Raw genomic sequence first — 56,983 nt, 5'->3', positions numbered from 1 at the left:
AGCGGGACGCCCGCGACTGTGCCGACAGCCCAGCCCAGTGTGAGCCCGAAGCCGATCTCCGTCGCCGACAAGCCGACGATCCTGGCGAAATACAGCGCCGAGGTGACCAGGTAGGCGCCATCACCGATCGAGTTCGCCAACTGTGCCTGGGCGAGGAGCCGCCTGCTCGTTCTCGCGGGTCCCGGCCGGGCGGGGAGCGGGGGCTGGGCGGGGAGTGTCATCGGGGGTCAGCCCTTGTACGACTCGGGGGTCATGCGGGTGGCCACGCCCATCCGGTTCCAGGCGTTGATCGTGGCCACGGCGATGACGAGGGCGGCGAGTTCCTGGTCGTCGAAGTGTTCGGCGGCCTGCTGCCAGATCTCGTCAGTGACGTCGTCGGTCGAGAGTCTGGTGGCGGCCTCGGTGAAGGCCAGGGCGGCCCGCTCCTTGTCGGTGAAGAAGGGAGCCTCCTGCCACACGGCCACGGCGTGCAGCCTGGCGTCGGACTCGCCCGCCTGCTTGGCGTCGCTGCTGTGCATGTCCACGCAGTAGACGCAGCCGTTGATCTGCGAAGCGCGTAGTCGTACCAGCTCCAGCAGGGGCGCGGGCAGCGTGCTGTGCCTGACGTACCGGTCCAGGCCGGCCATGGCTTTGTAGGCTTCTCCGGCGAGTTCGCCAAGATTCATGCGCTCTGTCATAGCCCCAAATTTAGAGGCCACTTTGTCCCGACATAAGCTCCAATTTCCGGTTAAATGATTGGGCCAAGATGGATGTCCATATAAGTCTCCACGGCCGGGGTGACCTGGCCGCACAGGTCTACCGGCAGCTGCTGGACGCGATCCTCGACGGCCGCCTCCGATCGGGCGAACGCCTGCCGCCGACCCGCGAGCTGGCCAAGCGGCTGGAGATCTCCCGGAACACGGTCGCGGTCGCCTACGACCGGCTGGTGGCCGACGGTTTCCTCGTCGGCCGGGCGGGCGCGGGCACGTTCGTCTCCGCGGAGCGCGTACGCGCCAGGTCGGCACCCCAGGGCGTCGTACGCCCCCGCGCCATCTGGCGCTCCATGCCCACCGGCTTGCCAACCCCGACCCCCGAGTACGACTTCCGCGTCGGGTCGCCCGACGCGCGCCTGTTCCCGATGGAGACGTGGCGCAGGCTGGTGGCCCGCGAGCTCCGCACCAGCCTCGCCGGATATGCCGACCCCTCCGGCCATGAAGGTCTAAGGGACGCTATTTCACGACATATAGGCATCAGCCGCTCCGTACGAGCAAACGCCGACGACGTCCTGATCACCAACGGCGCCCAGCAGGCGCTCGACCTCATCGGCCGGGTGCTCATCGACCCCGGCGCCTGCGTGGCGGTCGAGGAGCCGGGCTACCCGCCCGCGCGCCTGCTGTTCCGCTCGCAGGGCGCCCGGGTGGCCGGAGTCCCGGTGGACGGCGAGGGCATCGACGTGGCCGCCATCCCGAACGCCGCCCGGATGGTCTACGTCACCCCGTCCCACCAGTTCCCGCTCGGCACCCCGATGTCGCTGGCCCGCCGCGCCGCGCTGCTGGCCTGGGCCGAACGGCGGCGCGCGGTGATCGTCGAGGACGACTACGACAGCGAGTTCCGCTTCGGCGACCGGCCGCTGGAACCGCTCCAGAGCCTGGACCGGGCGGGCCGGGTCATCTATGTCGGCTCGTTCTCCAAGACGCTGCTGCCCATGTTGCGGCTCGGCTTCCTGGTCGCCCCCGCCTCGCTCATGCCCGCCCTGCGCGCCGCCAGGCAGCTGACCGACTGGCACGGCGAGCTGCCCACGCAGGCCGCGCTGGCCCGCTTCATCGACGAGGGCCTGCTGGCCAGGCACATCAGGAAGGCAACCCGCGAGTACGCCGCCCGGCACGCCCTCATCGCCGACGCCCTCGCCGGCGACGACCGGCTGCGCCTGGTCCCCTCGGTCGCGGGCCTGCACCTCTGTGCCCGCTTTGCCCCAGGAGCGTCCGTACGGCCGTCGCCCCGGCTCGCGGTGGAACGGCTCGACGCCTACTGCGGCGAGACGCCCGCCCAGAACGGCCTGGTCCTGGGCTACGGCGCGATCCAACGGTCCGAGATCGCGGAGGGCCTCCGCCTGCTGACCGGCTAGAAGTGCTTACGGCTCCGGCTCCAGAACCGCCGCGTCCGCTCCCCCGGCAGTTGCGGCTCGTCCGGCGGCGTCGGCTGGCGGACGATCACCACCGTCGTCTTGGCGTGCCGAGCGCAGTACATGCTGGTCGAAGGCAGGAACAACCGGCTCAGCACCCCCCGCTTGCCCCGCCCGAGCACCAGCAGATCGCCCTCACGCGCCAGATCGACGAGGTGATAGCCGGGATCGCCGACCCGGCCGACCACCGCCGTGGTGAGGTCGGCGGGCAGCCCACCGGCCACGTCGTCGAACACCCCCGCGATCACCTCGTTGCACCGCGCCTCCTCCCCTGCCCTGATGGCGTGCTGCACAGGCAGCGCCTCGGGGAAGGGGTGCATGGGCGCCCGGCTCACGTGCACGGCGATCAGCGCCATCCGGTGCAGCCGTGCCGCCCCGATGGCCCATGCCAGCGCCCAACGCGAGGCCGGAGATTCGTCCACTCCCACGATCAGCCTCGCTCCGCCGGGCAGGTCCTGATCCACCGCGACCCTCCTCGAAGAAGTACTCGACCATAGTGCGCCTCCCCCCTGGTTACCGGGAGGTGGCACTTTGCGAACTCTGGAGTCGTTCGCGATCCCCGGCGTAGCATGCGTGGGTGGAACGTGGGTGGGTGCAACCCCGTCCCGCCCTCGACCGGCGGCTCGACGGGGCGCTGACGCACAGGCTCACCACTTTGGTGGCCACCACGGGCTACGGCAAGTCGATCGCCCTGACGAGTTGGAGCGAGGATGTCGGGGCGGTGCTCCACCGGCTCGGGCCCGCCGATCGCGACCTGACCACGCTGGCCGGGGCCCTGGTCGCGGCCCTGTCGGAGGCGGTTCCCGACCTGCCCGCCGAGCTCGCGGCCGCCGCCGAGTCCCCGCTCGGACCCGACGCCGACGAGCTGTCCAGAGCGGCGGCGCTGGCGGGCGCGCTGGCCGAGGCGCTGGCCGGGCGGCTGCGCCGGGGACTCGCCCTGGTCTTCGACGGCATCGAGACGATCATCGGCGCGGCCGGCTCCGTACGTTATGTCGAGACGCTGATCCGGGCGGCCCCTCGCCATCTGCACGTGGTCACGGCCTCGCGGGCGCCGTTGCCGTTCCCCACGGCCCGGCTGCGGCAGGACCATGAGGTGCTCGACCTCGACGCGACCGACCTCGCGCTCACGATCGACGAGACCACGGCCTGGGCGCGCGATCGGCTGGGCGAGCCGGGGGGCGCGATCGCCGCCACGCTGCACGACGCCTGCGGCGGCTGGCCCGCCGCTGTACGCGCCGCGCTCGACGCGCTGGCCCGCACCGATCCCGCCGCCTGGCCGGGCACCGCCGCGGGCCTGGCCGCCACCTCCGCCACGCTGGAGCGGCTCACGCTGTCCGCGTTCGACGACCTGCCCGCGAGCATGCGCGAGCTGCTGCGGGCGGCCACCGTACTACCCGTGCTCACCGACGACCTCGCCACCGCACTGGGCGCCCCGCCCGACACGCTGGCCTCGCTGACCAGCCGGGGCCTGTTCCTGGAGGCCGGCCACGACGGGCACCGACCGGCCGCGATCAGCGGACACGGGCCGACCCTGACCAATAGTTACCGGTTAACGGCCACCAGCGCCCACGTACTGGCCGCGCACGCGCCGCTCGACCGGCACGAGGCGCACGACACGGCCGCCGTCGCCGCCCGCTGGTACGTCGAACACGACCAGCCCGAGCTGGCCCTGCGCGCCGCGGTGGCCACCCAGCACACCACGCTCGTCACCTCGCTGCTCGGCACGCACGGCCCGCACCTGGCCGAGCGCGGCGACGACGTGGTGGCGGCGCTCGGCCTGCTGCCGGAGCCGACCAGGCAGGCGCCCGCGATGCAGCGCCTGGCGGGCATCGCGGAGCAGAACCGCGGTGACTGGAACCGGGCGCGAGCCCTGCTCGCCCGCGCGGCGGCGACCTCGGTGTTCGACGCGTTCCTGGCCAGGCGGCTCGGCCTCATCGACCACCTGCGCGGCGACCTCGACTCGGCCATCGCCATCTACACCAGGGGCTTCGAGTACGGCCTGCCGCCCGCCGACGCGGCGATGTGCGCGGCCTCCACCGCGTCGGTGCTCTGGCTGAAGGGGGACCGGGCGGGCTGCGCCGAGTTGGCGGACCGGGCGCTGGAGCTGGCCAGCGCGCTGGGCGATCCGGGTGCCATGGCCGCGGCCTGCACCGTACAGGCCATGCTCGCCTCGCTCGACGGCGACCGGCGGGCCAACGATGCCTATTACCTGAGGGCGCTGGAGTACGCCGAGCGGGCCGGGGACGTCGTCCAGCTCATCCGCATCCGGGCCAATCGCGCCTCCTGCCACCTCGACGAGGGCGCCTACGCCAGGGCGCTGGCGGAGGTCGAGATCGCGGCCAGGCTGTCCGATCTGGTGTCATTCGCCCCGTACGCCGCGCTGAACATCGCCAACCGGGCCAAGGCGCTCATCGGCCTCGGCCGGCTGGAGGAGGCGGCGATCGACGCCGCGGACGCGGCGGCCCGGTGGGAGGCGATGGGGTCGCGGTTCGTCGGCTACGGGCTGATCCGACTGGCCGACGTGCAGGTGCTGCGCGGTGACCGCAGGTCGGCGATGGCCATCTACCGGCGGATCATCGCGGACGCCGGCGCGTCCGGCGAGGTCCAGGAGCTGTCCAACGCGCTGAACAAGCTGGCCGTGCTGCTCGCCGACGACGATCCCGACGAGGCGGCCCGCGTGGCCGCGCGGGCGCTGAAGCACGCCGAGGGCATCGCCGGGGTGAACGCCAGGCTGGTCGCGGCCCGCGTCGCACTGGCTGCCAGGCGCTATGACGAGGCCAGGACGCTGCTGGCCGAGGCCGAGCCCGTCGCCGTGCGGCGCAGGGACCACGCCGCCCAGGCCGCGATGGTGGAGCTGCGTGCCGAGCTCGACGGCGACTCCCTGCTGGCCGACGAGGCCGTGCGCCGGTGGTCGGCGCTGGGCGATCCGGTCGGCCGGGCCAGGGCCGAGCTGATCAGGGCCGCGCTGGGCGACGCGGTGACCGGCCGGGAGGTCGCGCACCGGGTCAGGGGCCGCATGCACGCGATCGGCTGCCGGGCGCTCGATGCCAGGATCGACGCGCTGGTCGGCCGGTTCACCCCCGCCGCGGAGGCTCGGGTGCTGGTCGAGACCATGGGAACGTTCCGAGTGCTGCGTGGCGCGGTGCCCGTCGCGCGTACCGCCTGGCAGTCGCGCAAGGCCCGCGACCTGCTGAAGATCCTGGTCAGCCGCCGGGGTGCGGCGATCAGCAGGGAGCGGCTGGTGGAGATCCTCTGGCCGGACCAGGAGGGCGACTCGGTCGGGCTGAAGCGGCTGAACGTGATGGTGTCCACGCTGCGGGCCGTGCTCGATCCGGCTCATGTACGTCCCGCGGACGAGTTCGTCGTCTCCGACGAAGGCGCGCTGCGGCTCGACCTGGCCAACGTGGACGTCGACGTGGAGGGGTTCCTCGACCTGGTGGGCTCGGCCGTACAACTGGATCAGGCGGGGCGGCCGGTGGAGGCGCTGGCGCGGTGGGCGGAGGCCGAGGCGTCCTACGGGGGCGACTTCTGCGAGGAGGACCCGTACGCCGACTGGGCCGTGGGGCTGCGTGAGGAGGCCAGGCTGGCGTACGTGCAGGCGGCCGCCAGGCTCGCGACGGCGCGGGCGGCCGAGGGACGGCACGACGAGGCGGCCCGCTACTGGCTGCGGCTGCTCGAACGCGACCGCTACGACGAGCGCGCCCACCTCGGCCTGGTCCGGGTGCTCGACTCGGCGGGCCGGCGCGGCGACGCGCGCCGGCGCTACGCCCTGTACGCCGAACGGATGCGTGAGCTGGAAGTGGAGCCCGCGCCCTACCCCACCTGAACCTGACCTGAACCGTTCGGCGAGATGGTGCCGAAATGAGGACGGTCATCGTACGGCTGGTCGAGCCGGAGCAGTCCGGCGGCCAGCTTCGCGGGCTGCTCGAAGAGGTCGGGGGCGAACCGGTGCCGTTCAGCGGGAGCGAGGCGGTCGTCGACCTGCTACTCTCCGCGGCCGGGCTGAAACCGGATCAGCCCTGAACCTCCCGCGAACCTTCCTCACCACCATCAAGGGTGAGAGGAGGCACGATGAGCGAGCAGCTGGGGAGCGCATGGCCGTTCGTCGGGCGAGGGGGCCAGCTGGCGACCGTACGGGAGACCCTGCGGTCGAGAGCGGGCGTGATGATCGCCGGGGACGCGGGGGTAGGCAAGAGCAGGCTGGCGGCGCAGGCGCTGTCCGGTCTTAAGGGGTACGGGGTGGTCCGTGCGCTGGGTACGGAGACGGCGGCGGTGATCCCGTTCGGCGCGTTCGCGCACGCGCTGACCGGGCCGCCGGGCAGCGGGGAGAACCTGCTGCGGTGGGCCGCGCAGCACCTGCGGATCAGCGCGGGGCGGGACGAGCTGCTGGTGAGCGTGGACGACGCGCACCGGCTCGACCCGGCGTCGGCGGCGCTGGTGCACCATCTGGCGGAGAGCGGCACCGCCAGGCTGCTGGTCACGGTACGCAGCGGTGAGCCGCTGCCCGCGCCGGTCGCCGCGCTGTGGAAGGACGAGCTGCTCTGCCGGATCGAGCTGCCGCCCCTGACCGTGGCCGAGGTCGGGGAGGTGCTGACCGGGGCGCTCGGCGGGGAGGTGGCCGGGCCGACCGTCAGGCACCTGGCCAGGGTCAGCGAGGGGAACGTGCTCTACCTGCGCGAACTCGTGCACGCCGGCCGTACCGCCGGATGTCTGACCGAGACCGACGGTCAGTGGCGCTGGCAGGGCGAGCTGTCGATGACCACCCGGCTGCGCGAGCTGGTCGACGCCAGGATCGGCCACCTCGACCAGGACGAGCGCGAGGTGCTGGAACTGGTGGCGTTCGGCGAGCCGCTCGGCACCGAGCTGCTGGTCTCGCTCACCTCGCCGAGCGCGACGGAGCGGGTGGAGAACCGCGGGCTGATCGTGGCCGTCCGCGACGGGCAGCGCGAGCACCTGCGGCTCGGCCACCCCCTCTACGGCGAGGTGGTACGCGGCGGCTGCGGCACGCTGCGGACCCGGCGGCGGCTGCGGATGCTGGCCGAGGCGCTGGAGGCGAGCGGGCTGCGGCGGCGCGAGGACGTGCTGCGCGCGGCCGTGTGGCGGCTCGACAGCGGCTCGACGGCCGAGCCGGACATGCTGCTCGTCGCCGCGGGCCTGGCCTGGGCCAGGCAGGATCCGCGCCTGGCCGCCCGGCTGGCCAGGGCCGCGATGGAGGCGGGGGCGAGCGTGGCCGCGGTCGCGCTGCTCGGCCAGGCGCTCATGGTGCTGGGTGACGCCGACGCCGCGCTGACGGCGCTGCGCCAGACGGCGCCGGCGGCCGTCACCGAGAGCGAACGCGCGCAACACGCCATCAGCCTGGGCCTCAACCACGCCTGGGCGGGCGCCCTCTCCGAGGCGTGTCAGGTGCTCGGCGAGGCGGCGCGCACCCTCACCGACCCGGCCTGGCAGCAGGAGGCGCACATCTACCTCGGCGTGGCCGAGTTCTGGGCGGGCCGCACCACCAGAGCCGTCGAGTCGCTCGACCGGGCCCGCGCGTGCACACCGATCACGGTACGCGGCGCGGCGCACGTGGCCGCGCTCGACGCCTGGTCCAGCGCCTACTCGGGGCGGACCGAGCGCACCCTCGCGGTCGTCGAGCAGGCCCTGGCCGAGGCGGACGGCTGGGGGGACGAGACGCCGCACGCGCTGCCGACGATGCTCGACGCGCGCTGCGCCGCCGAGACGTTCGCCGGGCAACTGGACGCGGCGGAACGCACCGCCGACTACGGCATGGAGCTGGCCGTGGCCGAGCTCTCCGTCTCCGGGTTCGGGGCCTTTCGGGCGCTGGTCAGCAGGCTGCGGGGCGATGCCGAAGGCGCCGTACGGTGGAGCCGCGACGACGCCGCCGGGCTGCACGACCGCTCTCCGTACCGGGGGCGGTGCCTGGCCGAGCAGGCGCACGCTCTGGCGCTGCTGGGCAGGACGGCGGAGGCGCGCGAACTGCTGCCCGAGGCCGAGGAGCTCGCCTCCCGATGGGCGTTCACCCGCCATCCGACGCTGCAGGCCGCGGTGTGGGTGACGGCGGGCTGCGGAGACCTGGACGGGGCGGTACGCCTGTGCCTGTCGGCGGCCGACGTCGCGGAGAAGCACGAGCAGTTCGGGCACCTGATGTTCGCGCTGCACGATCTGGTGCGGCTGGGTGTTCCCGGGCTGGCCGCCGACCGGCTGTCCGCGCTGGCCGAACGGGTGGACGGGCCGCTCGTCGGGCTGCTGGCCCGGCACGCGCGGGCCACCCGCGACCCCGAGGGGCTGCGGGGGGTGGCGGCCGAGTTCGAGCGGCTCGGGATGATCCTGTACGCCGCCGAAGCCACCGCTCAGGAGTCCGCCGCCTACCGCGCTCTGGGCCGGGGCGCCCTGGCCAAGGGGGCGCAGACCAGGGCGTGGGCCCTGGCCAGGCGTTGCCCGGGGGTGTCGACGCCCGCGCTGGTCGAGCTGGCCACGCCCGAGCTGACGCCGCGGCAGCGGGAGATCGTCCAGCTCGCGGCGGCCGGCCTGACCAACCGGCAGATCGCCGACCGGCTCACGGTCTCCACCCGGACGGCCGCGAACCACCTGCAGGCCGTGTACGAGAAGCTCGGCGTCAACGACCGGGCGGAGGTGGGGCGGCTGCTGACGTCTCTCTAGACCGACGCCCGGTCCCTCAAAGACCGGTCCCTCAAAGACCGGTCGCTCGAGGACCAGCGCCAGGTGGTCCTAGACCAGCGCCAGCAGGCCGTCGTGGAAGAGCGCGCGCTCGTGCTCGGTGATCGCGCCGTACGGCGCGGCGGCCCGCTGGTTGGTCTCCCGCTCGATCCGGTCGCGCAGGGGCCCTGGCCCGAGCGCGACGATCTCGGCGGCGGTGAGCCCGGCGGCCCGCCAGGCGGCGGCGTGCGCGTCGGCGCGGTGATAGCGCAGCGCGGCGAGCCGGTTGAACAGCAGCACGCCCGCGGGCGTGCCCACCGGCTCGTACGGCGGCGCCATCGCGGCAAAAGCGCCACCGGGCTCGCCGCTGGGATCACCACCAGACTCGCGACCAAGCTCGCCTCCGGAATCGCCACCGGCCGCGTCCACCACCCGTCCAGCCAGGTCGGCGAACGTCTGGAGGTCGCGGCCCGCCCAGATGCGCTCGGTGGTGGCGGCGTGCACGGCGTAGAGCCCGTCGATGAACGTCAGCGCCTTGGCCGTCGGCCGCAGCGCGCCGTCTCCGTCCTCCGCCAGCGTGCCCTGTCCCAGGTGGTCCCGGATCTCGGCATCGAGTGAGGCCGCGTCGCCGTACCGGTAGATGGTGGCGAGCGAACGTCGGGTCAGCGGGCGGAGGGGGAGCGTGAAGCGCAAGTCGATCAGGAAGCCGGGCAGCAGTCCCGCCACCTCCTTGCGGGCCGAGGCGTGCACGTTCACGTGGACCGCGTCGATGACGGGACCGATGGTCGCCGCATACTCCGACAAGTCATGAAATTTCGGCATCGGGCGTCATTATGCCGGTGGAAAAGCGGTGGTGTTCATCAACGGCGCGGCCGATGCTGGGGCGGTGGACCTTCACGAGTACGTGAGCTACGACGCCGTCGGCCTGCGTGACCTGATCAGGACCGGCAAGGTACGCGCCGCCGAGGTCGAGGCCGTCGCCCGGCAGGCTCTGGAGATCGCGAACGCGCAGGTGAACGGCCTCACGCTGCCGCTGTTCTCGCCGGCTCTGGACCACGCGGCCGACGGGCCGTTCGCCGGGGTGCCCTTCCTGATCAAGGATCACGGGCCCGTCGCGAAGGGCGTGCCGTTCTCCCTGGGCAGCAGGGCACTGCCACACGTGGTGGCCGACCACGACACCGAGCTGATGCGCAGGTTCAGGGCCGCCGGCCTGGTCACGCTGGGCCAGACGACCGCCCCCGAACTGGCGCTCAGCTTCAGCACCGAATCGGTCCGCTACGGGATCACCCGCAACCCGTGGGACCTGGAGCGCGGCGCCGGCGGATCGAGCGGCGGGGCGGCCGCGCTGGTCGCCGCGGGCGCCGTGCCCCTCGCGCACGGCAGCGACGGGGCCGGCTCCATCAGGGTGCCCGCCTCCTGCTGCGGCCTGGTGGGGCTCAAGCCGACCAGGTCCCGCACGGCGCCGGGGCCGGACATGGGCGAGCTGATGTTCGGGATGGCGGGCGAGTTCGCGCTGACCCGTACCGTGCGTGACTCCGCCCACCTGCTCGACGCGATCCACGGGCCGGGTGTGGGCGACAAGTACACCGCCCCGACGCCCTGGCGACCGTACGCGGACGAGCTGAGCGCCGATCCGGGCAGGTTACGCGTCGCGGTGACCACGCGGGCCTGGTCGGGCGTCCCCGTCGACCCCGAGGTGGCCGAGGCCACCGTCAAGGTCGGCGAACTGCTGGCGGAGATGGGCCACCACGTCGACGAGGCGAGTCCGGTGCTCGACTGGGACGACGTCCTGCACAGCCTCCTCACGGAGGCCATGGCCATTGCCTCCACCCTGCTGCTCGCGCCCGGGGAGCCCGACCCCGCGCTGCTCGAAACCGGCAGCAGGCTGATCCTGGAAGCCACCCGGCGGGCCGGCGCGCTGGACCTGATCACCGGCTTCCACGCCCAGAACCGGCTGACCCGATCGGTCGCCGCCTTCTTCACCGACTACGACCTGCTGGTCACGCCCACCCTCGGCCAGTTGCCCGCGCCGCACGGCACGTACGACTACGACGCGCCCCGGGAGAGCTTCAGGGATTGGCTGGACACGATCTTCGCGTACGGGCCGTTCACGCCGCCGTTCAACGCGACCGGCCAGCCCGCGATCAGCCTGCCGCTGGGCCGGAGCGAGAGCCGCCTGCCGATCGGCGTGCAGGTGGTCGCCCCCTACGGCCGCGAGGACCTGCTCATCAGGGTCGCCGCCCGGCTGGAGGAGGCCCGGCCGTGGCCACGCTGCGAGCTCATTCGGGCGACATGATCTCGTAGAGGTTGCCGACCGCGTCGGTGAAGAACAGCCCACGCGGGCAGAGCGGGTGGTCGATCCGCCCGTTGTCGGGGGTCGCGGGATGGTTCCCGTACGGCACGCCGCGCTCCTGGATGCGGGCCAGGATCGCATCGAACGTGGCGGGATCGACGTCGAAGCCGAAGTGATGCCCCTCGGCATTCTCGACGGCCATGTAGTCGAACGTGAGGTGCTCGCCGACCCGCACAGGGGCGAAGTGCCCGCGAGCCCCCATGGGCGGCAGGCGCTCCAGCCCCATGATCTCGGCGAAGAAGTCGGCCTCCCGGTTGTTGTCGGCCGCGGGAACGATCGTGTGGTTGAGGGAAACAGTCACGCCAACTCCTCCTTGATGGCTCCGTGCAGGAACACCTCGACGAGCTCGCTCGTGGGCAGAACGGCCGACCGGACGAACAGCAGGCCCAGGAAGACCTTGCTCACCTTCTCGGCGGGCAGCCGCAGCAGCGCCTGGTCCGGTTCGAGCAGGTCGGCGATCGCGTCGCCGATCAGCTGCATGGACGCCTCGCGGCTGCCCGGCTGCGGACGGACGCCCGGCTCGCCGCGCCGGTGACCGGTGGAGTGCAGGACTCCGGCCACGGTGCCCATGCGCGCCAGGTGGGCGGAGAGCGCGTCCGCCGCGTCGGCGAGCCGCTCGGCCAGCGGCTGGTCGAGCGGGATGGAGGCGATCTCCGTGACGGCGTGGTCGGGCCGCATCGCCTCGACCATGCAGGCGTCGAGCAGCTCGTCCTTGTCGGCGAACACGCGGAAGATGGTGGCCTCACCGATGCCCGCCGCTCTGGCGATCTGGCTGGTGGTGACCGCGGTGCCGAACTCGGCCACCAGGGGGAGGGCGGCGGCGACGATCATCGCGCGGCGCTCCTCGGGGCTCATTCCCGGCGCCCTGCGCCGGACGGGTTTCTCACTCATGCGGACCATGGTACGGAGTGAGTGCTCACTCCGTCAATACCGGAGTGAGTATTCACTCCGATGCTTGATCGCGGAGCGGCCGATGGCCGTGGCATGATGACGGCACTGTGACCCCCGGCCTGCCTTTCCGCCTCGCCCGCACCTCGGTGTTCGCCGTGGTGTGCCTCGGGCTGGGTGTGGCGGCGCACGCGTTCGGTGGCGGCACGGTCGGAGCTCCGGCCATGGGCGCCGCGCTGGGGCTGTCGTTATCGGCGGCGTTCCCGCTGTCGGGGCGCGAGCGGACGGTGGGCACGATCCTGCCGCTGCTCGGCGGCCTCCAGGTGGTCCTGCACCTGCTGTTCTCGCTGGCCCACACCGCCTCGCCGATCGCGGCGATGGGCCACCTCCACTCGGGCCTGGTGCCGGGTCTCGGCATGCTGGTCGCGCACGGCTGGGCCATCGGGCTGACCGCCCTGTGGCTGGCGCGCGGCGAGGCCGTGCTCTGGGGTCTGCTGCGCCGCCTGGCCGTACGGCTGCTGATCATGCTGCCGTCCGTGGTCCGGGTACCGTTCGCCGCTCCGTGTACGACGGAACCGCCGGTCTTCCGCTCGGCCGTGCTGCGGCACGTGGTCTCCGGGCGGGGTCCGCCGATGGTCGTCGAAACCACCTGACCCCCGTTTCGACGACCACGCCCGGCGGGGCGCGCTTTCGCGTGCCGTACCGGGTGGAGAAAGGCCTTTCCCATGTTCTCTCGCCATGCCCTGCTGCTCGCCGCCACCGTCGTCGCGCTCGCGGGCTGCGGCTCCCAGCAGGTCGCCGCCGCCCCGGCCAAGCAGTCCCCCGCCGTCGTGGCCAAGCAGTCCCCCGCCCCGGCGCTGACCATCACCGATCCCTGGGTGAAGACCGCCAAGAAGGGGATGAGCGCCGCCTTCGGCACGCTGGTCAACAACACCGATGCCGAGGTGACGATCGTCTCCGGCGCCTCGCCGGTGTCCCCGAAGATCGAGCTGCACGAGGTCGTGGAGTCCGGCGGCAAGATGATCATGCGGCCCAAGGAGGGCGGCTTCGTCATCCCCGCGCACGGCACGCACGAGCTGCGGCCCGGCGGCGACCACATCATGCTGATGGGCGTCGCCCAGGAAGTGCTGCCGGGCGCCCGGATCCCGTTCACGCTCACCGTCAAGGGCGGCGAGCCGCTGGAGTTCACCGCGATCGGCAAGGACTTCGCCGGCGGCAAGGAGGACTACCAGCCCGGCATGGGGCACAAGTGATCAGCCGCCGGGGTCTCATCGCCGGAGGCGCTCTGACGGCTGTCGGCGCCCTGACCGCGACCCCCGCGCACGCCACCGCCGTCGAGCCCTTCCACGGGATCCACCAGGCCGGGATCGCGACGCCGCCGCAGGCGTACGCCGTCTTCGTCGGCCTCGACCTGCTGCCGGACACTCACAAGGAAGCCATCGTCCGGCTCCTCCAGTTGCTGACCGACGACGCGCGCCGCCTTACCCAGGGGCGGCCCGCGCTCGCCGACACCGAGCCGGAGCTGGCGATGACGGCCGCCCGGCTGACGATCACGTTCGGCTTCGGCCCGGGGCTGTTCGCGGCGGCGAAGGCGGAGTCGCCGGTGGCTCCGCTGCCGTCGTTCACGGTCGACAAGCTGGAGAAGCGGTGGAGCGGCGGCGACCTGCTGGTGCAGATCTGCGCGGATGACAGCGTCACCGTCGCCCACGCGCTCCGGGTGATCGTCAAGGACGCCCGCTCGTTCGCCAAGGTCCGCTGGGTCCAGCGCGGCTTCCAGAGCGCGACCCGGCGCAATCTGATGGGCCAGGTCGACGGCACGATTCAGCCCGCCGACCTGGACCGGGCCGTATGGATCGGCCAGGGACCCGCTCGCGGCGGCACCACCCTGGTGCTGCGCCGCATCCGTATGAAGCTGGAGTCATGGGACGCCGCCGACCGGGTGGCCAGGGAGTTCACGATCGGCCGCCGCCTCGACACGGGCGCCCCGCTGACCGGCCGGGCCGAACGCGACGAGCCGGACTACAGCCAGGTGAACCGGCTCGGCTTCCCGATCATCTCCGAGTACGCCCACATCCGGCGGGCCCACGTCACGGATCCCGGGCTGCGCATCCTGCGCCGTCCCTACAACTACGACGAAGGTCTCACTCCGGACGGCAAGTCGGACTCCGGGCTGCTGTTCGCCTCCTACCAGGCGGACATCGACCGGCAGTTCGTCCCCATCCAGCGGAACCTGGGCAAGGGCGACCTGCTGAACGAGTGGGTCACGCCGATCGGCTCGGCCGTCTTCGCCATCCCGCCAGGCTGTACACCCGAGGGCTGGATCGGAGACAGCCTGCTCAGCTGAACTCCCGGCCGGGCAGGCACGCGGGCGGCCGCCCGGAGACGGGCCAGACGTAGGCCAGGTCGTCGGGCTCGTCGCCGAACAGCGGCCGGTAGAAGCCGGGCGCCTTGCGCAGCAGGGCGGAGCGGTGGCTGAGATGGAAGCCGGCGTCACCCAGCCACGGCGGCAGCTCGCCGTCCGCCTCCAGGCGTGCCTGGCAGCGGACGGCGGTGCCGCCGCAGTGTTCGGCGAACTCCCTCGCCAGGGTGCCGGCACAGGTGTCGGCACGGCCGATGGCGCACCACCGGCCGCACACGTCGAGCCCGTAACGCACCAGGGCCTCCTCGTAGCCCGCCCACATGCGCACCGCCGGGTGGTGCCGCCAGCCGTAGCCGGGGATCGTGAGGGCACGCAGGATCTGCAGGGCCTCGACCCGCTGCTTACCCAGCCGCAGCGGGTCGAGGACCGCCGCCGTACGCGCGAAGTCCGGATAAGGCAGGAACGTCTGCACAGCGCCTCATGACCACCGGCTACCCAGGGCGGCTCGCGATCAACCTAGAGTGGAGCCGTGCTTCCCGACCTGATCAAGCAGCTCACCGAGTCGGACCTGCCGCGCCACCACTGGCGCGGCGACGACGAGCGCGGTGGCATCTGGCTGTTCGAAACCGTCGAGGGCGACGGCGAGCATTGGGCGGTCCGGCAGGTCGAGATCGGCCCGGACCGCACCGCCCACCGCTACTGGTGGCGCCACCTGCACGACGAGCACGGCTTCCTCACCGAGCAGGCGGTGGAGATCTGGGACCTGACCGAGATCACCGGGGCCTCCTTCGAGGCCGTCTGGGATGCGGCGGACCCGCTGTGAACTCATTCGGACGACGTGACCTCGTAGACCCAGCAGTGCCCCGCTCGGAACCTCAAGGCGGCGAATCGGCCTAGTTCAGACGTCAGAGCAGGATATCTGTCGTCGACGAACAGCCAGCGGACCCCATACGTGTCTCGCAGCCCACCGACCGTCTCCGTGGTGGGCTGGAGGAAGGCGGCGTCGTTGTCCGCCAGCCGTTTCGGGTCTCGAAACTCGATGGTGCCCATGGTGGGCCGGCCTATCAGGGCTGCCCGGCTGTTCGCGCCATTGATGTATCCCCAGCCCTCGACGAGGATCCTGCGTTCGGCGTACGCGGAGATCCAGAAGTGCCGGTTGTCGCACCTGCCCGCCGGCCTGCGGCAGTGCGCGTTGGCCGCGACGAGATCGTCAGGAGAGGAGTGATCTCTCAGCCAGCGCGCCGCGGTCACCCCGCCCTCTGCGACATGCAGCCGCTCGGGGTCTATCACCGGCGCCGCCTCCGCGATGCGCCACAGGGGAGTCAACCGCAGCGCGTATCCCGAGTACAGGCAGCATCCCAGCGCGAAGATCGGCGCTGCGCACCAGGTCAGGCCACGCCGTCCGGTCAGGACGAGCACCAGCGCGACGGCAGCCGCCGCCCCCGCCAGCAGCGCGTACGGGATCACCCGCTCGATCACGACGTTCCCGCCATGCGGCCGCGCGATGGCGACCCACGACTCGATGGCCCAGATCGCGACGGCCCCTGCCGTCAATGCGGGCAGAGCCACCGGCCATGGCCGCTTCTCGGGCAGCGTGGCGGCGAGACCCGTGGTGGCGAGGATCGTCAAGTACGGCGCGGCCGACCCGAGAAAGTACCCCTGGCTGAGCCCCGGATGCCCGAACACGCACACGGCGCCTACCCCCGCCATGCCGACGCCCGCGAGCAACACCACGGCTGGATCTGTCCGCCATCGCCGCCGGTGCAGCAACCCCACGGCACCGCCCCATACCGCCGCCCAGCTCACCAGGTAGATCGCCACCACGATCAGCAGCAGAACCGGCGATTCATCCTGTCTCTGGAGGAGTAGCCCGGCATCCCGGCCGAGCCTGTCCTCATGCCACCGCATGAGGTGAAAGGGCGCGAAGCGCAGCCCTTTAGTTTCCCCCTGGAACACCACAATCTGGGCGAAGGCCACGTACGCCAGGCAGAGACCCATCAGCACCGCCGCGACCCTGTGCACCGTGCGATGGACGAGCAGGTGGACGGCGAGGACGAGCGTCACGCCCGCCAGGGCCAGCGGAAGGAATGTCGCCTTCCCCCCGACTTCCGCGAGCATCAGCACGACCACCAGCACCCACCGCCCGTTCAGCCCGCCGGGGCGACGCACCAGGTCGACCAGCAGGAGCGCCAGAGGGACGAACAGGAGCGCGCCGAAAGCCTGCGTGGGGCTCACCCATGGCAAGCCCGCGCCGCCAACGCTCGGCACCATCACGCCCGTCCAGGCGTAAGGGTCGGGCGCGGTCACGAAGAACGTGATCACCGCTGCCGCGATGCCCGTCCACCACCGGCCGCTCAGCCGGTGGGCCAGCACGACGATGAGAACGGTGAAGACCGCGGTCATCGGCAGGGGCGACAGCCGGAACAGCAGCGTTTGGAGCTCCAGGCCGGTCGCCCAGCTGGTGGCCGCCAGGTCGGCGTAGACGAACCAGTGATCGTGAAGCGCCTCGCCGACCACGTTCGCGAACATCGCCGGGACGTGATGCTTGACGTCGCCCGCCATGGCCAGGTGGTAGGGGAGGTCGATATACGGAGCACCGTTGCCCGGCCAGCTCAGCCCATGGTCCCGGAAGAACGTGGCGGCGCCGTACAGGATCGCGAACCCGACCAGGCCCGCCATCGCCCACGACCATCCCACCGGCACCTTGTCCGAAGTGCCGCGAGCCGGCCAGTGCCGTCGCAATGACGGCATCGCGGCGAACAGCAGATAGGTCACCCCGACCCATGCGAGGAACGCCTGCGGCACGTCCAGCCAGCGCGCGGGGATGTAGGTCAGCACTTCCAGCGCATAGCCCAGGGCCGTTCCCGCCGCCACGTCGGTGACCGGCGACCGCGGCGTACCGGAGAGGGCCCGCCACCACAGCATCCCGGGCAGCGTCACGCCGAGGAGGATGTAGGCGCTGAACACTCCAATCTCGGGCAGAGGCACCGCATAGGCGTTGAGGGTCACGACCGCCAGAAGGACGACGAACGCGACCGGTAGCCGGCCAGATCGGAGCAGCCGCCATCGGCGAGCGGGCACGGAAGGGACGACGACCGGAGACTGGACCTCAAGCATGTGTCTCCTAGACGGAAGGTAGGTCGCGGCTGCCTTTCGGTCAGGGATGCCACGTCACGGAGACCCATGGTCGTCGGACCGGTCACAGCCGCGTCGACCCTGTCAGATCGGAAAGGTGAGAGCAGGGCCCGTACGCATCGTTTGTCAAAGCAGCGCCATATCCGGACCATCTGGGGGCAGCGCTGCGATGCTGATGGACCGGGCGCGTGACCTCGCTCACAATCGGGCTATGGCTGATGGTTATGTGGGTGCCAGGACGCCCCGCCGCGAGGATGCCCGGCTGCTGACCGGACGCGCCCGATACGTCGCGAACGTCCGGCTGCCCGGGATGGCGTACGCGGTCGTCGTCCGCAGCCCCATCGCCCACGGACGGCTGGTGAACTGCGGCGCCAAGGAGGCGTGGACGGTCGACGGGGTGCTCGACGTCATCACGCCGGGCGACGCGGCCGCGATCCGGCTGCCCTGCGTGACCCTGAGCCCCGGCCAGCCCATCGCCTCCTATCCGGCGCTCGACGAGGCGATCCGCTACGTGGGACAGCCGCTCGCCGTGGTGGTCGCGCGGACGCCGGAGGCCGCCAGGGACGCGGCCGACCTGATCGACCTCGACTACGAACCGCTGCCCCCGGTGATCGGGATCGAGCGGGCGCTGGCCCATGACGCCCCGCTGCTGTACCCGGATTGGGGCGGCAACCTGCTGACCGACTTCACGCTCGGCGACCAGGACTGCGACGCGGTCATCGCGGGGGCCGCGCACGTGGTGGAGATGACGTTCACCTTCGGCCGGGCCACGCCGTACCCGCTGGAGCCGCGCGGGATCGTCGCCGACTTCGCCGACGGCGAGCTGACCGTGCATACCTCGACGCAGGCTCCGCACCACGTACGCGAGCAGGCCGCCGACGCGCTCGGGCTCACACACGACCGGGTACGCGTGGTGACCGGCGACGCGGGCGGCGGTTTCGGCGGGAAGGAGCACCTGTATCCGGACGAGGCGCTCATCTGCCTCGCCGCCATGCGCCTGGGCCGCCCGGTGAGCTGGACGGAGTCGCCCACCGACCGCCTCGCCTCGACCCTGCCCGCGCGGGCCGCCATGCACCGCGCCCGCCTGGCGCTCGACGCGGACGGGCGCTTCGTCGCGCTGCACGCCGACGTCGTCGGCGACCTCGGCGGCCACCCGTCCAACGTCGGCATCTCGCCGTTCGCGGTGACCGCCACCATGCTGCCCGGCCCCTACCGCTTCGACCGGGCCGGGGTACGGCTGCGCGCCGTCGTCACGACGACCACCCCGACCGGCTCCTACCGCGGCTTCGGCCAGCCCGAGGCCACCTGGACCAGGGAGCGGCTGATCGACGAGGCGGCCAGGCGGCTCGGCGCCGACCCGGTGGAGCTGCGGCTGCGCAACATGCTCGGACCCGACGAGCTTCCCTGCACGTCGCGAATCGGGCAAGCGTACGACTCCGGCGACTATCCCCTCGCCCTGCGTACCCTCCGCGACCTGGTCACTCCCCCGGCCCGTGACGACGGGCGCCGGCGCGGCGTCGGCTACTCCTGCCACGTGGAGGGCACCGGGCTCGGCCCGTCGATGGGTATGAAGGCCATGGGCATGCTGGCCGGGGGCTTCGAGACCGCGATCGTACGCATGGAGCAGGACGCCTCGGTCGTCGTCTCGGCGGGCGTGTCGGGGGTCGGGCAGGGCATCGAGACGGCGCTGTCCCAGATCGCGGCGGACCGGGTGGGGGTGCCGATCGACCGGGTACGCGTGGTGCTGGGCGACACCTCGGCCACGCCGTACTCCTCGATCGGGTCGATCGCCAGCCGCTCGCTCACGGTGGGCGGCGGCGCGCTGGCCCTGGCCGGGGACCGGCTGCGGGAGAAGATCGTGGCCCTCGCCGCCCACCGGCTCGAAGCGGCGCCGGCCGACCTGGAGATCGTCGGCTCCGCCGTACGCGTCAAGGGGGATCCGCAGGCGTCGCTGACGCTGCGGGAGATCGCCACGTCGGCGTGGCGCGGCTGGGACCTGCCCGAGGGGGCCACACCCGGGCTGGAGGAGCGGGTCTCCTACGATCCGGCCGACATGACCTACGCCTACGGGGCGCACGCGGCGGCGGTCGCGGTCGACCCGGAGACCGGAGCGGTCGAAGTGGAGGGCTACTGGGCCGTCAACGACTCGGGGGTGCTGGTCAACCCGGCGATCGTGGAGGGCCAGGTCCGCGGCGGGATCGCGCAGGGCATCGGCATGGCGCTGACGGAGGAGATCGTCTACACCGAGGAGGGGCAGCCGGTCTCCGAGTACCTGCTGCCGACCACGCGTGAGGTCCCCGACATCCAGGTCGCGATGCTGGAGGTGCCCTCGCCGCGTACGCCGGGCGGCATGAAGGGCGCCGGGGAGTCGGGGACGATCGGCCCGCCGGCGGCCATCGGCAACGCCATCGCCGCCGCCCTGCCGGAGATCGCCGACCGCATCACCCAGACGCCGTTGACCCCGGCGGTCCTATGGGCTCTACTCTCTGGATGACCTATGCCCGATATGTCGCCCTCGGCGACAGCCAGACCGAGGGCCTCGGCGACGGCGACGACATCCGGGGCCACCGCGGCTGGGCCGACCGGCTCGCCGAGCACCTGGCCGCGGCGAACCCCGACGCCCAGTACGCCAATCTGGGCGTACGCGGGCGCCTGGCCGGGCAGATCCGCGACGAGCAGCTCGGCCCGGCGCTGGCGCTGCGGCCCGACCTGGCCACGGTGATGGGCGGGATGAACGACCTCATCAGGCCCGGCTTCGACGCCGCCGCGGTCGCCTCGGCGCTGGAGGAGATGTTCGAGGCGCTCACCGCGTCGGGCGCGTGCGTGGTGACCGTGACCTTCCCCGACATCGGCAAGATCGCTCCGCTGGCCCGGCGGCTGCTCCCCCGCGTGATCGACCTCAACGCCCGGATCCGGGCCGCCGGCGCCCGCCACGGTGTCATCGTCGTCGACACCTTTCCGCACTCCTTCACCACCGACCCCAGGATGTGGACCAGCGACCGGCTGCACGCCAGCCCGCTGGGCCACGCCAGGATCGCCGCCGCCATCGCCCACGCGATCGGGCTGCCCGGCAGCGACGACACCTGGTCGGTCCCGCTCACGCCGGTCCCCCCACGTGCGGGGTGGCGGGTGGCGGGCGCGGAGGTGCGCTGGGTCGCCACCTTCGCCGGTCCGTGGATCTACCGGCGCCTACGCGGCCGCTCCTCAGGCGACGGCCGCGTCGCCAAACGCCCGGAGCTCGGCCCGGTCCCGCCGCGCTCATACGTGGACGAGTAGCTCCGATACGGCGTCGGCGGTCTCGGGGTGGCGGGCCAGGAGGGCGCCCGCCGCGCCGGTGGACGGGCCGCCCGCGACCTGCTGCCAGCCGCCGTCGCAGCCGAGCAGCGCGGCCACGGCGTCGGTCGCGGCCGGATGTCCGGCCAGCAGGTCGGTCACCGGCCCCGCCGGGGCGGGCACCGCCGCGCCTGACGTCGCCGCCTTGGCCGACCAGGGCGGCGTCCACTGGTCGAGCGCGGTCAGGCCGCCGGGGAACGTACGGCCTGCCTCCCGCACCAGTACGGGCACCAGCTCGCCGGCCTGCTCGCGCAGAGTCGTGATCAGACCGGGCAGCCACGGCAGCAGGACGGAGTCGGGCAACCGGCCGAAAGCCTTCGACATCAGCTCGACCACGAACGACGCCAGCGCGGGCGCCGGCTCCATCGCCTGCGCGAACCCGCTCATGTACTGCGGAAACGCCGGAACGACCAGCGGGTTGGCCAGCAGCTCGTCGCAGCGCTCCCGCAGCTCGGCCAGCGGCAGCGTGCCGAGCAGGTACTGGGCGGCCCACAGCAGCGCCACCTTGGCGGGCTGCTCGGGGTGCGACTGCCGTACCGCGATCTCCAGCTGAGCCCGCTCGCAGCCCAGCGCCAGCGCCAGGCTCTCCATGGTGAACAGGAACCCGAGCATGGCCGACACCTGCCGGACCCCGGTGGCCTCGTCCACGAAGGCGATCGGCAGCAGTGTGCAGTAATGCGCGAACCCCGCCGTGACGAACGCCTCGCACCAGGCCGGCAGCTCCGGCTCGGTCGCGCGGTAGTGGGCCAGCAGCCGCCTGATCCGGCGCAGCACCTCCGGCGCGTCGTCCACGGACCGCTCGGCGGCCAGCAGTTCCACGGCCCGGGCGCCGAGCTCGTCGGTGAACCGCCGGCTGCGCAGGTAGAGGATCGAGTCCTCGACGGCCGCGAGCGCGACGGCCGCGGTCGCCGTGGGCTCGTACACGCTGCGCCGCAGCCGCTGTTCGAGCACCTGCTCGACCGTGACGCCCTCGTAGCCCAGCTCGATGATCGAGCGCTGGTGCTTGCCGATCGTCAGGTCCCAGCTCTCCTGGATCGCCCGCTCGCCCAGCCGCCGCGCGCCCATGATGGGCCGGACGGCGTCGTCGGGCAGCAGGTGGCGCAGGATCCACAGCAGGTCGGAGCAGGGCACCAGGTCCGGGTCCGCCTTGAGGTCCATGAGCGCCCGCTGCACCGTACGCTTGCTCAGGTCGAGTCCCAGCGGCTCCAGCCGGTCGAACACGTCCTTGGCCAGCGGCGGCAGGGAGTGGTAGCCCACCTGGCCGATCCGGTCGCCGCCGAGCAGGATCTCGCACAGGCGGCGCACGTCCCGGCGGCCCGGCACGGTGTCCTTCTCGATGCACGTGACCGCGGCGTCCTGGAAGTCGTACGGCGTGGGACGGCCCCGGTTACGCAGACCCGCGAGCAGGATGGCCGTCTCGAACACGGCGATGGCGTCGGCCGTGCTGGACTGGTAGCCGTTGCGCCGGGCCAGCCGGACGATGTCGACGGACCAGCCGAGCAGCTCCGCCTCGTCGAGGCCGTCCAGGACCGGCGGCTTGGCCAGGAAGCCGGACAGCCGGTCGGTGACCGGTTCCGGCACGGCGGGCGCCACCGGCTTCGGCGGCTTCTTGCTCGTCTTCTTGCCGGCCTTCTGGCCCGCGAGCTGGTACGGCTTGACGCCGCCGCGCTTCAACGCCTTGTCCCAGGTGGCCGCGGCGATCGAGACCGAGCCGGAGGCCAGGCCGAACTGGGCCTCGATGGCGCCATGGCTCGACGGGATGAGCCCGTACAGCCAGCGCGTGGCCGTACGGGGGCTGATCTCGAAGGGCGCGTCCGACGCCAGCCCGAACTGTTCCACCCGGCTGGCCGCGTGGAACGCGCCGCAGACGTACAGGCACTCGGCCGGGTCGGCGCCCGTCGCGGCGAGGTGCTCGCGCATCCGCGTCCACATGTGGCGCTCGCGGTCCTCGTCGCGGTCCGTCCGCTGGTCCCCCTCGGGGCGCAGGCGCCGGAACAGGCTGCCGATCAGGACCATGACCTGCCGGTACGACTCGTAGTCCGCGCCGGTCAGCGGCTGCTCCACGTACTGGTCCCACCACTCGGACCAGTGGCGGACCTTGCCGTGGTGCAGCAGGTGCTCTTCCAGCTCGGCGAAGCGGGGCCGCAGGTCGCCGATCTCGACGCCGACGTGCTCTTCCGAGACCGAGCCCGCGGTGATCTTCCCGGCCGCCTCCCCCACCCGGTCACCGAGCGGCGTGGCCGCCACCGCGCCGGCCAGGGCGGTCAGCGCCGAGGCGCGATCCTCGCCGAGCCGGGCGAAGCCGTTCGTCAGCGCCTCGTCGAAGCCCGTCACCAGGTCGAGCGCCTCGCCGACGCCCGGCGGGGGCTCGTCGACAAGCGTGGCGAGTTGCACGCTCAGCATCAGCCCACCGCCCCGGTGGCGGGGAACCAGTGCAGCTCGGCGATGGGCTCGGTGGTCACGGGCAACTCCAGATAGGCCAGGTGGCGCAGGAACCGGCTGAACACCACGGCTCCCTGCGTGCGCTCGACACCACCCCGCAGGCTGTCCGCCAGGCTGTCGCCCTCGGCGAGCTCCACCCGCAGGTAGCCGGCGACCTGGTCGACGCCGTACTGCAGCACGGCCTCATCGATCAGGGACCGCAGATGCTTGCACATGTAGCTGGACAGCCCGCCGCACGGGCGGTTGTTGTTGGTGCTGCAGTTGTACGTATGGGTCCCGGCGGTGACCGACGAGACGTACACCCGCTCGATGTCCGAGCCGCTCGACACGACTCCCTGCAGCCGCCCGTCGGCCATCTCGACGAAGGGGACCTTTGCCAGCTTGCGCGGGCGAACGGGGGAAACCACCCGTGCCACGCTGCGCTGCTCCCACGCGGTTCGGTCCGCGGTCACGCCTTTTCGACCTCCAGCCCAGCGGCTCGCGGACACCAGCCGGTGCGGCGTCACCCGTGCGAACGGCCGATCAATGATCGCGTAATTTACCCGGGCAGGAGGTACTACGCATGCTTTTCATGGTGATCGAACGGTTTCGCGACAACGACATGGTCCCGATCTACAGGGAGGTCCGTGACAGGGGCCGTCTGCTCCCCGAGGGACTGACGTACCTCAACAGCTGGATCGAGCCGAACTTCAGCCGCTGCTTCCAGCTCATGGAATGCGATGACCTGCGCGTCCTGCAGCGATGGATTCTGGGGTGGCGTGGCTCCGGCACGACCTTCGAGATCGTCCCCGTCGTCACCAGCGCGGACACCCGCGACGTCGTGGCGCCCTATCTCGACAAGCCGTAAGGGGCGGGGGTCTCCTCCTCCTGACCGAACGTGATCACGATGTAGCGGCCGTTGGCGTAGCTGACCACCGGCCGCTGGAGCATGTCCCCCACCCGGCGGGCGACCCTCTGGAACAGCTCCACCATCTCCGGGGTGTCGGCGCTCACCCTGAACCGCCCTTCGCTGACGAGCGTCTCGGCGACCAGGTGTGCGAAGTTCGCCTCACCCCGGGCCTTCTCCTCCGCGCTGAGCGGGGTGCGGTGGGGCACGGGCTGCGTGTCCAGGGGGTGGGTCATCGCCGAATCTCCTCATGATCGCTGTCCTTCTAGTTTCTACCCCAGGTGAACCGCGGTGGTCTTCAGCTTCGGGTCGGCGGCGATCTCGGCTTCGGTGAAGCGCTCGGTGACCCACTGGCCGCGCGAGAACAAGACTGTCTGGTCGGTGTGGTGGGGCGAGGCGGGGTTGGCGGAGAGGGAGTAGGTGAGGACGGTACGTGTACGGGGGCCGCCGGGAGTGAGCTCGACGGCCATCATGAAGGTGGACCCGGTGTCCACCTCCGGATAGCGCCCGTCGGTGCCGAGCGGAGCATTGATACGCACCCTGTCGAAACAACCCTCCCCCTCGGTGCAGCCGGGAAGCGGGACCGAGGAGTAGCGCTGCGCCTCGCCCGGGGTGAGCGTGAGGGGAATGCGGTTGGTCTGGAAGAAGAGCACGGCATCGGCCAGGGCCTGCCGCACCTCCGGGGCGTCGCGCTTGAGCCCCCGAGGGGTGGTCAGCGGATGTGCGGCATCGAACGGCACCCGCCAAGGGCTGAAACCGGGCTCTCCCGGCTTGGTGGGACCCTCCAGCCGGGTGTAGAACTCGCGCCACAGAATGGCCCCCTTGCCGTCCAGGGTGGCGCGCCCGTCCCAGTTCCGCAGCGTCCCGCAGGCCTCGCGTACGTTGACCCGCTTACCGTCGGACGAGGTCAGCTCGGGGTTGGTACGGCACAACGTCAGCAGGTCCGAACGCATGAGCTCGAAGCTGTAGTTGCGCTTGGCCTGCGCGGTGGCCTGCAGCGTTTGAAGGGTGAAGCCGGGCGCGCCGAGCCCGTCGGCGCCGGACAGCCGCTGGGCGATCATGTCCAGGCTGACCCGGGGGCGCGGCTCCACGTCGGTGCCCGCCTTGCCCCACGCGCGCTGGTAGCCGGTCAGCGGCTGCGACGGGTTCGTCATCCAGAAGGTGTTGTTGGAGTTGGCCACGTAGTCGGCGCGGGTCAGCTTGGGCTGCTTGCCCGGCCCGAAGATGCCGGGGACGACGGCGTCGCGGTCCTTGCCCCACAGGCACGCGGAGGTCGAGCCGTCCAGGACGTAGGCCTCCAGCCCCGGAATGGGCGAGGGCTTGGCGCAGCGGCGCGCCTTCGCGTCGGTGACGTGGGGGACGATCGAGGTGTCGGCGAAGTAGGCGGTTCCGCCGACGTCGGTGGCGAGCGTGTGGACGAATGCCATGCCCTGATGGGTGGTCTGGGCCGCGCGTAGCTGGGTGAGGTTCGTCGCTCTGGCCATCGCCAGCCATTCGTCGGCCGAGCGCAGGTTGGCGGCGTTGGCGTCGGCCAGCGCGTAGGCGACCTTGTCGGTGTGCCCGACGGCGAGCACCGGGCCGTAGCGCGAGGTGTAGAGCGTGTGGCTGCTCATCGTGCCGTCCTGCAGGGCGACCTCCACCTCCTGGCGGCCCACCGGCTCCGCGTGGCCGTCCACCAGGTAGCTGGTCCGGTCGCCCGCGAGCTTCAGCTGATAGAGGGTGAAACGCTGGGCATGGGAGACGGTGTGGGTCCAGGCCACGCTCGCGTTGTGGCCGATCTCGACGACCGGCGTGCCGTACAGGCTGCCGCCGGAGACGTCGAGCACGCCGGGGATGGTGAGCTGCACCTGGTAGAAGCGGCGGATTCCGGTCCACGGGAAGTGCGGGTCGGCCAGCACCATGCCATGGCCGTCGCGCGTCGCCTGGCGGCCGAGCGCCCATCCGTTGCTGCCCGCGGCCGGCTTCTTGGCCGGGCCGTCGGCTTTCTTGGCGGGGCCGTCGGCCTCGGGCCCGGGCTCGGGCTCGGCGATCCCGGTGATGGCCTCCTTGAGCCGGGAGCTGGCGACCATGCGGGGGAAGTCGAGCAGGTTGTTCCAGATGTCCATGGCGGTGACGGGACCGACCCAGGCCTTGCCCCGGCAGGTGGGATCGGGCAGGTTCGCCACGCCGGTGTCCTGGAGGTAGCGGTTGTATCCCGCGACATAGCCGTCGACCAGGCGGCGCAGCTCGTCACTCGGCCCCACCGGTGCGGGCTGGGCCAGCAGCCGCCGCACGACGCCCGAGTCCGCGACGCTCTTGTAGTAGACGTCGCTGGCGAGGTTGCCGACCGGGCTGACCGGGTCGTCGGACATGGCCGTGGCGCCGAAGTGCCGGGATCGCTCGCCCCGCAGCGTCACCACCCACGAGGCCAGCACGCACAGGTTGTCCTGCGCGAAGGCGTAGCCGTACCCGAATCCGAGGCCGCCGTAGTCCTTGGCGGAGATGTGCGGGATGCCGTACTCGGTGCGCCGGATCGTGGCGGAGTAGCGCGCGTCGCCGGCCGCGGCGGGCGCGCTCGTACGTACGACCACCACGGCGGAGGCGAGCAGGACCAGCGCGAGCAGCACGGCCAGTCGCGGTCTGAGCTTCATGGGGCTCCTATTCGAAACGGGCGTTGTCCGGCGCGGTCAGCTGCCTGAGCAGCGGCATGCCCATGAGAATCACCAGCAGGGAGGCGGCGAGACCGCCGCCGACGGTCGCGAAGTAGACGGGTCCGGGCATCGCCAGGGAGGCGCCCTTCATCGCGAGCTGGTCGATGAGCGGCTCTGCCACGCCGAACCCGGCGCCGGCGGCGAGCACGGCGGACAGGACGAGCGGCAGCGCCGACTCCAGCAGCACCACCCCGGCCAGGGTGCGGATGGGGGTACCGGCCAGCCGCAGCAGGGTGAACGGCTGCCTGCGCTCCACCAGCCCGCCGCCGACCGCCACCACGAGGCTGCAGCCGCCGACGATCAGGGTCAGCGCGACGATGGCCAGCGCGACGTTCTCGCCCTGGGTGTACAGGGTCGCCCTGGCCTGGGCGACCTCGGCGAAGGTCATCGGGGCCTCGGCGGTGTGCGCCGCCAGCAGCGTGCGGATCCGCTCCACCGTCGCCGTGTCGGTCGTGCTGATCAGGATCGACTCCAGGTCGAGGCCGGTAGTGGTGGAGACGGATTCGCTGGCGGGTCCCGCGAGGGGCAGGATCTTGTCGATGGTGAGCGGGTTGTCGACGTTGACCACGCGGTAGAAGGAGCCCGCCACGGCGTGCGCGGCCGATGGGCACCTGCCGAGTACGGGGAAGCGGGCCAGGCTCGCGCATTCGATGACGGTCGTCGCGGGCGGTGAGTCGTCAGGGGGCATGGGGATGTTCTCTTGATCCTTCCGGGCGTAGATCGGCAGCACGTCCACGCCCGGGAAACGGCGCAGACGGGCGAACAGGTCCGCCTGCACCCGCTGGGACAGGCCCGTGACGCCGGGTCGGGCGAACTGGGCGCGCAGCACGTGGTTCAGCGCGCCGTCGGCCACGGCCCGCTGGCCGGAGAGCACCGCGGGCACGAGGCCCGCCATCACCGTGCCGATGAACACCGCCAGCACGAGCCCGCTCACCGCGCGGAAGGCGGCCTTGGGGTCCGCGGCCATCCGCTGCGCGGCCAGCAGCGTCGCCGCGCTCCGGGTCAGCCGGGCGGCCAGGCGCGCGGCCCGCATCGTCAGCCAGGGCCCGGCCAGGACCAGCCCGACCATGATCAGGGCGAGCCCCGCACCGGACAGCAAGGCGTCGGGCTCCTTGCCGTTCCGCCACACCGGTCCCGCGAACAGCCCCAGCCCGGCCAGCAGCGGGATCACCCGCCACGCCCGCGGCGACGGCGGCACGGCCTTCCTGGCCGCGCCGAGCGGTGAGATCCGCACCCGGCGCAGCGACCACAGCGCGACGCCCGCCGCGACGACCGGCACGCAGGCGAGCACGGCCGCGTACTGCCAGGGGTACGGGGTGATCAGCTCGGGGAAGAAGCGGCCACCGGTGATCCGCGCCCCGGCCAGCGCGGGCCGTACCACCTGGAAGAGCGCGAGGCCGGCCAGCGCGCCGAGCAGCGCGCCGAGGGCGGCGTCCACCGCGGCGAGCACGTTGACCTGCCGGGAGGTGGCCCCCACCAGCCGGATCGCCGCCAGGCGCGTCTCGCGCCGGGTGGCCGCCAGCCGGGTGGCGGTGCCCACCAGCACCAGCAGCGGGACAATCAGCCCGATGGCGGCGACGACGAAACCGAACCGGTAGACGTCGGCGTTGCCGTCGACCGTGGGCTCGGTGGCGACCGTGTCGACCTGCTGGGCGCCGGGCATCGCGGCGACCTGGCCCGGCGTCAGGCCCACCACGATGGCCAGCTCGTCGGGCCCGGACAACGCGGCCTGGCCGATCAACCCGGCGCGAGTGCCGGGGAAGCGGTCGGCGAGCTGCTCGCGCGGCGCCGAGTCCAGCAGCCTGGCCAGTGCGGGCGAGGCGAAGTACTGGCCGGGGCCGGGCATGCGGGACAGGCCGGGGATGACCGGCGCCCGGCCGCCGAGCGCGGCGACGTCCAGCCTTTGGATCATCCGGCCCGCGTAGTAGTCCTCGTGGCGGTTCCACAGCGCGCCGTCATTGGTGGCATCGAGTGCCCAGCCATTGGGCGCCGTGCCGCGCGTGCACTCCCAGCACAGGCGGTCATTGGTGGCCTGGAAGGCGTTGAAGAGCGACAGTGTGGCCAGCAGCACCGCGACGCCGACCGCCACCCCGGCGACGATCAGCGCCAGCCTGGCCGCCGCCTCCCTGCCACCGCGCAGCGACAGCCGCAGGCCCAGCAGGATCATCGGACGAGCCCGCTCGCGTACGGGTCGGTGACCCGGCCGTCGCGCACGACGACCTCCCGGTCGGCGCAGGCGGCCACCCGGGCATCGTGGGTCACCACGATCACGGTGGTGCCTTCCTCGCGGGCCAGGCGCACCAGCAGTTCCATCACGAGCTCGCCGGTGAGCGAGTCGAGCGCGCCGGTCGGCTCGTCGGCGAAGACGACCCGCGGCCCGGTCACCAGCGCTCTGGCGATGGCCACCCGCTGCGCCTGCCCGCCGGACAGCTCCCCGGTGCGCCGGCCGCCCAGGTCGGCCAGCTCCAGCCGTTCCAGCCAGGAGGCGGCCCGCGCGTAGGCACGCTTACGCTTGACCCGGCCGAGCAGCAGCGGCAGCGCCACGTTGTCGGCCACGGTCAGCTCCGGCACGAGCTGGCCGAACTGGAAGACGAAACCGAAGGCGGTGCGCCGCAGCTCGCTACGGCGGCCGTCGTTCAGCGTGTCCAGCCGCCGCCCGTCGAACCACACCTCGCCGCTGTCCGGGGTGAAGATCCCGGCCAGGCAGTGCAGCAGCGTCGACTTGCCCGAACCGCTGGGTCCCATGACGGCCAGCACCTCGCCCGCGGCCACCGACAGGCTGGCCTCCCGCAGCGCGGGCGTGTTGCCGTAGGAGCGGCTGACCGCCTCGGCCCGCAGCAGCGCGTTGACGATCATCGCTCGCGCACCGCCTCCGCCAGCGCCCCCAGCCGAGCCTGGGTGACGTCGATCCACCGCAGGTCGGCCTCAAGGCGGAACAGGCCGTGATCGGCCAGGAGCGCGTCGACCAGGTTGCCCGCGCGCTTGATCTCGGTGAGTTCGCGCATGCGTCCCAGATGCGTCGCACGCTGGGCGTCCAGGTAACCCGCCGCATCGCGCCCCAGCATCAGCGCCAGCACGACCTTGGTGAACAGCACCGTATGCAGGGACGGCTCGGCCGCGACCGGCTCGGCCAGCCACGCCTCGACCTCGTCCTTGCCCACGGGGGTGATGGCGTAGCGCTTGCGGTCGGGCCCGTCGCCCGGTTCGCTCTGCCCGGCGATGACCTTGCCGTCTCTGGCCAGGCGGCCGAGCGTGGAATAGACCTGGCCGAAGGGCAGGGGCTTGCCCCGGTTGAAGAAGGCGTCGTAGTCGCGCTTCAGGTCGTATCCGTGGCTCGGCTCCCGTTCCAGCAGGCCGAGTAGTGCGAGGGGGACACTCATGCCGGCCGACTATACCCTCAGGGTATATACGCCGGAGGTAAGTTCAGCCGATCGAGCCGACTTGCGGAGGGCGCCGAGGCGCGTTGGATCTCGCCTTCGCCTTGTGGCCCACTTGGTCATTCCGGTTCAGGAAGATCGACAGGTGGGCCGATCGGGGGGTCGGTGGCCAGGTTGAGCGCAGCGGCGAGGATGGTGAGGACCGGGATCACGGCCTCGGGCGCGAACTCGTAGTCGCCGCGCCGCCGTTGTTTGATCAGCCTGGCGCTCTGCAGCGCGCGCAGGTGGTGATAGAGCTGGCCGCTGGTGGTCTGCTCGCCGTCTCCGCCGAGGGATTCTTGGAGGTCGGCGCGGGTGCACCGGCCCTGTCGTATGAGTGTGCCGAGCAGCGCCAGCCGCGGCAGGCTGCCGAGGGCCTCCAGGATGTCGACCGCCGGCGCCCAATCGGCCGACAGCAACTCGGCGAGAGAGAGCTGCCTGGCGTAGCGGTTCTCGCCGCCGGGCAACCGTGCGGCTCCGACGTAGCCCACCGTCCCGAGCTCGTCCTCCTGCTCCGCCTGGAGGCGCATGCTGTTGAGCACTCCCATGAGAGACGGCGAGTCCGGTGAGCGTGGGGGTGGGCCGGCGGGCTCGGTCCGACCCTCCAGGCGGGCGATCCGGCGCTCGAGTTCGGCGAGTCTTTCCTCGATCATCATGCTCTCCTACGCTATTCCATAATTACGAAATAGCGTAGGTTGCTGACGCGAGCATGGCAACGCCATTGATGAGGATTCGCCCCGGGGCGTAGCGGTTCCAGGCCCGCCGCGGAGCGGTGCGAGGGCTGCACCTTCAACGCGTCCCACATCAACGAGCTGGCCTTGGGCTGTACCGTTCGGTGCCGCAGGACTCCGTGGACCGGTTGATCGCGGACGCGGCGGCGGTCAGCGCGGAATCACCCAGCCCGGCGCCCAGGTCCCGGCGGCGTCGTGGCCGGCCGCTGCGGCGGCGAGGTGGGCGCGGAGGGTGGCCAGCGCTGGGTGGGGGTTGTCGCGGTGCCACAGGAGCGAGTGCGGGTAGACGGGCGTCGGGTCGGTCACCGGGATGCGGCGCAGGCCGTGGTCGGCGGGCCAGACCAGGCGGGTCTGCTCGCCCATGAAGGTGGCCAGGGCCGGGGTGTCGGCGATGGTGTCGAGGAGCGCGTCGGAGCCGAAGTTGGGGCCGGTCGCCTCGATGGTGAGGCCGAACTCGGCGACGAGATCGTCGTAGTAGGCGGCCCACTCGGTCCCGGGGACGATGCCGGGCATCCAGATCCGGTGCCCGGCGAGCTGAGCGACGGTCACCGACCGGGCGCCGGCCAGCGCGTGGGCGGGCCCGGTGAGGAGTTGGAGCGCCTCGTCGAGCACCCGGACGGATTCGATGTCCTCGGGAAGGGGCCGGCCGGGCACGGCGACGGCGCGGAAGGACGCGTCGATCGCACCGGACCGAATGGCGGCGAGGGCCGTCTCGATATCGAACAGCATCACCACGTCGAGCTCGATCTCAGGGTGCGCGCGGTGGAAGCCGCGCATCAGGCCCGACGCCGCGCTGCGCGAGGCGAGCATGTCGACGCGCAGCGGACGGCGGCCGGTGCGCACGGACGCGACCGCGCGCTCGGCGACGCGCAGCAGTTCGCGCGCGTGGGGCAGGAACGCCTGCCCATCGATGGTGAGCTCGGCGCCGCGCGGAGTGCGGGTGAACAGCCGCACCCCGAGGTTGCGCTCCAGCGCGGCGATGCGCTTGGAGACGGCCTGCTGGGTGACCGCCAGCTCGGCGGCGGCCTCCTGAAACTGCCCCGCGTCAGCGGCGGCGACGAAGGTCCGGACGGTGTCGAGGTCCATGCCGACACTCTATGGGTACAACGGTTGGTTGTTTCCGACAGCTCTTCAGTTGTTTGATCCCCAGGTACAGCGCGCGCTTTGATGCTTCCGATCGCGGATCGGTTGTGCGGATGAGTGACGAGGAGCGTCAGGTATGAGAAGCGGGCATCGGCTGGGGCGGCGGTTCGGGTGGCTCTGGGGAGCGTACGGGACCAGCGCGCTCGGTACGTGGCTCGCCTTCGGCGCGTTCCCGCTGATCGCCGTTCAGGTGTTGCACGCCGGACCGGCCGAGGTCGCCGCGCTCTCCTGTGTGGGGGCTCTGGTGGGCGCGGCCGTGGCGGTGCCGCTCGGCCCGTGGGTGGAGTTCCGCCGCAAGCGGCCGGTGCTGATCGCGATGGACCTGGTGCGGTTCGCGGCGCTGCTGACGATCCCCACCGCGTTCGCGCTCGGTGTGCTCACCTTCCTTCAGCTCCTGCTGGTCTCGGTCGTCGTCGCGGCGGCCGACATCACCTTCCACGCCGCCTCCGGCGCGTACCTGAAGACGCTGCTGCGGGCCGAGGACCTGCTGGTCGCCAACGCCCGATTCGAGTCCACGTCCTGGACGACCACGATCATCGGACCGCCGCTGGGCGGCGCGGCGATCGGGCTCCTCGGTCCGGTGGCGACGGTGGTGGCCGACGCGGTCAGCTACCTGCTCTCGGCCTTGGGCATCGGCGCGATGGGCGGGCCCGAGCCGCGGCCCCAGCGCCGGGAGGCCGCGCGCATGCGGGCCGGGGACCTGCTCGACGGTTGGCGGTACATCCTCGCCGACGCGACGCTGCGTCGGCTGTTGTTCAACACCGCCTTGTTCAACGGCCTGGTGATGGCCACGCAGCCGCTGCTGGCCGTCCTGATGTTCGGCCAGCTGGGGTTCGCACCGTGGCAGTACGGCCTCGCCTTCGCCGCGCCCTCGATCGGTGGGCTGCTCGGTTCGCGGCTGGCCCGACCGCTCGTCACTTGGTTCGGGCAGCACCGGGTCCTGGTCGTGGTCGGGGCGCTGCGCGCGCTCTGGCCCGTCGGCCTGGTCTTCCTGGGGCCGGGCACCGGAGGGCTGCTGCTGGTGATGGGTGTCGAACTTGGGCTCATCTTCTGCTGCGGGGTCTTCAACCCCGTCTGCGCCACTTACCGCCTCGAGCGCACCGCGACCGATCGGGTCGCCCGCATCCTGTCCGCCTGGGCGGTGACGACCAAGGCCTCGACCGCTCTCCTGACGGCCGCCTGGGGCGTGCTGGGCGGCCTGATCGGCCCGCGTACGGCCATCGGCCTGGCCGGCGTGCTCCTGCTGGCGACCCCGCTGCTGCTCCCCCGCCGCCCGGCCGCCCTTCAGCCCGAGCCGGCACCGAGCCGCGCCTGACGGCGGTACTCCTCAACGCTGCAAGATCTCGTCCGTGCGCCTGACCCGGACGGCGTATTTTGACCGCCGAACATGTCCGCCGCCTCCCGGGCAGGCCGAACTCAGCCGAGCCCGTCGGAGGCGTACTCCTTGGGGAGGTCGAGGATCCGCAGGACGGCGCAGGCCAAGGTCTTGCCGGCACCCACCCCGACGAGCAGCACGTAGTCGCCGCGAGCCAGCGCCCCGCCGGCCAGCAGGTGGTCGAGGGCGACGAACTGGTCGCTGACCCCGAGGTGGCCGATGCCGGCGCCGTACTCCCAGGTGGTGTCGGCCAAGGTCAGCCCGAACCAGCTCGCCCGCTCCTCCAGGTTGTCCCAGCGCCCGTGCGGGAACGCGACGCGCGCCACCTCGTCGAGCGTGATCCCCGCCTCCTTGAGCGTGCGCTCGACCAGCCCCATCAACGTCGACTGGATCGCCAGCATGACGCCGGCACCATCGCCGGCCAGCAGCCGCTTGCGGAACTCATGGTGGCGGGAGGCGAAGTCGAGCGGCCGGCCCACGGTCGCGTCCGGTGGGAACATCGCCACGCCACCGTCGTTGACCGACTCGGCCTCTGGCAGCACGATAACGTTTACCGACCGTACCTCCGCGAACCCCGTGTCCGTGGTGACCAGCACCGCACACCCGGCATCGCCTACCACGTTGCCTTCGATCATGCGCCACCGGTCGACCAGCGGGGTGCCGTGGTTGTCGGCGCCGACCAGCAACGCAGTGCCACCCGGGCGCAGATACCCGCAGGCGAGCTGCAGCGCGCTGAACAGCCCACAGCACCCGTGCCGCACCTCAACGGACAGGACATCGCCGCCGACCAGGTGCTGCTGCAGGTAGTACTGCGGCTGCCAGCCCTCCGGCCCCTGATGCCAGACGTCGGCGTACAGCATGAGGTCCAAGTCACGCGGCGAGATCCCGCCGGAGCGCTCGAACGCGTGCCGGGCCGCACGGAGCGCGAGCTCCGGAGCCGGTACGTCCCCGGCCACCGCCGCACCACCGAGGCGGAAGTACTCCACCTCGTCGGCCGGATAGCGGCCCTCGGCGACAGCCGTCTCGATGCTGACCACCGGTGGCAGATGGACGCCGATACTGCGTAGGTAAATGTCGGGTGTTTGCATCCGTCCTCCTTCAGCGCGGCACGCCGCCGCGCGGGGCGTGGTGGAACGAATAACCCTCTACTGGGGAAAAACGAGCCTGCTGGAAGAGCTGTCGCGTGCCGGTCACCGGACTGCGATACGTACGGCGAGCCTCGCTGAACGTTGACAGATGTGTCCGGGAGCGGTCAGCGCCGATGCTATTCGAATGGATCATCCATGACTAGTGGTGTCATTCTTCGGACGGACCATGCATAATCTTCACCCCCGATGATCACCGGCGTCCCGAAGCGGAGTCAGCGATCGCAGGCCAGGTTCTCGGACGGCGTGCCAACATAGCGACGCCACTCCTCGGCACCTGCCCCAAGCCGGAAAGCAGCACGCCCATGTCCCAGAACCAGGCTCTGGTCACCGATCAGAAGCACACCGGCCGGCTCATCCTCGTGCTCGCGGCCCTCACCGCGGTCGCTCCGCTGGCCATCGACATGTACGTGCCCAGCTTCCCCGGCATGGCCAGATCCTTCGGCACCGCGGAGTCCTCGGTCCAGCTGTCCCTGACGGCCTTTCTCGTCGGGCTCGCCGCGGGGCAGCTCCTCCTGGGCCCGGTCAGCGACGCGGTGGGCCGCCGCCGCGTCCTGCTGGCCGGCGCCGCGATGTTCACGGTGCTGTCGCTGGCCTGCGCCGTCTCCCCCAGCATCGAGATCTTCGACGCGGCGCGGCTGTTACAGGGGGTCGCCGGGGCGGCGGGCATGGTGGTCGCCCGGGCCGTGCTCACCGACCGCTTCCACGGCACCCCGGAGGCGGGTCGCCACTTCGCGACCCTGTCCGCCATCGTGTTCACGGCCCCGGTGGCCGCGCCGGTGCTCGGCGGGGCCATCCTCGGCGTCGGCTCCTGGCGCCTTGTCTTCACCGCGCTGGCGGGCTTCGGTGTCCTGCTGATCGCGGGGCTCCTCGCCTGGGTGCCGGAGAGCCTGCCCGCCGACCGCAGGCAATCGGGCGGGGTGACCGGCGTGGTCAAGGCCATCGCGATGCTCGCCGGGCGGCACGCCCTCATGGGGTACGTGCTCGCCTCGTCCTTCACCGGGGCCGCGCTCTTCACCTACATCGCCGGCTCGACCTTCGTCTTCCAGAACGTCTACGGCCTCTCGGCCACGCAGTACAGCCTCGTCTTCGCTGCCAACGCCCTCGGCATGCTGGCCTCCAGCGTCCTGTTCGGCCGCCTGTCCGCCCACGTCCGGGTGGACACCCTGTTGGTCACGGGGCTGGCCGTGGCCGGCGCCGGTACGGCGGCCCTGGTCGCCTCGCTGGTCACGACCGGCGGTTCCTTCGCCGCCACCTGGGCCTGCCTGTTCGTCACTGTCGCCGGCCTCGGCACTGCGCTGCCCGCCACCACGACCATCGTCCAGTCGCTCGGCCACGACGCTCCCGGAGCGGCCTCCGGCCTGCTCGGCGGCAGCCAGTTCATCCTCGGCGCGGCCGCCTCACCCCTGTCGGGCCTCCTCGGCGACGGCACGGTCTCCATGGCCGTCATCATGCTGACCGCCTTCAGCCTCGCCGCACTGTCCCTCATCCTGGTGCGCGGGGCTCGGGGGCGTTTGGCGGGGGCTGGGCAGACTCCCAGACCACGAGCCGGCACCCCCGGCGGATGATGCCGGACGCGTGGTCCCCCGCCAGGGCTGATTTGCCAGGCGACGTTGCCGTACATCGGCTCACTGCTACGGCGTCCGCTCAGCACGACGGCCTGCTACGCAACGGAACCTGTACCGGCACGAAAGACCAGGGAAGCGGCTCCTGAACCACTGACGTTTCCCGGCTCTGGTCAGAGGCCGTGCGGCCCTGCCCGCGCTCTTGATCACCGCCCCATCGGACACGCGCGCCCCCGGCGACAGTTTTACAGGGCGTCGCCGTCTTTCCAACCGACCCCTTCCGGCCGCCGAAATCGCTTCACCCCGCGCCTTCATAGGCGAGTTCTAGTCAAGAAGATCACCAGGAGGCATTCTGGACCGAGCTCGGCAGCTCGGCCACGATGAAAGCATGACGATGAACGGATCAGCGCAGCCGCCGGCGGCGGGCGGAGGAGCAGGCTTGCGCCTGAGCTGGCCTGCTGTGAGCGCTCTGGCGGGTGTGGTTGCCGCCGTGGTCGCGCTGATCGCCTACCTGATGCCGCCGACCCCGCCTCCGCAGCCCCCGTCCGACGCGGTAGTCCCCACCCCGGCCACGCAGTCATCGTCACCAGATCCAGTCACCACCCGGCCCGCACGTCGAACCCCGACTCCATCGCCTGAGTCCAGCACGCCCCGGCCACCAAGGCCAAGCTCCACACGAGCGGTTCCGGTTTCCCCCGCACCGCTGTCAGCGGTCCGTCCCGGCGGCTGTGACGAGGCGGCGGCGGCGCTGACCGCATACCGCCGGAACGCCGGGACCGTCCGCAGCAGTCAGGCAGCCGCGGCTCAGCAGACGTACCGCGACCTGATGGGCGCCGTCCTCGACGCGGAAGGGGTGGTGGGGGCGAAGATCAGTCTGCTGGCCCGCGAATTCCAGGAACTGAACTTCCGCTTGACCGGCATGACCGGCGGCGATCCCAACCAGGTGATCGCGGATATCAATACAGACAGCGCGGAGCTCAATAGGCTGTGCGGATCCAGCTGACCTGACGACACGTCACAGCCGGACTTGCGCGCGACGGCTCGACCTGAGGCACACCTTCGACTACCGCCGCCCACCCTCCGCCCCAGCCCTTGCTTAACCTATCGAAATTCAATAGATTATCATCGTAACTCGATGGAAGGATGGGTCATGGGAAAGCTGGCAGTGCGTGCGCTTCGCACCGTGCTCGTGGTGGTGCTCACCGGCACCGTGTTCGTACAGGCATTGATGGTGTGGGTGCTGGTCAGCGGGAGCGACCCGGAGGACGGGTCGCTCCCGCTGACCCCGCTGCGCGTGATCACGATCCTGGGCATGGTGGCGGGCCAGGTCGCCCTGGTCAGCGTATGGCGGCTGGTGACGATGGTGCGACGCGGAACCGTGTTCTCCCACGCCGCCTTCCGGTACGTGGACGCCGTGATCGGCGCGATCGTGGCGGCTGCCCTCCTGTGGTTCGCGGTCACGGCCCTCAATGCGCCGGGCCAGCGGGCCGACCCGGGCGTCACCGTCATCATGGGCGGGATTGGCCTGGCCATCCTGGGGGTCGCACTCATCGTGTTCGTGCTGCGGATGCTGCTCGCCCAGGCCGTCGCACGCGACGTCGAAGCGGCGCAGATGCAGGCCGAGTTGGACGAGGTGATCTGATGCCGATTGTCGTCGACATCGACGTGATGCTGGCCAGGCGGAAGATGTCCGTGGGCGACCTCGCGGACCGCATTGGGATTACGCCCGCCAACCTGGCGGTACTCAAGAATGGCCGCGCCAAGGCGGTGCGCTTCGCGACGCTCGCCGCGCTCTGCGAGGTACTCAAGTGCCAGCCGGGCGACCTGCTGCGCTGGGAGGCCGAGGACGCCGCGGGCGGATGACGTGCCCCGCTCGTTGCCGTCAACTGCTGTACTTTGCTGCTGTACGGGCATGAAAAGAGGCCAGTCCCGCGAAGGGATCTGGCCTTTGACCTTTGGTGGGGCTACCAGGACTTGAACCTGGGACCTCTTCCTTATCAGGACTGTCGGAACCATGATCAGAGACTTCCACCCCGGCCCTGAACAGTGCTGTGTGGGTGTGGATGTGAGCTGCTGTGTACCTCTGTTGCAGTATTCGTTGCAGTGCAGGGCTCAGTCAGAGTAGTCCTCGAACTCCCATTCTCCGATGCGGCCGATCTTCTCAGCGAGCTCACTCCACGTCGGAGCTTCCAGCACGGCAATTCGATCACTCAGCCACTTGGTCACCTTGTCAGGGTGGAGTTCGGGGACGAAGAGCCAGTGCCGGCCGATGAGGACGGGGTGGTGCTGCAACTGCTCCGCAAGGGCCAATGGAGTGCAGACGGTGAGCTGAAACCGTTCCGCACCTGGACCGTCCCAAGGGCCGACGTACATCTCCAGGAGTTCACAGGCGTGGGCTGGATCATCAACGCTCCGCCCAACATCAAGGTCGACCCAACGGAAATCGTTCACTCGTGCTCTCATCGTTGAATGATCGAGCAAGGGACGATACTCGGGGGCGGATTGTCAGCTTAGGAATTGCAGGGATCTTGCCTCGTAGGGGCACTGACCTGCGGGTGAGCCCGGTCCTAACTGGCTGTGGTTGACCCCTCGTTACGCCTCTTAATGGCACGATGATCAGGACTCTGACCTGTTGCTCTACCGCTGCTTGCCTTTCCCCAGGCGCTGCTCCTCCATCACGACGAAGGAGTCGTAGATGGTGCGCAGCAAAACCTGAGCTTGATCGCGAGGGCGTCTTCTGGCCCCAGGTTCATGGTGATCACATCGGCGGTGGTGCGAACGATTTCCACAAGCGGCATTGTGCATGTTGAGGCGCACCGCGCGCATCCCGCCCTGCCTGAACATCCCGTCTGCCGTCGACCCGCCCGAAGGGGAAGGGGGCCAGGGCCACGGGGACAAGGTGGAGCCCCCAACTGGAGGAACGACCTTGGCCCCGTGGCCCTGGTCTGCTCGGCTTTTGCCCGGGTCGATGGCGGGCGGGATGAGCAGGCTTCCACCTCAGCCATCTACGGCCATCCGGCCTGCGCGGCGCGCATCCCGGAGCCGGAGCGCCCCCGCCGGAGGCGTGCTCTTTACGCTGCTCCTGGTAGAACTCAGTCGCGTCCCGCATGCTGCACTCGAAGAGTTGCATTGAGCTGAATGCTTCGGATGATCTGCTCATGGGCGATGAGGTCGTCAAGCTGGGCTTGCTGCTCCTCGTCGGTCATGGCGGCGTCCTAGCAGGCGGCGGCGTGCCGATGGTCGGCGGATTGGCTGGGTGTGGCGCGGTGTGACTACGGCGATGCCCCGCGCGGCGCCCGCGCCGTGACCGGCCCCCAGGCCGCAGCGCGGCGCGGGTGACGATCCGGCCGTCGCGCAGTCTTACCGTGGCATCGCCCGACAGTGGGTTACGGCTTGCGGTAGCCCAGGGTGTAGGGGCTGGAGCCGCTTGAGGAGACCACCCGGTAGCGGTAGTAGCCGGCCGTGCCGGTGTAGGTGATCTTCTCGTCGGGGCCCGCGCCGTCGGAGGTGGCGACAGTCGGCCAGGTGCGGCCGTTCCATTTCTGCAGGTACAGGTCGAAGTCGGCGCCGTCGTTCGCGTCCAGGCAGCCGGCATGGACGCCTGTGGCGTTCGAGTGGTAGTACGAGCCGCGTGGCTGGTAGGCGGACTGACCGTTGGTCAGGGAGCCGGTGTAGGTGCTCGGGAAGCCGGTGCAGGTGCCCGTGACCGGCGGCGGCGGGTTGCCTGCGGTGGTCCTCAGTGTCAGGCCGTAGGCGGTGAGGATCTCGCCGATCGGCTGGAAGTAGGTGGTGCCGCCCGAACTGCAGTCCCCCGAACCGCCGGAGGTGACCCCTTGGGCCTGGTCGATGGAGATGAAGGAGCCGCCCGAGTCGCCGGGTTCGGCGCAGACGTTGGTGCGGGTCAGCTGGTAGATGGTGCCTTGGGGGTAGGTGACGCTGGCGTCGCGCTGCTGGATGACGCCGCAGTGCCAGTCGGTGGTGGAGCCGGACCGGCAGACCGACGCGCCTTCGATGGCGACTCTGGCACCGGCGACGGGCACGGTGCCGCCCTCGCCGTTGTCCACCGCGGGCTGGGACGTCCAGCCGGAGTTCACCGCGATCCAGGAGTAGTCGCTGCCGGGGAAGGTCGATCCCTGGAAGACACCTTGGGCGACGCGGTTGAAGCCGGTGGTGGTGTCGCCGGCTTTACCGCAGTGGCCGGCGCTGACGAACCCGCTCTGGGTGCCCTTCACCACGGGGAAGCCGATCGAGCAGCGGCTGGCGGTGCCGATGTAGTAGGCATTGCCGCCCACCAGGTCATACAAGGGCTGGGCGACTTCGGTGGAGGGCAGCACGAGCACCGCCTCTTTGTTCACGCCGATGCCCTCGACGACGGTCTGGGTCTCGTCGGGTTTCGGGGCCAGGATGACCACTTTGTTGCGCTTCACGTCGACGTAGCGCGCACTCGACACCAGCGGCTTCACGGGCAGAGCATGGTCGAGCTTCGTCTTGATCGCGGCCAGTTCCCCCAGCGACCTGGTGACGACTTCAGCATTGGCGCCCGCGGCGAGGATCTGGGGAATGTCGGCGGCGCTGGTGGTGGCCACCACGAGGGTGTGCGCGCTGCCTCCCCGCAGCCAGGTGCCGGCGAAGCGGCTGCCGAGCCGCTTGCTCAGCTGTGCCGCGATCGGGGTCAGGCGGGCCTCATTGAGCAGGCGGGCCTGGGCCTGCGCACTACTGAGATGCAGGTCGCGTGCGAGCGCCTCCAGCATGCCGGGCGGCGGCTTCAGCGTGGTCTCGGCGGTCATGGCGGCGGCGATTGTTGCTGTCTGGCCTTCGGCGCCGGCCGGGATGGTGGCCAGGGAAAGGGCAGTGATCGCGAGGGCGCATCCCGTACTCACGGCATGGCTGCGGGGCATGGAGTCTCTCCTCAACCTCGGCTTTTCTGGGCATGAGGGGAGATCGCCTCGTATCACAGAGTGATCATGCGATGTCGGCAACGCCACCTTAATCCAGCCGTTGCCGACCAACGCCGCGCAACACGCGGGCGGGAATGGAGTTTCCGCGGGCCAACTGGAGGCCCTGTAGACCGCGCCGGTGATTGCGTCGCGCGCCGGCGAGCCCCGCGGTCGTCGACATTCGTCTCCGAAGCCGTGCGGTGCCATTGACCTGGCCGAATACCGATCCCATGCACGGGGTGACTCGTTGACGACCGGCCATCAGGAGTGACGCGTCCATGCGAGCCCTCGTGTCGTTACGTTGAGCAGCGGAATGAAGGCGTAACGTGTCTGTCCGGGCGTCTGTGTCGTTTTGTGGTCGTCACGATGTGCTGGGATCGCCCTCCACAGCAACGAGGCGGCCATGGTCCGCAGAACCCGGCGGCCGCCCCGGAACTGACCGCTGCATTCGGCCCCGGGGCAGCCGAACATTGCGGCCATCTGTCCGTTTTAGGTAGTTTTTGCGTGTGGTGAAGTGGTGCGGCCTTCGCGGTCTCGAAGTGGAGATCATCACGCTGGACACCCGGTCGCTTTACAAGATCACCCAGCGTGTCAATGGCCGGAAATATCTGCTCGGCTACAGCGCCACCATCGATGAGCTCGTCCATGTCCACCATGTCGATCTCGCGGATCTTGTAGAAGTGCTCGAGTTCCCCGCGGGCGATCACATGGTTGGGTCAAGATGAGCGACATGGATGCTTAGCATGAGCCGCGCACGGACCCCGACCTGGCCGACGTGTGGCAGGACATGGACGCAAGCGAACGCCTCCGGCTACTCCTGGCCGAGGGCGAGAATCACTCTGCCGATCCTGAACGAGCTGATCGCCGCCTGGCGTGCGCGGCAGGCCGCGGTTGGGACAGGAGATGAAGCTCATGTCCCAGCCGTGTCCCAAAACGACGAAAAGCCCTTCCCCAAGATCTCGGGAAAGGGCCTGTGAGCTGTAGTGGGGCTACCAGGACTTGAACCTGGGACCTCTTCCTTATCAGGGAAGCGCTCTAACCGTCTGAGCTATAGCCCCGCGCACACCGAACGGTATCGCATCCCCACGAGGGAAGGCGAACCGGTTGTTCGGACGAGGAAAAGCTTACCGCCTCTCCCGAGTTGCTCGCGCCGCCCCCGAAAGATCGGCGGCGGCGCGAGCTCAAAAGCCTTGAACCGGAAAGCTACTCGGCCTCGCTGAAGGTCACCTCGACGCCGCCCACCAGGTCGGAGGCGACGTTGTAGATGACCGCCCCCAGCGTGGACAGTGCCGTGATGAGCACCACGTTCACCGCGCCGATGAGGGCGGTGTAGCCGAGGATGCGGACCGGCTCGAACCAGGAGGCGATGTCGATCGGAATCGAGTTCTGCCCCTGCTCCCCCTTGCCGAGCTGGTTCACCAGGTCCACAAGGGAGTCAAAAACACCCAAGGCGGACAGCACGCCGTACAGCACGGCCACTGCCACGAACAACACCACGAAACAGACGAGGGAGACCACGAAGCTGAACTTCATGGCCGACCACGGCTCGACGCGACGCAGGACCAAATGGGCCTTACGGGGGAGACGGGCCCCCGCGGAGCTGGAGGACTTCTTCTTAGGCATCTCGACAAGCGGAGGGGCCTCGGAAGTGAGCGAAGGACGGAGGCGGACCGTCTCGTTGCCCTCCGGCTGCTGCTCCCCCCCTGGCTGACCCGTGACCGGCGTCACGCCTTGCGAAGGCGCGGCTCCTTGCGGAGACGCCGCCCCCGGTGCGGACGCCGCCCCCGGTGAAGGCACGCCTCCCGGTGAAGGCACGCCTCCCTGCGGAGGCGTGACTCCTTGCGGAGGCGTGGCCTTCTCCTCGTCGACCGCGTCGAAGATCTCGGTTTCGTTGGGCTTCTTCGGCTGCTGGCCGTTCTCCCGGGCCGCCTTAGTCCTGGCGGTGCCACCCTGGGCGCTCATGACCTACTCTCCTCCCCCGTCTTCCTCACTCTCCACCGAAGTCTCCATCGACTCGGCGTTCCGGGCGAGGGCCACCACGCTGTCGCCTTCAGCGAGATTCATCAAACGCACTCCCATGGTCTGGCGGCCGGACTGCTTGATCTCGCCGGCGCTCGTCCGGATCACCCCGCCGGCGGATGTGATCGCGAAGACCTCATCCTCTGGGTTGACCATGACTGCTCCGACCAGCTTGCCACGGGAACTGACGATTTTCGCAGTCAGCACGCCCCTACCGCCACGTCCTTGAACTGGATACTGCTCGACGGGTGTCCGCTTTGCGTACCCAGCCTTGGTCGCGATAAGCACATGTTGACCATCGGCAATTCTATTCATGGCGAGAAGTTCGTCACCCTCGAGGAACCTCATGCCGATGACGCCGCTCGTCGCCCGGCCCATCGGGCGCAGCGCCTCGTCCGAGGCGGTGAACCGGACGGACTGCGCGCCCTTGGAGACGAGCAGCAGATCGTCCTCCTCGGAGACCAGGCGGGCCCCGATGACCTCGTCGTCGTCGCGGATGTTGATCGCGATCAGACCGCCGGACCTGGGGGAGTCGTACTCGGACAGGCGGGTCTTCTTCACCAGGCCACTGCGGGTGGCCAGGACGAGGTAGGGGGCGACGTCGTAGTCACGCAGGTCGAGGACCTCCATGACGGTCTCGTCGGGCTGCATGGCCAGCAGGTTGGCCAGGTGCATGCCACGCGCGTCACGTGCCGCGTCGGGGAGTTCGTACGCCTTGACCCGGTAGACGCGGCCCTTGTTCGTGAAGAACAGCAGCCAGTGGTGGGTCGTCGTGACGAAGAAGTGGTCGACGATGTCGTCCTGGCGCAGCTGCGCGCCCCTGACGCCCTTGCCGCCACGCTTCTGCGCCCGGTAAAGGTCGGTACGGGTGCGCTTGGCATAGCCGCCGCGGGTGATGGTGACGACGATCTCTTCCTCGGCGATGAGGTCTTCGATCGACATGTCACCGTCGTACGCGACGATCTCGGTCTGCCGGTCGTTGCCGAAGCGGGCGACGATCTCGGCCATCTCGTCACCGACGATCTGCCGCTGCCGCGGCTCCGAGCCCAGGATGTCCTGGTAGTCGGCGATCGCCGTCATCAGCGCGTCGAACTCGTCCTGGATCGCCTGGCGCTCCAGTGCGGCGAGCTTGCGCAGCTGCATGTCGAGGATGGCCTGGGCCTGGATCTCGTCGATGTCCAGCAGCGTCATCAGGCCGCCCTGGGCCTCCGCGGCCGACGGCGAGCGCCTGATCAGCGCGATGACCTCGTCCATCCGGTCGAGCGCCTTGAGCAGCGCGCGCAGGATGTGGGCCCGCTCCTCGGCCTTGCGCAGGAGGTAGCGCGTCCGGCGGACGATGACCTCGATCTGGTGCGCCACGTAGTACGTGATGAACTGGTCGAGCCGCAGCGTACGCGGCACCCCGTCGACCAGGGCCAGCATGTTGGCGCCGAAGGTGTCCTGGAGCTGGGTGTGCTTGTACAGGTTGTTCAGGACGACCTTGGCGACGGCGTCGCGCTTGAGCACGATGACCAGCCGCTGGCCGACCCGGGACGACGACTCCTCGCGTACGTCGGCGATGCCGGTGACCTTGCCCTGCTTGACCAGCTCAGCGATCTTGTAGGAGAGGTTGTCCGGGTTGACCTGGTAGGGGAGTTCGGTGATGACGAGGGCTTGGCGGCCCTTGTTGTCCTCCTCGACCTCGACGACGGCTCGCATGGTGATCGAGCCGCGGCCGGTGCGGTAGGCGTCCTCGATGCCCCGGCGGCCGACGATCAAGGCCCTGGTCGGGAAGTCGGGGCCCTTCACCCGGGCGATGGCCGCCTCGAGCAGCTCCTCGTCGGTGGCCTCGGGGTTTTCCAGCGACCACTTGACTGCCTCGGCCACCTCGCGCAGGTTGTGCGGCGGGATGTTGGTCGCCATGCCGACCGCGATGCCACCCGAGCCGTTGACCAGCAGGTTGGGGAAACGCGCCGGGAGTACGACGGGCTCCTGCGAGCGGCCGTCGTAGTTGGGCTGGAAGTCGACGGTGTCCTTGTCGATGTCGCGCAGCATCTCCATGGCGATGGGCGCGAGCTTGCACTCGGTGTAGCGCATCGCCGCGGGCGCGTCGTTGCCCGGAGAGCCGAAGTTGCCCTGCCCGTCGACCAGCGGGTGACGCAGCGACCAAGGCTGCGCCAGCCGTACGAGGGCGTCATAGATCGAGGTGTCGCCGTGGGGGTGGTAGGAACCCATGACGTCACCGACGACGCGCGAGCACTTGAAGTAACCGCGGTCGGGGCGGTAGCCGCCGTCGTACATCGCGTAGAGCACGCGGCGGTGCACCGGCTTGAGACCGTCACGCACGTCCGGCAGGGCACGCGAGACGATGACCGACATCGCGTAGTCCATGTAGCTGCGCTGCATCTCGGTCTGGATGTCGACCGGTTCGATGCGGTCCGAAGACGGTGGAGGCGGAGTGTTCACTTCCGTCACGTGTGAAGATCCTTTTCTACTGTACGGCCGAGCGCTACACGTCTAGGAAACGGACATCTCGCGCGTTGCGGATGATGAAGGCCCTGCGCGCCTCGACGTCCTCACCCATGAGCACGCTGAACATCTCGTCGGCCTGAGCGGCGTCGTCGAGCGTGGCCTGCAGGAGGATGCGACTGTCAGGGTTCATGGTGGTTTCCCACAGCTGGTTGGCGTTCATCTCGCCGAGACCCTTGAACCGCTGGACGCCGTCGTGGCCGCGGGGGTCGCGCTTGCCGCGGCCGATGCCGTCCTCGATGATCGCGTCGCGCTCGCGGTCGGAGTAGGCGTAGGAAGCGTCGTCGCCCTTGCGGTCCCACTTGATCTTGTAGAGGGGCGGCTGGGACAGGTAGACGTGACCGCCCTCGATCAGCGGGCGCATGAACCTGAACAGCAGGGTCAGCAGCAGCGTGGTGATGTGCTGGCCGTCGACGTCGGCGTCGGCCATCAGGATCAGCTTGTTGTAGCGCAGCTTGCTGATGTCGAACTCGTCGTGCACGCCGGTGCCCATGGCCGTGATCAGCGACAGGACCTCGGTGTTCTGCAGGACCTTGTCGACCCGGGCCTTCTCGACGTTGAGAATCTTGCCGCGGATCGGCAGGATGGCCTGGAAGCGGGAGTCACGGCCGCCCTTTGCCGAGCCGCCGGCCGAGTTGCCCTCGACGATGAACAGCTCGCACTTGTCCGGGTCGTTCCACTGACAGTCGGCCAGCTTGCCCGGCAGGCCGCTGCCCGACTCCAGCAGCGACTTGCGCCGCGTCAGGTCGCGGGCCTGACGAGCCGCGAGGCGGGCCCTGGCGGCCTGCAGCGACTTGTTGATGATGTCCTTGGCCTCGCCGGGGTTGCGCTCGAACCAGGCGCGCAGGTGGTCGTTGCAGGCCTTCTGGACGAACGACTTGGCCTCGGTGTTGCCGAGCTTCGTCTTGGTCTGCCCCTCGAACTGCGGGTCGGCCAGCTTGATCGAGACGATCGCGGTCAGGCCCTCGCGGACGTCCTCGCCGGAGAGGTTGTCGTCCTTGCCCTCCTTGAGGAACTTCTGCTCGCGCGCGTAGCGGTTGACGATCGACGTCAGCGCGGCGCGGAAGCCCTCTTCGTGGGTGCCGCCCTCCGCCGTGTTGATGGTGTTGGCGAAGGTGTAGACGGACTCGCTGTAGGAGTTGTTCCACTGCATGGCGATTTCGACGGAGACGCCCTCGCCGTGCTCCTCGAAGTCGATGACCGACGCGTGCGCGGCCTCCTTCTTGGAGTTGAGGTGCGTCACGAAGTCGGACAGACCGCCCTGGTAGCAGTATTCGACCTTCACGGACTCGCCGTTGACGTGGTCGGGACGCTCGTCGCGCAGCACGATCGTGAGGCCCTTGTTGAGGAAGGCCATCTCCTGGAAGCGACGCGAGAGCGTCTCGAAGTTCCAGGTGGTGGTCTCGAAGATGTCCTCGTCGGGCCAGAACGTGATCGTGGTGCCGCTCTCGGCGGTCTCCCCGTCCATCGCCAGGGGGGCGGTGGGCCTGGAGTGCTCGTAACGCTGCCGGAAGATGTGGCCGTTCTGCTTGACCTCCACCTCCAATGCGGTGGACAGCGCGTTGACGACGGCCGAGCCGACGCCGTGCAGGCCGCCGGAGACCGCGTACGACTTGCTGTCGAACTTGCCGCCGGCGTGCAGGGTGGTCAGCACGACCTCGACGGCGGAACGCTTCTCGACCGGGTGAATGCCGGTCGGAATGCCACGGCCGTTGTCGATGACCCGCACGCCGTTGTCGGCGAGCAGTGTGACGTCGATCAGGTCGGCGTGGCCCGCGAGGGCCTCGTCCACCGAGTTGTCGACGATCTCGTAGACCAGGTGGTGCAGACCGCGCTCACCGGTCGAACCGATATACATACCCGGGCGCTTGCGAACCGCCTCAAGCCCTTCGAGTACGGTGATTGAGCTAGCGTCGTAGGACAAGTGCCAAATCCTCCTGCCGCGGACACGCGGCTGGGGAGGCGACACTTGCCAAGCTAGCTGCCCCTGCCGTGCCCGTCACCGTCGTGAGTGCCCCGTTGCGATGGTCACCCAGGGGGATCGGCGCTGTATACGTGCCGGGGGTGACACGCAAACGGACGTGTCCGGAATCCAGTTTCATTCTACCGGCTCTGAGGGCCCAAGGTGGCATTGAACGCGCCTGTAACGGCCTGTCGCTCGATTTCCCCCGCTTCAAGCATCCCCCCACAGGAATGGGGGTCATCGCGCCTGCGGCTCTCTGATGGGTTTTCTCGCGGATTTGGCTCAGCCGTAGGTGTCTCCGGGACCCTTGCTGCCGGTCACTCTGAGGCCACCGGACGTGCGCGGTGCGTTCTGCGGGCCTCTGACCTTCACCTTCGTCACCGTGCCGTGACCGAGCTCCTCGTTGAGCCGGCGTACGAGAGTGCGCGCGAGCAGGCGCACCTGGGTCGCCCACGCGGTGGAGTCGGCGATGATCAGCACCTCCCCGTCCTCGAAGGAGTCCGGTTTGGTGTGCGCGGCCAGATCGGGACCGACGATGTCGGGCCACCGGCCGAACACCCCGCCGACGGCCGCCGACCGCTCCCAGCCCCGCTCGGCGAGCAGGTCCATGATCGCGCGTCCGAAAAGCTGGGGATCGCCGGCGTCCCTGCGCGGGCCCGCCTTGCGCCTGGGCTCGCGGCGGGGGAGCTGGCCGCGCTTGGCGGCGTCGGCCTTGGCCTGGGCGAGCTTCTCCCTGGCCATCGCGGCGCCCCTGGTGGTGGGGTTGTCCTCAGCGGACACGCTTCACGCTCCCCTCGGCTACGTCGAACCTGCCCCCGATCAGCTCGGCGGGCACGTCGTCGTCCACCGCCGCGGTGATGAGCACCTGCTCGGCGGGGGCGACGATCTCGGACAGACGGCGTCTGCGCTGACTGTCGAGCTCGGCGAAGACGTCGTCGAGTATCAGCACCGGGTCGCCGCCGTCGGCGCGGAGCAGGTCGTAGGCGGCCAGGCGCAGCGCCAGGGCGAACGACCACGACTCGCCATGGCTGGCGTAGCCGCGCGCGGGCAGCTCGCCAAGGCCGAGGATCAGGTCGTCGCGGTGCGGGCCGACGAGCGTGACACCCCGCTCCAGCTCGGCCGCGCGGACCTCCAATAGCCGCTCGCGGAGCCGTTCTTCAAGGGTTTTCCCCAAGTCTGTGGATAACGTCTGTGTATCGGAAGATCCCGTCTCACCGGGGATTTCGTCCTCAGCCGCGTCGGTGCCTGTGGACAAAGTGCTGCGATAGGCCAGGGTCGCGGGGGCACTCGTGGGGGCGAGCGCGGCATAGGCTCCGGCGACCAGCGGGCGCAGCGCGTCGATGAGATCGAGCCGCGCCTGAAGGAGCTCCGCGCCGTGCCGCGCCAGATGCGCGTCCCAGACCTCCAGAGTGCTCAGGACGTCGCCGGCGCCCGCCGCCGAGAATCCGGTGTCACTCTCGGCCCTTCGGGCGCTCCTGGCCCCTCTGCGGGCCTGCGAGGCCGCACGGAGAAGCGCCCCACGCTGCTTCAGCACACGGTCGTAGTCGGCGCGTACGCCGGCGAACCGCGGGGTGCGGCTCACCAGCAGCTCGTCGAGGAATCGCCGCCGCTCAGAGGGGTCGCCCTTGACCATCGACAGGTCCTCGGGGGCGAACAGCACCGTGCGCAGCAGGCCGATGACGTCACGCGGCCTGGACACCGGGGAGCGGTTGAGCCGCGCGCGGTTGGCCCGCCCCGGATTGATCTCCAGCTCGACCAGCGCCCGGCGGTCGTCCCGCTGAATGGCGCAGCGCACGATCGCCCTGCTCGCGCCCTGTCGTACGAGAGGCGCGTCGGAGGCCACCCGGTGGCTGGAGTGCGTCGCGACATAGCCGAGGGCTTCGACCAGGTTGGTCTTGCCCTGGCCGTTGGGCCCCACGAACGCCGTGACGCCCGGCTCCAGGCCGAGCTCCACGGATGCGTAGGACCGGAAGTCGGTCAGCGAGAGGTGGGCGACGTGCACCCCAAGAAGGTTAGTCTGCCGCGCCCGTCACTGGGGTCACCGGCTTGCGCCTGTGGAAAACCGGTGGGGGATCACCGCACTTTCGGCGGTGTCACATCGGCGCCGGGGGAGTCGGCGCCCATGCCCACCGAGCCCTCCGCCGAGGCGATCGGGTGGCCGCCGAACTGGTTGCGCAGCGCGGCGACGACCTTCATCGCGGGCGGGTCCTCCTGGCGCGAGGCGAACCTGGCGTACAGCGCGGCGGTGATCACCGGCAGCGGCACGGCGTGGTCCACCGCGGCCTGGACGGTCCACCGCCCCTCGCCGGAGTCCTGTGCGTAACCGCGCAGCTCGTCGAGGTGCTCGTCGCTGTCGAGTGCCCGAACCAGCAGGTCGAGCAGCCAGGAGCGGATCACGGTGCCGGTGCGCCAGCTGCTGAAGCAGCCCTTGACGTCGGTGACGATGTCGGAGGCTTCCAGGAGCTCCCAGCCCTCGGCGAAGGACTGCATCATGCCGTACTCGATGCCGTTGTGGACCATCTTGGCGAAGTGGCCCGCGCCGACCGCGCCCGCGTGGACGAAGCCGTCCTCGCCTTCCGGCTTGAGCGTCTCGAAGATCGGCATCAGGTGCTGGACGACGGTGTCGTCGCCGCCGCACATCAGCGCGTAGCCGTTCTGCAGGCCCCAGACGCCACCGCTCACGCCGCAGTCGACGAACCGGATGCCCTTCTCGGCCAGCTCGGCGGCGTGCTTCTGGTCATCCACATAGTGGGAATTACCACCGTCGATGACGATGTCGCCCTCGGAGAGGAGCTTGCCGAGCTCGTCGACCGTCTGCTGGGTGGGCGCGCCGGCCGGGACCATGACCCAGACGGCGCGCGGCGCCTCCAGCCTGTCGACCAGCTCTTTCAGGCTGCCGACGTCGCTGGCCTCCCGATGGTGGTCGTAACCGACGACCTCGTGACCCCCGCGGCGCAGCCTTTCGGCCATGTTGCCGCCCATCCTGCCAAGTCCGACCATCCCGATCTGCATGGTGTACCAACTCCCCTAGTCAGAGCTCCATAATCCCCGATGGGATTTTCAGCTCGACAGGCGGATCGGCATGATCAGGTAGCGGTAGTCCGGAACCCCGCTGTCATCCACAGGCTTGCCGCCGGTGAGGATGGCGGGTTTGGTGGACGTGGTCATCTGCAGCCGGGCGACGTCGGAGTCGATCGCGCCCAGACCCTCCAGCAGGAACTGGTGGTTGAAGGCGATGTTCATCTCCTCGCCCTCGTAGTCCACGGGCAGCGCCTCGACGGCCTGCGCCTCGTCGCCGCTGCCCGCCTCCAGCACGACCTCGCCGCTCTTGAACGCCAGACGTACCGGCGTGTTGCGCTCGGCGACCAGCGCCACGCGCTTGACCGCCTCGACGAACGCGGCTGTGGACAAGTCGGCGCGCGCCGAGAACTCCGTCGGCAGCAGCGAACGGTACTTGGGGAACTCCGGGTCGAGCAGCCGCGTGGTGGTCCGCCGTCCGGCGCTGGAGAAGCCGATCATGCCCTCTCCGGTGCCGCCCGCCGCGCTGAGCGCGATCTCCACCTCGGCGCCGGTCGCGCCGAGCGCCTTGGCCGAGTCGGCGAGCGTCTTGCCGGGGATCATCGCGATCGCCGCGAAGTCGGGCTGGTCCGGCTGCCATTTCAGCTCGCGTACGGCCAGGCGGTAGCGGTCGGTCGCGGCGAGGGTGACGGTGTCGCCCTCGATCTCCATCCGTACGCCGGTGAGCATGGGCAGCGTGTCGTCCCGGCCGGCGGCGACGGCGACCTGGCCGACCGCGGCGGCGAAGACGTCGCTGCCCACCCGGCCGGCGGCCGGCGGCATGGCCGGGAGCGACGGGTAGTCCTCCACAGGCATGGTCAACAGGGTGAACCGGGCGCTGCCACACGTGACGACCGCCTTGGCCCCCTCCACCACGAAGTCCACAGGCTGTGCGGGAAGCGCGCGGGTGATCTCGGCGAGCAGCTTGCCGGAGACCAGGGCGACGCCGGCCTCACCGGTGTGGAGCTCGAGGGTCACTTCGGCGGAGACCTCGTAGTCGAAGCCCGACAGCTTCAGCTGCTGGTCCTCGGTGACCTCCATGCGCATTCCGGCGAGAACCGGCACTGACGGTCGCGCGGGAAGGCTGCGTGCCGTCCATGCCACCGCCTCAGCGAGGACGTCTCGCTCGATTCGGAACATCACGGTCATCAGCCTCCTGAGTTCGTCGTTGATTCAAGTGTTGCCTCTCCCGCACTCGAGTTCCGGGAGAACCCCTCTATGGGTCTTGAGTTTCTTAGTAAGAGAGATAGGTGGTCTTCACACTAGGGGCTGTGGATAGTGTGGACAACCAGCGTTTCCCCTGGTCAATATGCGTGGCGTCATCCACGGAGGATGTGGGTGGCGCCTGGGGGAAACTTCGCCGCCTGGGGATAGCCGTTCGTTGCCCACAGCTCGTCCCCAGATCATGGTGCGTTCATCCACCGGTTATCCACGAGGTTTCCACAGGTTGTCCACGGGGTAAACGGCCTCGCGGCGGACCCTCAAAAGACTGTGCACAGGCCGTCCACAAGTCATCCCCAGGTTGTCCCCAAGTTGTCCTCAGGGTGTCCCCAGGTTTATCCCCAGGCGCTGTGCAGGATTTTTCAGGCGAAGATGGGGCGTACGGCCGCCGCGTTCGGACGTTTCCGCTGATCCACAGTGTTATCCACAGGCTGTGCATAACGGTCAGGCTCCGCGCGACGTCTGTTTGATACGCATTGTTAGCTCGTTGACCTGGTTGTACATCGACCTGCGCTCCGCGATGAGCGAGCGGATCTTGCGCTCGGCGTGCATGACGGTCGTGTGATCGCGGCCACCGAACTGCTGTCCGATCTTCGGCAGCGACAGCTCCGTCAGCTCCCGGACGAGGTACATCGCGATCTGCCGGGCGTTGACCAGAGCCCTGCTGCGCGAGCTGCCGCACAGGTCGTCGATGCTGATGCCGAAGTATTCGGCGGTCTTGGCCATGATCGTGGCGATCGTGATCTCACCCGCGCCGTCCGAGGTGATCAGGTCCTTCAGCACCACCTCCGCCAGTTGGAGGTCCACACCCTGCCTGTTGAGGCTGGCGAACGCGGTCACCCTGATCAGGGCGCCCTCCAGCTCGCGGATGTTGGTGGAGATGCGGCTGGCGATGTACTCCAGGACCTCGGGCGGTGCGGCCAGGCCCTCCTGGATGGCCTTCTTCCGGAGGATCGCGATGCGGGTCTCCAGCTCAGGGGGCTGGACGTCGGTGATCAGGCCCCACTCGAACCGGTTGCGCAGCCGGTCCTCCAGCGTGATCAGCTGCTTCGGCGCCCGGTCGCTGGAGATCACGATCTGCTTGTTGGCGTTGTGGAGGGTGTTGAACGTGTGGAAGAACTCCTCCTGCGTCTGCTCCTTGCCCTCCAGGAACTGGATGTCGTCCACGAGCAGGATGTCGATCGCCCGATAGCGGCCGCGGAAGCCGTCGGCCTTGTGGTCGCGGATGCTGTTGATGAAGTCGTTGGTGAACTCCTCGGAGCTCACGTACCTCACCCGCGCGCCGTCGTACAGGCTCTGGGCGTAATGCCCGATCGCGTGCAGGAGGTGGGTCTTCCCCAGGCCGGAGTCGCCGTAAATGAAGAGTGGGTTGTACGCCTTTGCGGGGGATTCGGCTACGGCCACCGCGGCCGCGTGAGCGAATCGGTTGCTGGCCCCGATGACGAATGTCTCGAAGGTGTACTTCTGGTTGAGCCGGGCGGGTTCGCTGGGCTTGTTGCTCTTCGCTTCCCAGCGGTTCTGCGTCGGCTCCGGCAGTTTCTCCACAGGGGACTGCGTCTGTTCAAAAGAGAACGTGGGCTGTGGATATTCGGTGGATATCTGGGCCGCGTCCGGCTGTGGAGAATAGAACTGCGGAGGCTCGGAAGCCTGGTAGTGCTGCACCGATGGGGGCTGTGCATAACGTGGCTGGTGGTCCGGGCCCTGGGGATAATTTTGAGCCACAGGCTGTGGATGAAGGTCCGGCATCGGCTGCGCCGGGGCCGTCGTGTCGATCATCACGGCCAGGCGCATGGCCCGGCCGAGCTCCTGGGAGAGCGCGTGGGCCACGAGGGGGCGCAGCTTGCCCTCGATGAGGTCCTTGAGGAAGTCGTTGGGGACGCCCAGCACGATCGTGTCGTCGGCCAGGGCGATCGGGCGCACCATGGACAGCCAGGTGCGCTGCTGTATGGGGACGTTCTCGTTGAGGAAGTTGCTCAGGGCGCTCGCCCATACCGTGCCGAGGTCGACACCGTTCATGTGCGGTACCCCTCCTTCCTCTCGCGGCCCCCCGCGATCGATCGTCTACCCGCTTGTCCGCTGCGGCCATTGGCCCGCCGCGGTCCGTTGCTGGCTGAGTTGCTGGTTGATTCGCGCACGTACGTCTCGGTTGTCGGTGCGCCGTCGCCGGTTGTCCACCGCAGTTGGTTATCCACATGGAGCTCCCGCCCCACGGGGCGGCCGGCGCCTTCGTCCACAGCGTGGTGCCCGAGCTGGACACCCAGATTATCCACAGGAGATCCACAGGTTGTGCACAGGCCCTGAGCGGCTCTGGAAGGGCCGACACTAGCCCTGTGCACAGCTGTGTACAAGCGTTGTCCACAGCCTAGTGGTACCTGAGTCCACATACTGTGGACGCGGCCGAGGCGGTGGAAAACCCGCATGTGGATTAGTGGATAACTCGTTCGGGGCCGGTCGCCAGTTTGACCTGAGGCATGCTTGCCCCGTAACGTGCCATGGTCGGCTTGTCACGCGACGGCTATTTCGCGTGCCCTCGCTCTCTTGGCAAGCCAGCCATGTGTGTATCAGCGCCCTTGCGGCGCACCTTCAAGCCTGGAGCCCACCCGTGAGCAAGCGTACTTTCCAGCCGAACAACCGTCGCCGCGCGAAGACCCACGGCTTCCGGCTGCGGATGCGCACCCGGGCCGGTCGCGCCATCCTGGCCGCTCGCCGCCGTAAGGGCCGCGAAACGCTGTCGGCCTGATCGACTCGCGTCCGATAGTCCGCCCGCCGGTGAAGTCCGCCGGCGGGCGATAGGCGTATATGGTGCTTTCCCGTCAATCCCGCATGCGACGCGGGGAGGAGTTCGAGGCGGCCGTCAAGCGTGGCAAGCGCGCGGGCCGTCCTACTCTTGTAGTGCATCTCGGCATTTCTGGGGATTCGACGCCTCTGGTTGGTTTCGTGGTGAGCCGAGCCGTCGGCGGCGCCGCCGTCCGGAACAAGGTCAAGCGGCGGCTCCGACACCTGATGCGGGACCGTCTCGACCGGCTCCCGCGAGGTAGCCTGCTGGTGGTACGCGCCAATCCACCGGCCGCGTCAGCGCGATACGAGCACCTTGCCGCCGAGCTCGACCTCGCGTTGGATCGTTTGCTCAGGCGGCGCGAGTCCGCGATGGATGGACACAGATGACCGAGCAGCCGCAAGGGATGCCGAGCCTCGCCGCTCGGGCGTTGATCATCCCGATCCGGTTCTACCGGGCCTTCATCGGTCCGATGCTCGGTCCGCGTTGTCGTTTCTATCCGTCGTGCAGTGCTTACGGGCTCGAAGCGATAGCCGTACATGGTGCATTGCGCGGCACATGGCTGACTGTCCGGCGCATCGGGCGGTGCCACCCATTCCATCCCGGAGGTATAGACCCGGTGCCCCCACGCCCGGTTCGGTCCCACGAAACGCAAGGGAGATAGCTCGGTGGAGCTGTCCTGGCTGAGCTGGCTCTATGAAGCCGTAGCCCATGTCATCATCTGGATCCATCAGGGATACAGCACATTCCTCAACCCGGACAGCGGGCTGACATGGGCCCTGACCATCATCACGCTGACCGTGTTCATGCGGGTCCTGATCTTCCCGCTCTTCCTGAAGCAGATGCGCTCGTCGCGCAAGATGCAGGAACTCGCCCCCAAGGTGGCGGAGCTCCGCAAGCGCTATAAGAACGACAAACAGCGCATGAACCAGGAAGTCATGGCGGTCTACCAGGGAGCGGGCGCCAATCCGCTCGGTGGCTGTCTGCCCGTGGTCGCGCAGTTCCCCATCTTCATCTCGATGTTCACCGTGCTGCGGGCCATGGCCGACGGCCGCCCGGTTTACGGCATGACGCAGCAGCTGGTCGACAGCGCCCGATCCGCGCACATCTTCGGCGCGCCGCTCCCGGCCAGCTTCTGGATGTCGCAGGCCCAGGTCGAAGGTTTCGGGGCCACCGTCGTCACGACGAAGATCGTGCTGGGTGTCTTCGTGGCGATCAGCTCGCTGACCACGTTCCTCACCGTCCGGCAGAGCGTCACGCGCTCCATGGCCCAGATGCCGGACAACCCCATGGCGCAGCAGCAGAAGATCCTGATGTACATCTCTCCGCTGTTCGCCTTCTTCAGCCTGAACTTCCCGCTGGGCCTGATCATGTACTGGGTCACCACGAACCTGTGGACGCTCGGCCAGCAGCACTGGTTCTACAGCCGGCACCCGATGCCGCAGTTCGACGCCAAGGGCAACCCGGTGCCGATCGAGCCGAAGACCGGCTTGCTCGCCAAATTCCGCAAGACGACCGCCACTCCGGAAGAGGACGTGCCTCCCGCGCCGCCGGAGCCTAAGATCATTCGGCAGCAGCCCAGTCGCCAGTCCCGCAGCAAGCGCACCGGCAGCAAGAAGTCGTGAACACGAAGGAGAGGCCGGCCATGACCGAGGCCGAGCAGGAGAAGACTCCTGATCTCAACGCGCTCGAGCAGGAAGGCGAGATCGCGGCAGACTACGTCGAAGGCCTCCTGGATATCGCCGACATCGACGGCGACATCGACATGGACGTCGAAGGCGACCGCGCGCTGGTCTCGGTCGTCGGCGTCAAGGGCAGCGGCCTTGTCGGGCCCGAGGGCGAGGTCCTGGAGGCGCTCCAGGAGCTGACCCGCCTGGCCGTCCACCGGCAGACGGGGGAGCGGTCCCGGCTGATGCTCGACGTCGCCGGCTACCGGGAGCGGCGGCGCACCGAGCTCACCAAGCTCGGCACCGAGATCGCCAACGAGGTCAAGGAGAAGGGGGAGCCCAAGGCGCTGCACGCCATGACCCCCTTCGAGCGCAAGATCGTCCACGACGCAGTAGCCGCCGCCGGGCTCCGGAGCGAGTCCGAGGGGGAGGAACCGCACCGGTACGTGGTGGTACTTCCGGCCTGACCCGCCGCCCTTCGCACGCACGCACGCCGACCGGCCGCCGTCCCCGCACTCGGGGGATGGCGGCCGGTCCGTGTGCGGGGCTTCTG

51 protein-coding genes and 1 tRNA gene (1 of these 52 cut by a window edge) are annotated in these 56,983 nt (G+C 70.0%); 23 read left to right on the top strand and 29 right to left on the bottom strand.

Annotated elements, in window-relative coordinates; genetic code table 11:
• Together KLK06_RS11250 and KLK06_RS11245 are read right to left on the bottom strand one after the other, a co-directional pair.
• A protein-coding gene (locus KLK06_RS11250) for an MFS transporter (protein WP_214635293.1) crosses the window boundary here: on the bottom strand, positions 1-221 show its 5' end (the start). The gene continues 1,015 nt to the left of window position 1, outside the view; the window shows 221 of its 1,236 coding nt (coding positions 1-221); it begins with the start codon at positions 219-221; its stop codon lies off the left edge, out of view.
• 6 nt (positions 222-227) lie between these two features.
• A complete protein-coding gene (locus KLK06_RS11245) occupies positions 228-677 on the bottom strand; it encodes a carboxymuconolactone decarboxylase family protein (RefSeq protein ID WP_214635292.1) in 450 nt (149 codons plus the stop codon).
• 68 nt (positions 678-745) lie between these two features.
• Between KLK06_RS11245 and KLK06_RS11240 the strand changes: the two genes are divergently transcribed.
• Positions 746-2,104, top strand: coding sequence for a PLP-dependent aminotransferase family protein (locus KLK06_RS11240; RefSeq protein WP_214635291.1), 1,359 nt, complete (start codon positions 746-748; stop codon positions 2,102-2,104).
• On the opposite strand, the gene KLK06_RS11235 is transcribed toward KLK06_RS11240, so the two are convergent.
• Positions 2,101-2,625 carry a universal stress protein gene (locus KLK06_RS11235; RefSeq protein WP_214635290.1) on the bottom strand — a complete coding sequence of 175 codons (525 nt, stop codon included), beginning with the start codon at positions 2,623-2,625 and terminating at the stop codon, positions 2,101-2,103. The genes KLK06_RS11240 and KLK06_RS11235 overlap by 4 nt on opposite strands.
• 113 nt (positions 2,626-2,738) lie before the next feature.
• Between KLK06_RS11235 and KLK06_RS62265 the strand changes: the two genes are divergently transcribed.
• From KLK06_RS62265 to KLK06_RS11220, 3 genes are read left to right on the top strand one after another with little or no spacing between them, the layout of a single operon-like run.
• On the top strand, positions 2,739-5,987 hold the full coding sequence (locus KLK06_RS62265) for a BTAD domain-containing putative transcriptional regulator (protein WP_214635289.1): 3,249 nt from the start codon (positions 2,739-2,741) through the stop codon (positions 5,985-5,987).
• Positions 5,988-6,022: 35 nt separating this feature from the next.
• Positions 6,023-6,184, top strand: coding sequence for a hypothetical protein (locus KLK06_RS11225; RefSeq protein WP_214635288.1), 162 nt, complete (start codon positions 6,023-6,025; stop codon positions 6,182-6,184).
• Between the two features lie 48 nt (positions 6,185-6,232).
• On the top strand, positions 6,233-8,824 hold the full coding sequence (locus KLK06_RS11220; protein ID WP_214635287.1) for a LuxR family transcriptional regulator: 2,592 nt from the start codon (positions 6,233-6,235) through the stop codon (positions 8,822-8,824).
• Between the two features lie 69 nt (positions 8,825-8,893).
• On the opposite strand, the gene KLK06_RS11215 is transcribed toward KLK06_RS11220, so the two are convergent.
• Positions 8,894-9,643 carry a hypothetical protein gene (locus tag KLK06_RS11215; protein WP_214635286.1) on the bottom strand — a complete coding sequence of 250 codons (750 nt, stop codon included), beginning with the start codon at positions 9,641-9,643 and terminating at the stop codon, positions 8,894-8,896.
• 28 nt (positions 9,644-9,671) lie between these two features.
• Here KLK06_RS11215 and KLK06_RS11210 point away from each other — a divergent pair, with 28 nt between their 5' ends.
• Positions 9,672-11,117, top strand: a complete 1,446-nt coding sequence (locus tag KLK06_RS11210; RefSeq protein WP_308168192.1) for an amidase family protein — start codon at positions 9,672-9,674, stop codon at positions 11,115-11,117.
• Here the strand turns inward: KLK06_RS11210 and KLK06_RS11205 are convergent.
• Complete coding sequence (locus KLK06_RS11205) at positions 11,101-11,475, bottom strand: VOC family protein (protein WP_214635285.1); 375 nt, start codon at positions 11,473-11,475, stop codon at positions 11,101-11,103. The genes KLK06_RS11210 and KLK06_RS11205 overlap by 17 nt on opposite strands.
• Positions 11,472-12,065, bottom strand: a complete 594-nt coding sequence (locus tag KLK06_RS11200; RefSeq protein ID WP_250905176.1) for a TetR/AcrR family transcriptional regulator — start codon at positions 12,063-12,065, stop codon at positions 11,472-11,474. The genes KLK06_RS11205 and KLK06_RS11200 overlap by 4 nt, the downstream gene beginning before the upstream one ends.
• A 107-nt stretch (positions 12,066-12,172) precedes the next feature.
• Between KLK06_RS11200 and KLK06_RS11195 the strand changes: the two genes are divergently transcribed.
• The 3 genes from KLK06_RS11195 to KLK06_RS11185 all read left to right on the top strand — a co-directional run bounded on the left by KLK06_RS11195 (position 12,173) and on the right by KLK06_RS11185 (position 14,406).
• Positions 12,173-12,715 (top strand): MFS transporter, encoded by a 543-nt coding sequence (locus tag KLK06_RS11195; RefSeq protein ID WP_214635284.1) that lies wholly within the window; start codon positions 12,173-12,175, stop codon positions 12,713-12,715.
• A gap of 72 nt (positions 12,716-12,787) precedes the next feature.
• A complete protein-coding gene (locus tag KLK06_RS11190; RefSeq protein WP_214635283.1) occupies positions 12,788-13,315 on the top strand; it encodes a copper chaperone PCu(A)C in 528 nt (175 codons plus the stop codon).
• Positions 13,312-14,406, top strand: coding sequence for a Dyp-type peroxidase (locus KLK06_RS11185; RefSeq protein WP_214635282.1), 1,095 nt, complete (start codon positions 13,312-13,314; stop codon positions 14,404-14,406). The genes KLK06_RS11190 and KLK06_RS11185 overlap by 4 nt, the downstream gene beginning before the upstream one ends.
• Here KLK06_RS11185 and KLK06_RS11180 read toward each other — a convergent pair.
• A complete protein-coding gene (locus KLK06_RS11180) occupies positions 14,399-14,893 on the bottom strand; it encodes an MSMEG_6728 family protein (protein WP_214635281.1) in 495 nt (164 codons plus the stop codon). The genes KLK06_RS11185 and KLK06_RS11180 overlap by 8 nt on opposite strands.
• A 57-nt stretch (positions 14,894-14,950) precedes the next feature.
• Between KLK06_RS11180 and KLK06_RS11175 the strand changes: the two genes are divergently transcribed.
• Positions 14,951-15,244 carry a hypothetical protein gene (locus KLK06_RS11175; protein WP_214635280.1) on the top strand — a complete coding sequence of 98 codons (294 nt, stop codon included), beginning with the start codon at positions 14,951-14,953 and terminating at the stop codon, positions 15,242-15,244.
• Between the two features lie 2 nt (positions 15,245-15,246).
• Here KLK06_RS11175 and KLK06_RS11170 read toward each other — a convergent pair whose 3' ends face one another.
• Positions 15,247-17,538 carry a hypothetical protein gene (locus KLK06_RS11170; RefSeq protein WP_214635279.1) on the bottom strand — a complete coding sequence of 764 codons (2,292 nt, stop codon included), beginning with the start codon at positions 17,536-17,538 and terminating at the stop codon, positions 15,247-15,249.
• A gap of 229 nt (positions 17,539-17,767) precedes the next feature.
• Here KLK06_RS11170 and KLK06_RS11165 point away from each other — a divergent pair, with 229 nt between their 5' ends.
• A complete protein-coding gene (locus tag KLK06_RS11165; protein ID WP_214635278.1) occupies positions 17,768-20,050 on the top strand; it encodes a xanthine dehydrogenase family protein molybdopterin-binding subunit in 2,283 nt (760 codons plus the stop codon).
• Positions 20,047-20,832, top strand: a complete 786-nt coding sequence (locus KLK06_RS11160; protein ID WP_214635277.1) for an SGNH/GDSL hydrolase family protein — start codon at positions 20,047-20,049, stop codon at positions 20,830-20,832. Before KLK06_RS11165 ends, KLK06_RS11160 begins: the two co-directional genes overlap by 4 nt.
• On the opposite strand, the gene KLK06_RS11155 is transcribed toward KLK06_RS11160, so the two are convergent.
• Positions 20,815-23,292, bottom strand: coding sequence for a DUF5682 family protein (locus tag KLK06_RS11155; protein ID WP_250905175.1), 2,478 nt, complete (start codon positions 23,290-23,292; stop codon positions 20,815-20,817). The two genes, KLK06_RS11160 and KLK06_RS11155, sit on opposite strands and share 18 nt — an antisense overlap.
• A complete protein-coding gene (locus tag KLK06_RS11150) occupies positions 23,292-23,783 on the bottom strand; it encodes a hypothetical protein (protein ID WP_308168191.1) in 492 nt (163 codons plus the stop codon). The genes KLK06_RS11155 and KLK06_RS11150 overlap by 1 nt, the downstream gene beginning before the upstream one ends.
• Before the next feature lie 110 nt (positions 23,784-23,893).
• Between KLK06_RS11150 and KLK06_RS11145 the strand changes: the two genes are divergently transcribed.
• Positions 23,894-24,178 (top strand): DUF3303 domain-containing protein, encoded by a 285-nt coding sequence (locus tag KLK06_RS11145; RefSeq protein WP_214635276.1) that lies wholly within the window; start codon positions 23,894-23,896, stop codon positions 24,176-24,178.
• Here KLK06_RS11145 and KLK06_RS11140 read toward each other — a convergent pair.
• The 7 genes from KLK06_RS11140 to KLK06_RS11110 form a co-directional block, all read right to left on the bottom strand.
• Positions 24,160-24,453, bottom strand: coding sequence for a hypothetical protein (locus KLK06_RS11140; protein ID WP_214635275.1), 294 nt, complete (start codon positions 24,451-24,453; stop codon positions 24,160-24,162). The two genes, KLK06_RS11145 and KLK06_RS11140, sit on opposite strands and share 19 nt — an antisense overlap.
• 36 nt (positions 24,454-24,489) lie before the next feature.
• Positions 24,490-26,847 (bottom strand): penicillin acylase family protein, encoded by a 2,358-nt coding sequence (locus tag KLK06_RS11135; RefSeq protein ID WP_214635274.1) that lies wholly within the window; start codon positions 26,845-26,847, stop codon positions 24,490-24,492.
• 7 nt (positions 26,848-26,854) lie between these two features.
• A complete protein-coding gene (locus KLK06_RS11130) occupies positions 26,855-29,074 on the bottom strand; it encodes an FtsX-like permease family protein (protein ID WP_214635273.1) in 2,220 nt (739 codons plus the stop codon).
• Positions 29,071-29,763 (bottom strand): ABC transporter ATP-binding protein, encoded by a 693-nt coding sequence (locus KLK06_RS11125; protein WP_214635272.1) that lies wholly within the window; start codon positions 29,761-29,763, stop codon positions 29,071-29,073. Before KLK06_RS11125 ends, KLK06_RS11130 begins: the two co-directional genes overlap by 4 nt.
• Positions 29,760-30,287, bottom strand: coding sequence for a PadR family transcriptional regulator (locus KLK06_RS11120; protein WP_214635271.1), 528 nt, complete (start codon positions 30,285-30,287; stop codon positions 29,760-29,762). The genes KLK06_RS11125 and KLK06_RS11120 overlap by 4 nt, the downstream gene beginning before the upstream one ends.
• A 116-nt stretch (positions 30,288-30,403) precedes the next feature.
• The gene (locus KLK06_RS11115) at positions 30,404-30,979 is read right to left on the bottom strand and encodes a helix-turn-helix transcriptional regulator (RefSeq protein WP_214635270.1); all 576 of its coding nucleotides are present in this window, start codon (positions 30,977-30,979) and stop codon (positions 30,404-30,406) included.
• A 225-nt stretch (positions 30,980-31,204) separates the two neighbouring features.
• Positions 31,205-32,140, bottom strand: a complete 936-nt coding sequence (locus tag KLK06_RS11110) for a LysR family transcriptional regulator (RefSeq protein WP_214635269.1) — start codon at positions 32,138-32,140, stop codon at positions 31,205-31,207.
• Between the two features lie 133 nt (positions 32,141-32,273).
• Between KLK06_RS11110 and KLK06_RS11105 the strand changes: the two genes are divergently transcribed.
• Positions 32,274-33,512 carry an MFS transporter gene (locus tag KLK06_RS11105; protein ID WP_214635268.1) on the top strand — a complete coding sequence of 413 codons (1,239 nt, stop codon included), beginning with the start codon at positions 32,274-32,276 and terminating at the stop codon, positions 33,510-33,512.
• A gap of 101 nt (positions 33,513-33,613) precedes the next feature.
• On the opposite strand, the gene KLK06_RS11100 is transcribed toward KLK06_RS11105, so the two are convergent.
• A complete protein-coding gene (locus tag KLK06_RS11100) occupies positions 33,614-34,660 on the bottom strand; it encodes a ketoacyl-ACP synthase III family protein (RefSeq protein WP_214635267.1) in 1,047 nt (348 codons plus the stop codon).
• 362 nt (positions 34,661-35,022) lie between these two features.
• Here KLK06_RS11100 and KLK06_RS11095 point away from each other — a divergent pair, with 362 nt between their 5' ends.
• From KLK06_RS11095 to KLK06_RS11080, 4 genes are all read left to right on the top strand, one after another.
• Positions 35,023-36,285 (top strand): multidrug effflux MFS transporter, encoded by a 1,263-nt coding sequence (locus tag KLK06_RS11095; protein ID WP_214635266.1) that lies wholly within the window; start codon positions 35,023-35,025, stop codon positions 36,283-36,285.
• Positions 36,286-37,108: 823 nt separating this feature from the next.
• Positions 37,109-37,285 (top strand): hypothetical protein, encoded by a 177-nt coding sequence (locus KLK06_RS11090; protein ID WP_214635265.1) that lies wholly within the window; start codon positions 37,109-37,111, stop codon positions 37,283-37,285.
• Between the two features lie 147 nt (positions 37,286-37,432).
• A complete protein-coding gene (locus tag KLK06_RS11085; RefSeq protein WP_214635264.1) occupies positions 37,433-37,924 on the top strand; it encodes a DUF2975 domain-containing protein in 492 nt (163 codons plus the stop codon).
• On the top strand, positions 37,924-38,145 hold the full coding sequence (locus KLK06_RS11080) for a helix-turn-helix transcriptional regulator (protein WP_214635263.1): 222 nt from the start codon (positions 37,924-37,926) through the stop codon (positions 38,143-38,145). Before KLK06_RS11085 ends, KLK06_RS11080 begins: the two co-directional genes overlap by 1 nt.
• Positions 38,146-38,394: 249 nt before the next feature.
• On the opposite strand, the gene KLK06_RS11075 is transcribed toward KLK06_RS11080, so the two are convergent.
• Positions 38,395-38,733: an Imm8 family immunity protein gene (locus KLK06_RS11075; protein ID WP_214635262.1), complete on the bottom strand. Its 339-nt coding sequence runs from the start codon at positions 38,731-38,733 to the stop codon at positions 38,395-38,397.
• 935 nt (positions 38,734-39,668) lie between these two features.
• Entirely contained in the window at positions 39,669-41,180 is a 1,512-nt protein-coding gene (locus KLK06_RS11070) for a S1 family peptidase (protein ID WP_214635261.1), read from the bottom strand.
• Positions 41,181-41,758: 578 nt separating this feature from the next.
• Here KLK06_RS11070 and KLK06_RS11065 point away from each other — a divergent pair.
• Positions 41,759-41,944 (top strand): hypothetical protein, encoded by a 186-nt coding sequence (locus KLK06_RS11065; RefSeq protein WP_214635260.1) that lies wholly within the window; start codon positions 41,759-41,761, stop codon positions 41,942-41,944.
• 259 nt (positions 41,945-42,203) lie between these two features.
• On the opposite strand, the gene KLK06_RS11060 is transcribed toward KLK06_RS11065, so the two are convergent.
• The 9 genes from KLK06_RS11060 to dnaA all read right to left on the bottom strand — a co-directional run bounded on the left by KLK06_RS11060 (position 42,204) and on the right by dnaA (position 54,003).
• A tRNA-Ile gene (locus KLK06_RS11060) sits at positions 42,204-42,277 on the bottom strand.
• 145 nt (positions 42,278-42,422) lie between these two features.
• Positions 42,423-43,181, bottom strand: coding sequence for a DUF3566 domain-containing protein (locus KLK06_RS11055; RefSeq protein WP_214635259.1), 759 nt, complete (start codon positions 43,179-43,181; stop codon positions 42,423-42,425).
• Between the two features lie 3 nt (positions 43,182-43,184).
• Complete coding sequence (gene gyrA / locus KLK06_RS11050) at positions 43,185-45,692, bottom strand: DNA gyrase subunit A (protein ID WP_214635258.1); 2,508 nt, start codon at positions 45,690-45,692, stop codon at positions 43,185-43,187.
• Positions 45,693-45,726: 34 nt separating this feature from the next.
• Positions 45,727-47,649 carry a DNA topoisomerase (ATP-hydrolyzing) subunit B gene (gene gyrB / locus KLK06_RS11045; RefSeq protein WP_374197108.1) on the bottom strand — a complete coding sequence of 641 codons (1,923 nt, stop codon included), beginning with the start codon at positions 47,647-47,649 and terminating at the stop codon, positions 45,727-45,729.
• 342 nt (positions 47,650-47,991) lie between these two features.
• The gene (locus KLK06_RS11040) at positions 47,992-48,489 is read right to left on the bottom strand and encodes a DciA family protein (protein ID WP_308168189.1); all 498 of its coding nucleotides are present in this window, start codon (positions 48,487-48,489) and stop codon (positions 47,992-47,994) included.
• Positions 48,479-49,711 (bottom strand): DNA replication/repair protein RecF, encoded by a 1,233-nt coding sequence (gene recF / locus KLK06_RS11035; RefSeq protein WP_214635256.1) that lies wholly within the window; start codon positions 49,709-49,711, stop codon positions 48,479-48,481. The genes KLK06_RS11040 and recF overlap by 11 nt, the downstream gene beginning before the upstream one ends.
• A gap of 71 nt (positions 49,712-49,782) precedes the next feature.
• On the bottom strand, positions 49,783-50,721 hold the full coding sequence (gene gnd / locus KLK06_RS11030; RefSeq protein WP_214635255.1) for a phosphogluconate dehydrogenase (NAD(+)-dependent, decarboxylating): 939 nt from the start codon (positions 50,719-50,721) through the stop codon (positions 49,783-49,785).
• 48 nt (positions 50,722-50,769) lie between these two features.
• Positions 50,770-51,909 carry a DNA polymerase III subunit beta gene (gene dnaN, locus KLK06_RS11025; protein WP_214635518.1) on the bottom strand — a complete coding sequence of 380 codons (1,140 nt, stop codon included), beginning with the start codon at positions 51,907-51,909 and terminating at the stop codon, positions 50,770-50,772.
• A gap of 522 nt (positions 51,910-52,431) precedes the next feature.
• Positions 52,432-54,003: a chromosomal replication initiator protein DnaA gene (gene dnaA, locus KLK06_RS11020; protein ID WP_214635254.1), complete on the bottom strand. Its 1,572-nt coding sequence runs from the start codon at positions 54,001-54,003 to the stop codon at positions 52,432-52,434.
• A 586-nt stretch (positions 54,004-54,589) separates the two neighbouring features.
• Between dnaA and rpmH the strand changes: the two genes are divergently transcribed.
• The 5 genes from rpmH to KLK06_RS10995 are packed head-to-tail and all read left to right on the top strand — an operon-like array spanning position 54,590 to position 56,897.
• The gene (gene rpmH, locus KLK06_RS11015; RefSeq protein WP_093172456.1) at positions 54,590-54,727 is read left to right on the top strand and encodes a 50S ribosomal protein L34; all 138 of its coding nucleotides are present in this window, start codon (positions 54,590-54,592) and stop codon (positions 54,725-54,727) included.
• A 59-nt stretch (positions 54,728-54,786) separates the two neighbouring features.
• On the top strand, positions 54,787-55,152 hold the full coding sequence (rnpA, locus tag KLK06_RS11010; RefSeq protein ID WP_284734947.1) for a ribonuclease P protein component: 366 nt from the start codon (positions 54,787-54,789) through the stop codon (positions 55,150-55,152).
• Between the two features lie 17 nt (positions 55,153-55,169).
• Positions 55,170-55,427: a membrane protein insertion efficiency factor YidD gene (gene yidD, locus KLK06_RS11005; protein WP_250905286.1), complete on the top strand. Its 258-nt coding sequence runs from the start codon at positions 55,170-55,172 to the stop codon at positions 55,425-55,427.
• A 4-nt stretch (positions 55,428-55,431) separates the two neighbouring features.
• Positions 55,432-56,388, top strand: a complete 957-nt coding sequence (gene yidC, locus KLK06_RS11000) for a membrane protein insertase YidC (RefSeq protein WP_214635252.1) — start codon at positions 55,432-55,434, stop codon at positions 56,386-56,388.
• 20 nt (positions 56,389-56,408) lie between these two features.
• Positions 56,409-56,897 carry a R3H domain-containing nucleic acid-binding protein gene (locus KLK06_RS10995; RefSeq protein ID WP_214635516.1) on the top strand — a complete coding sequence of 163 codons (489 nt, stop codon included), beginning with the start codon at positions 56,409-56,411 and terminating at the stop codon, positions 56,895-56,897.
• The last annotated feature ends 86 nt before the right edge of the window (positions 56,898-56,983 follow it).

The organism is Nonomuraea sp. NEAU-A123, assembly GCF_018603905.1.
In the GTDB taxonomy this organism is placed as follows: domain Bacteria; phylum Actinomycetota; class Actinomycetes; order Streptosporangiales; family Streptosporangiaceae; genus Nonomuraea.
Note: the sequence above shows the minus strand (reverse complement) of the source record. Positions and strands in the feature narration are given on the sequence as shown.

What these genes read in the sequence shown, in the direction of transcription:
- KLK06_RS11245 (WP_214635292.1), bottom strand. Translation starts at nt 677, where the DNA reads ATGACAGAGCGCATGAATCTTGGCGAACTCGCCGGAGAAGCCTACAAA.
- KLK06_RS11240 (WP_214635291.1), top strand. Translation starts at nt 746, where the DNA reads ATGGATGTCCATATAAGTCTCCACGGCCGGGGTGACCTGGCCGCACAG.
- KLK06_RS11225 (WP_214635288.1), top strand. Translation starts at nt 6,023, where the DNA reads ATGAGGACGGTCATCGTACGGCTGGTCGAGCCGGAGCAGTCCGGCGGC.
- KLK06_RS11220 (WP_214635287.1), top strand. Translation starts at nt 6,233, where the DNA reads ATGAGCGAGCAGCTGGGGAGCGCATGGCCGTTCGTCGGGCGAGGGGGC.
- KLK06_RS11215 (WP_214635286.1), bottom strand. Translation starts at nt 9,643, where the DNA reads ATGCCGAAATTTCATGACTTGTCGGAGTATGCGGCGACCATCGGTCCC.
- KLK06_RS11200 (WP_250905176.1), bottom strand. Translation starts at nt 12,065, where the DNA reads ATGAGTGAGAAACCCGTCCGGCGCAGGGCGCCGGGAATGAGCCCCGAG.
- KLK06_RS11190 (WP_214635283.1), top strand. Translation starts at nt 12,788, where the DNA reads ATGTTCTCTCGCCATGCCCTGCTGCTCGCCGCCACCGTCGTCGCGCTC.
- KLK06_RS11170 (WP_214635279.1), bottom strand. Translation starts at nt 17,538, where the DNA reads ATGCTTGAGGTCCAGTCTCCGGTCGTCGTCCCTTCCGTGCCCGCTCGC.
- KLK06_RS11165 (WP_214635278.1), top strand. Translation starts at nt 17,768, where the DNA reads ATGGCTGATGGTTATGTGGGTGCCAGGACGCCCCGCCGCGAGGATGCC.
- KLK06_RS11160 (WP_214635277.1), top strand. Translation starts at nt 20,047, where the DNA reads ATGACCTATGCCCGATATGTCGCCCTCGGCGACAGCCAGACCGAGGGC.
- KLK06_RS11155 (WP_250905175.1), bottom strand. Translation starts at nt 23,292, where the DNA reads ATGCTGAGCGTGCAACTCGCCACGCTTGTCGACGAGCCCCCGCCGGGC.
- KLK06_RS11145 (WP_214635276.1), top strand. Translation starts at nt 23,894, where the DNA reads ATGCTTTTCATGGTGATCGAACGGTTTCGCGACAACGACATGGTCCCG.
- KLK06_RS11140 (WP_214635275.1), bottom strand. Translation starts at nt 24,453, where the DNA reads ATGACCCACCCCCTGGACACGCAGCCCGTGCCCCACCGCACCCCGCTC.
- KLK06_RS11135 (WP_214635274.1), bottom strand. Translation starts at nt 26,847, where the DNA reads ATGAAGCTCAGACCGCGACTGGCCGTGCTGCTCGCGCTGGTCCTGCTC.
- KLK06_RS11130 (WP_214635273.1), bottom strand. Translation starts at nt 29,074, where the DNA reads ATGATCCTGCTGGGCCTGCGGCTGTCGCTGCGCGGTGGCAGGGAGGCG.
- KLK06_RS11125 (WP_214635272.1), bottom strand. Translation starts at nt 29,763, where the DNA reads ATGATCGTCAACGCGCTGCTGCGGGCCGAGGCGGTCAGCCGCTCCTAC.
- KLK06_RS11120 (WP_214635271.1), bottom strand. Translation starts at nt 30,287, where the DNA reads ATGAGTGTCCCCCTCGCACTACTCGGCCTGCTGGAACGGGAGCCGAGC.
- KLK06_RS11115 (WP_214635270.1), bottom strand. Translation starts at nt 30,979, where the DNA reads ATGATGATCGAGGAAAGACTCGCCGAACTCGAGCGCCGGATCGCCCGC.
- KLK06_RS11110 (WP_214635269.1), bottom strand. Translation starts at nt 32,140, where the DNA reads ATGGACCTCGACACCGTCCGGACCTTCGTCGCCGCCGCTGACGCGGGG.
- KLK06_RS11105 (WP_214635268.1), top strand. Translation starts at nt 32,274, where the DNA reads ATGAGAAGCGGGCATCGGCTGGGGCGGCGGTTCGGGTGGCTCTGGGGA.
- KLK06_RS11100 (WP_214635267.1), bottom strand. Translation starts at nt 34,660, where the DNA reads ATGCAAACACCCGACATTTACCTACGCAGTATCGGCGTCCATCTGCCA.
- KLK06_RS11095 (WP_214635266.1), top strand. Translation starts at nt 35,023, where the DNA reads ATGTCCCAGAACCAGGCTCTGGTCACCGATCAGAAGCACACCGGCCGG.
- KLK06_RS11090 (WP_214635265.1), top strand. Translation starts at nt 37,109, where the DNA reads ATGGGCGCCGTCCTCGACGCGGAAGGGGTGGTGGGGGCGAAGATCAGT.
- KLK06_RS11085 (WP_214635264.1), top strand. Translation starts at nt 37,433, where the DNA reads ATGGGAAAGCTGGCAGTGCGTGCGCTTCGCACCGTGCTCGTGGTGGTG.
- KLK06_RS11080 (WP_214635263.1), top strand. Translation starts at nt 37,924, where the DNA reads ATGCCGATTGTCGTCGACATCGACGTGATGCTGGCCAGGCGGAAGATG.
- KLK06_RS11070 (WP_214635261.1), bottom strand. Translation starts at nt 41,180, where the DNA reads ATGCCCCGCAGCCATGCCGTGAGTACGGGATGCGCCCTCGCGATCACT.
- KLK06_RS11055 (WP_214635259.1), bottom strand. Translation starts at nt 43,181, where the DNA reads ATGAGCGCCCAGGGTGGCACCGCCAGGACTAAGGCGGCCCGGGAGAAC.
- gnd (WP_214635255.1), bottom strand. Translation starts at nt 50,721, where the DNA reads ATGCAGATCGGGATGGTCGGACTTGGCAGGATGGGCGGCAACATGGCC.
- dnaA (WP_214635254.1), bottom strand. Translation starts at nt 54,003, where the DNA reads ATGAACGGTGTCGACCTCGGCACGGTATGGGCGAGCGCCCTGAGCAAC.
- rnpA (WP_284734947.1), top strand. Translation starts at nt 54,787, where the DNA reads ATGGTGCTTTCCCGTCAATCCCGCATGCGACGCGGGGAGGAGTTCGAG.
- yidD (WP_250905286.1), top strand. Translation starts at nt 55,170, where the DNA reads ATGCCGAGCCTCGCCGCTCGGGCGTTGATCATCCCGATCCGGTTCTAC.
- KLK06_RS10995 (WP_214635516.1), top strand. Translation starts at nt 56,409, where the DNA reads ATGACCGAGGCCGAGCAGGAGAAGACTCCTGATCTCAACGCGCTCGAG.